This window comes from Desulfovibrio sp. ZJ200, assembly GCF_011039095.1.
Lineage (GTDB): Bacteria > Desulfobacterota > Desulfovibrionia > Desulfovibrionales > Desulfovibrionaceae > Desulfovibrio.
Window position 1 is genome coordinate 1 of record NZ_JAAKEH010000021.1, and the last position, 46,323, is coordinate 46,323.

At 62.8% G+C, this 46,323-nt stretch carries 38 protein-coding genes; 15 read left to right on the forward strand and 23 right to left on the reverse strand.

Annotated elements, in window-relative coordinates; genetic code table 11:
* Nucleotides 1-532 precede the first annotated feature (532 nt).
* From ffh to mutM, 5 genes are all read left to right on the forward strand, one after another.
* Nucleotides 533-2,053 (forward strand): signal recognition particle protein, encoded by a 1,521-nt coding sequence (gene ffh, locus G7Y52_RS07490; protein ID WP_165069444.1) that lies wholly within the window; start codon nucleotides 533-535, stop codon nucleotides 2,051-2,053.
* A 150-nt stretch (nucleotides 2,054-2,203) separates the two neighbouring features.
* Nucleotides 2,204-2,443 carry a 30S ribosomal protein S16 gene (rpsP, locus tag G7Y52_RS07495; protein ID WP_165069293.1) on the forward strand — a complete coding sequence of 80 codons (240 nt, stop codon included), beginning with the start codon at nucleotides 2,204-2,206 and terminating at the stop codon, nucleotides 2,441-2,443.
* Between the two features lie 96 nt (nucleotides 2,444-2,539).
* Entirely contained in the window at nucleotides 2,540-2,770 is a 231-nt protein-coding gene (locus G7Y52_RS07500; RefSeq protein ID WP_165069297.1) for a KH domain-containing protein, read from the forward strand.
* 26 nt (nucleotides 2,771-2,796) lie between these two features.
* A complete protein-coding gene (gene rimM, locus G7Y52_RS07505) occupies nucleotides 2,797-3,318 on the forward strand; it encodes a ribosome maturation factor RimM (RefSeq protein WP_241159645.1) in 522 nt (173 codons plus the stop codon).
* A gap of 81 nt (nucleotides 3,319-3,399) precedes the next feature.
* Nucleotides 3,400-4,359 carry a bifunctional DNA-formamidopyrimidine glycosylase/DNA-(apurinic or apyrimidinic site) lyase gene (mutM, locus tag G7Y52_RS07510; protein ID WP_165069301.1) on the forward strand — a complete coding sequence of 320 codons (960 nt, stop codon included), beginning with the start codon at nucleotides 3,400-3,402 and terminating at the stop codon, nucleotides 4,357-4,359.
* A gap of 132 nt (nucleotides 4,360-4,491) precedes the next feature.
* Here the strand turns inward: mutM and G7Y52_RS07520 are convergent, their stop codons facing one another.
* The 13 genes from G7Y52_RS07520 to G7Y52_RS07580 form a co-directional block, all read right to left on the reverse strand.
* Nucleotides 4,492-7,185 (reverse strand): ComEC/Rec2 family competence protein, encoded by a 2,694-nt coding sequence (locus G7Y52_RS07520; protein WP_241159646.1) that lies wholly within the window; start codon nucleotides 7,183-7,185, stop codon nucleotides 4,492-4,494.
* Between the two features lie 165 nt (nucleotides 7,186-7,350).
* A complete protein-coding gene (gene smpB, locus G7Y52_RS07525) occupies nucleotides 7,351-7,806 on the reverse strand; it encodes an SsrA-binding protein SmpB (RefSeq protein WP_165069305.1) in 456 nt (151 codons plus the stop codon).
* Nucleotides 7,803-9,572 carry a phosphoenolpyruvate--protein phosphotransferase gene (gene ptsP / locus G7Y52_RS07530; protein WP_165069309.1) on the reverse strand — a complete coding sequence of 590 codons (1,770 nt, stop codon included), beginning with the start codon at nucleotides 9,570-9,572 and terminating at the stop codon, nucleotides 7,803-7,805. Before ptsP ends, smpB begins: the two co-directional genes overlap by 4 nt.
* A gap of 1 nt (nucleotide 9,573) precedes the next feature.
* A complete protein-coding gene (locus tag G7Y52_RS07535) occupies nucleotides 9,574-9,864 on the reverse strand; it encodes an HPr family phosphocarrier protein (protein WP_165069314.1) in 291 nt (96 codons plus the stop codon).
* A gap of 218 nt (nucleotides 9,865-10,082) precedes the next feature.
* The gene (locus G7Y52_RS07540) at nucleotides 10,083-10,832 is read right to left on the reverse strand and encodes a PTS system mannose/fructose/sorbose family transporter subunit IID (RefSeq protein WP_165069318.1); all 750 of its coding nucleotides are present in this window, start codon (nucleotides 10,830-10,832) and stop codon (nucleotides 10,083-10,085) included.
* Between the two features lie 447 nt (nucleotides 10,833-11,279).
* Entirely contained in the window at nucleotides 11,280-12,140 is an 861-nt protein-coding gene (gene rsmI, locus G7Y52_RS07545; protein WP_165069323.1) for a 16S rRNA (cytidine(1402)-2'-O)-methyltransferase, read from the reverse strand.
* Nucleotides 12,085-12,489: a YraN family protein gene (locus G7Y52_RS07550; RefSeq protein WP_241159651.1), complete on the reverse strand. Its 405-nt coding sequence runs from the start codon at nucleotides 12,487-12,489 to the stop codon at nucleotides 12,085-12,087. The genes rsmI and G7Y52_RS07550 overlap by 56 nt, the downstream gene beginning before the upstream one ends.
* 74 nt (nucleotides 12,490-12,563) lie before the next feature.
* Nucleotides 12,564-13,235 carry a ribonuclease HII gene (locus G7Y52_RS07555; protein WP_165069453.1) on the reverse strand — a complete coding sequence of 224 codons (672 nt, stop codon included), beginning with the start codon at nucleotides 13,233-13,235 and terminating at the stop codon, nucleotides 12,564-12,566.
* Nucleotides 13,236-13,602: 367 nt separating this feature from the next.
* Nucleotides 13,603-13,950, reverse strand: a complete 348-nt coding sequence (gene rplS, locus G7Y52_RS07560; protein ID WP_165069331.1) for a 50S ribosomal protein L19 — start codon at nucleotides 13,948-13,950, stop codon at nucleotides 13,603-13,605.
* 71 nt (nucleotides 13,951-14,021) lie between these two features.
* The gene (gene trmD / locus G7Y52_RS07565; protein WP_165069333.1) at nucleotides 14,022-15,326 is read right to left on the reverse strand and encodes a tRNA (guanosine(37)-N1)-methyltransferase TrmD; all 1,305 of its coding nucleotides are present in this window, start codon (nucleotides 15,324-15,326) and stop codon (nucleotides 14,022-14,024) included.
* Nucleotides 15,327-15,425: 99 nt separating this feature from the next.
* On the reverse strand, nucleotides 15,426-16,193 hold the full coding sequence (locus G7Y52_RS07570; RefSeq protein WP_165069336.1) for a 4'-phosphopantetheinyl transferase superfamily protein: 768 nt from the start codon (nucleotides 16,191-16,193) through the stop codon (nucleotides 15,426-15,428).
* Nucleotides 16,194-16,239: 46 nt separating this feature from the next.
* Nucleotides 16,240-18,648, reverse strand: coding sequence for an ABC transporter permease (locus G7Y52_RS07575; RefSeq protein WP_165069341.1), 2,409 nt, complete (start codon nucleotides 18,646-18,648; stop codon nucleotides 16,240-16,242).
* A 428-nt stretch (nucleotides 18,649-19,076) separates the two neighbouring features.
* A complete protein-coding gene (locus tag G7Y52_RS07580; protein ID WP_165069363.1) occupies nucleotides 19,077-21,140 on the reverse strand; it encodes an elongation factor G in 2,064 nt (687 codons plus the stop codon).
* Between the two features lie 546 nt (nucleotides 21,141-21,686).
* Here G7Y52_RS07580 and G7Y52_RS07585 point away from each other — a divergent pair.
* Together G7Y52_RS07585 and G7Y52_RS07590 are read left to right on the forward strand one after the other, a co-directional pair.
* Nucleotides 21,687-22,253, forward strand: a complete 567-nt coding sequence (locus G7Y52_RS07585; RefSeq protein WP_241159647.1) for a translation initiation factor IF-2 — start codon at nucleotides 21,687-21,689, stop codon at nucleotides 22,251-22,253.
* Nucleotides 22,254-22,259: 6 nt separating this feature from the next.
* Nucleotides 22,260-22,445: a hypothetical protein gene (locus G7Y52_RS07590; protein ID WP_165069370.1), complete on the forward strand. Its 186-nt coding sequence runs from the start codon at nucleotides 22,260-22,262 to the stop codon at nucleotides 22,443-22,445.
* An 18-nt stretch (nucleotides 22,446-22,463) separates the two neighbouring features.
* Here the strand turns inward: G7Y52_RS07590 and G7Y52_RS07595 are convergent, their stop codons facing one another.
* Entirely contained in the window at nucleotides 22,464-22,856 is a 393-nt protein-coding gene (locus G7Y52_RS07595) for a thioesterase family protein (RefSeq protein WP_241159652.1), read from the reverse strand.
* Nucleotides 22,857-22,883: 27 nt separating this feature from the next.
* Here G7Y52_RS07595 and G7Y52_RS07600 point away from each other — a divergent pair, with 27 nt between their 5' ends.
* From G7Y52_RS07600 to G7Y52_RS07615, 4 genes are all read left to right on the forward strand, one after another.
* Nucleotides 22,884-24,077 (forward strand): MltA domain-containing protein, encoded by a 1,194-nt coding sequence (locus tag G7Y52_RS07600; protein WP_241159648.1) that lies wholly within the window; start codon nucleotides 22,884-22,886, stop codon nucleotides 24,075-24,077.
* Nucleotides 24,078-24,326: 249 nt separating this feature from the next.
* Complete coding sequence (locus tag G7Y52_RS07605; protein WP_165069384.1) at nucleotides 24,327-24,974, forward strand: TetR/AcrR family transcriptional regulator; 648 nt, start codon at nucleotides 24,327-24,329, stop codon at nucleotides 24,972-24,974.
* A 250-nt stretch (nucleotides 24,975-25,224) separates the two neighbouring features.
* Nucleotides 25,225-26,775, forward strand: a complete 1,551-nt coding sequence (ilvA, locus tag G7Y52_RS07610; RefSeq protein WP_165069389.1) for a threonine ammonia-lyase, biosynthetic — start codon at nucleotides 25,225-25,227, stop codon at nucleotides 26,773-26,775.
* A gap of 74 nt (nucleotides 26,776-26,849) precedes the next feature.
* Nucleotides 26,850-27,353, forward strand: coding sequence for a plasmid pRiA4b ORF-3 family protein (locus tag G7Y52_RS07615; RefSeq protein ID WP_165069393.1), 504 nt, complete (start codon nucleotides 26,850-26,852; stop codon nucleotides 27,351-27,353).
* Nucleotides 27,354-27,483: 130 nt separating this feature from the next.
* On the opposite strand, the gene G7Y52_RS07620 is transcribed toward G7Y52_RS07615, so the two are convergent.
* From G7Y52_RS07620 to G7Y52_RS07630, 3 genes are all read right to left on the reverse strand, one after another.
* Nucleotides 27,484-27,972, reverse strand: a complete 489-nt coding sequence (locus tag G7Y52_RS07620) for a protoporphyrinogen oxidase (protein ID WP_241159649.1) — start codon at nucleotides 27,970-27,972, stop codon at nucleotides 27,484-27,486.
* 467 nt (nucleotides 27,973-28,439) lie between these two features.
* On the reverse strand, nucleotides 28,440-29,891 hold the full coding sequence (locus G7Y52_RS07625) for a hypothetical protein (protein ID WP_165069401.1): 1,452 nt from the start codon (nucleotides 29,889-29,891) through the stop codon (nucleotides 28,440-28,442).
* Nucleotides 29,892-29,895: 4 nt separating this feature from the next.
* Nucleotides 29,896-30,864 carry a spidroin-2 gene (locus G7Y52_RS07630; protein ID WP_165069406.1) on the reverse strand — a complete coding sequence of 323 codons (969 nt, stop codon included), beginning with the start codon at nucleotides 30,862-30,864 and terminating at the stop codon, nucleotides 29,896-29,898.
* Between the two features lie 165 nt (nucleotides 30,865-31,029).
* Between G7Y52_RS07630 and G7Y52_RS07635 the strand changes: the two genes are divergently transcribed.
* On the forward strand, nucleotides 31,030-31,611 hold the full coding sequence (locus G7Y52_RS07635; protein WP_165069410.1) for a manganese efflux pump MntP family protein: 582 nt from the start codon (nucleotides 31,030-31,032) through the stop codon (nucleotides 31,609-31,611).
* A 75-nt stretch (nucleotides 31,612-31,686) separates the two neighbouring features.
* Nucleotides 31,687-32,097: an OsmC family protein gene (locus G7Y52_RS07640; protein ID WP_165069414.1), complete on the forward strand. Its 411-nt coding sequence runs from the start codon at nucleotides 31,687-31,689 to the stop codon at nucleotides 32,095-32,097.
* Nucleotides 32,098-32,272: 175 nt separating this feature from the next.
* On the opposite strand, the gene G7Y52_RS07645 is transcribed toward G7Y52_RS07640, so the two are convergent.
* The 3 genes from G7Y52_RS07645 to G7Y52_RS07655 form a co-directional block, all read right to left on the reverse strand.
* Nucleotides 32,273-35,197, reverse strand: a complete 2,925-nt coding sequence (locus tag G7Y52_RS07645; protein ID WP_165069416.1) for an EAL domain-containing protein — start codon at nucleotides 35,195-35,197, stop codon at nucleotides 32,273-32,275.
* A 426-nt stretch (nucleotides 35,198-35,623) separates the two neighbouring features.
* Entirely contained in the window at nucleotides 35,624-36,553 is a 930-nt protein-coding gene (locus G7Y52_RS07650) for a D-alanyl-D-alanine carboxypeptidase family protein (protein WP_241159650.1), read from the reverse strand.
* Nucleotides 36,540-37,652: an AI-2E family transporter gene (locus G7Y52_RS07655; RefSeq protein ID WP_165069420.1), complete on the reverse strand. Its 1,113-nt coding sequence runs from the start codon at nucleotides 37,650-37,652 to the stop codon at nucleotides 36,540-36,542. The genes G7Y52_RS07650 and G7Y52_RS07655 overlap by 14 nt, the downstream gene beginning before the upstream one ends.
* Before the next feature lie 202 nt (nucleotides 37,653-37,854).
* On the opposite strand from G7Y52_RS07655, the gene G7Y52_RS07660 reads away from it, so the two are divergent.
* A complete protein-coding gene (locus G7Y52_RS07660; RefSeq protein ID WP_165069424.1) occupies nucleotides 37,855-40,761 on the forward strand; it encodes a glycosyltransferase in 2,907 nt (968 codons plus the stop codon).
* Nucleotides 40,762-40,771: 10 nt separating this feature from the next.
* On the opposite strand, the gene greA is transcribed toward G7Y52_RS07660, so the two are convergent.
* Entirely contained in the window at nucleotides 40,772-41,260 is a 489-nt protein-coding gene (gene greA / locus G7Y52_RS07665; protein ID WP_165069428.1) for a transcription elongation factor GreA, read from the reverse strand.
* A gap of 456 nt (nucleotides 41,261-41,716) precedes the next feature.
* Between greA and G7Y52_RS07670 the strand changes: the two genes are divergently transcribed.
* Nucleotides 41,717-43,279, forward strand: a complete 1,563-nt coding sequence (locus G7Y52_RS07670; RefSeq protein ID WP_165069432.1) for a lysylphosphatidylglycerol synthase domain-containing protein — start codon at nucleotides 41,717-41,719, stop codon at nucleotides 43,277-43,279.
* A gap of 183 nt (nucleotides 43,280-43,462) precedes the next feature.
* On the opposite strand, the gene recJ is transcribed toward G7Y52_RS07670, so the two are convergent.
* Both recJ and G7Y52_RS07680 read right to left on the reverse strand, forming a co-directional pair.
* Nucleotides 43,463-45,187, reverse strand: a complete 1,725-nt coding sequence (gene recJ / locus G7Y52_RS07675; RefSeq protein WP_165069436.1) for a single-stranded-DNA-specific exonuclease RecJ — start codon at nucleotides 45,185-45,187, stop codon at nucleotides 43,463-43,465.
* 8 nt (nucleotides 45,188-45,195) lie between these two features.
* Nucleotides 45,196-46,176 (reverse strand): tetratricopeptide repeat protein, encoded by a 981-nt coding sequence (locus tag G7Y52_RS07680; protein ID WP_165069439.1) that lies wholly within the window; start codon nucleotides 46,174-46,176, stop codon nucleotides 45,196-45,198.
* Nucleotides 46,177-46,323 lie beyond the last annotated feature (147 nt).

Sequence of the window (46,323 nt, forward strand, 5' to 3'; positions counted from 1 at the left end):
TATGCGGCAGACCTGGCGGCGATGCGACAGCATCGCCCGAAGCCGCAGGCTTCGTGGGAGCGAAGTGCGGCTCCGCCGCCGAAGCGGCTCTTCCCAGCGTTTATGGTAACATAGCAAAATTATTGCACATACTATTTAGATGCGTCTGCCCTGTCGGCCTTAAGTCTGACGCATCGTATGCGGCAGACCTGGCGGCGATGCGACAGCATCGCCCGAAGCCGCAGGCTTCGTGGGAGCGAAGTGCGGCTCCGCCGCCGAAGCGGCTCTTCCCAGCGTTTATGGTAACATAGCAAAATTATTGCACGTACTATTTAGATGCGTCTGCCCTGTCGGCCTTAAGGCTGACGCATCGTATGCGGCAGACCTGGCGGGCCTGCGCCCGTCACTTGACGCGCACCTCCAAAGAGCCTATGAATGACGACTTCGCTTGCTCACAGGAAGCGGGCCCTGGCAATGCGGCCCCTCCCGCCGGCGTATGCCATGCAATCTTCCTGCTTTTCCGCCGCAGTACGGCGAGGGCTTTGAGGTCTACATGTTCGAGAGCCTTTCAGACAGACTTTCCGGCGTGTTCCGCTCCTTCGGCGGCCACGGTCGGCTCACCGAAGAAAACGTGCAGGCGGGCCTGCGCGAGGTGCGGCTGGCGCTCCTGGAAGCGGACGTCAATTTCAAAGTCGTCAAGGACTTTGTGGAAAGCGTGCGCGTCAAGTGTCTGGGGCAGGAGGTGCTCAAGGGCGTGAGCCCGGCCCAGCAGGTAGTCAAGATCGTTCACGACGAGCTGGTTTCCCTGCTCGGGGGCGAGACTGCCGGGCTGAACCTCCGGGGCCGTGAACCGGCAGTGATTATGCTTGTGGGCCTTCAGGGTTCGGGCAAGACCACTTCAGCCGGTAAAATCGCCAATCTGCTGCGCAAGCAGAAAATGCGCCCCTATCTGGTCCCGGCGGACGTCTATCGCCCGGCGGCCATTGAGCAGCTCACCGTGCTGGCCGGGCAGCTCGGCATGCCGGTTTTTCCCTCCACAACGCAGATGAAGCCCGTGGACATCGCTACGGCCGCGCTGGAGCGGGCCAGGGCGGAACAGGCCACGGTGCTGCTGCTGGATACGGCGGGCCGCCTGCATGTGGACGAGCCTTTGATGGCGGAGCTCCAGGCCCTTAAGGCGGCCGTGCAGCCGCAGGAAATTTTGTTCGTGGCCGACGCCATGACCGGCCAGGACGCGGTGACCGTGGCCGAAACCTTCAATGAGCGCCTGGGCCTCACCGGCGTGGTGCTGACCAAGATGGACGGCGACGCGCGCGGCGGCGCGGCCCTTTCCATTCGCTCTGTGACCGGCGCGCCCGTGAAGTTTGTGGGCGTGGGCGAAAAACTCTCGGAAATGGAGGTTTTTCATCCGGATCGCATTGCCGGGCGTATTCTGGGCATGGGCGACGTGCTCACCCTGGTGGAAAAGGCCCAGTCCTCCATCAACGCCGAGGAGGCCGAAGAACTGGCCCGCAAGATGCAGAAGGCCAGTTTTGATCTTGAAGACTTTCGCACGCAGATGCGGCGGATCAAGAAACTGGGCTCCCTGGACAGCATTTTGAAGATGATTCCGGGCCTGGGCGGCCTGCGCGAAAAGCTGGCCGAAGCGAGCGGCGCAGTGCCGGAAAAGGAATTGGCGCGCACCGAGGCGATCATCAATTCCATGACCATGCGGGAGCGCCGCAATCCCGACCTGCTCAACGGCAGCCGCCGGGCCCGCATTGCCAAAGGCGCGGGCGTGAGCGTGGCCCAGGTCAACCAGATGGTGCGGCAGTTCGAGCAGATGCGGCAGATGATGAAAGGCCTGATGGGCGGCAAGGCCGGCAAGTCCGGTTTGCCGAAAATGCCCCGCGGCCTGCCCGGCATGGGCGGCTTTCCCGGTATGGGAGGGCTTGCGGGCATGGGCGGCATGCCGGGCCTGCCCGGCATGGATGGCCTTGGAACCGGCCTGCCCGGCGGGCGCGCATCCGGCTCAAAGTCCGCGGCCGCCAAAAAGCGGAAAAAGAAAGAGCGCCAGAAGCGCAGGAAAAAGTAGACAATTTTTCCGGGTCGTTGCGGCAACCTTGTTGCAGAGGCCGCGTCAGGCAGGAAGGCCGGGCCGCTTTGCCCGGCCTGCATGAAAACGTTTATGCTCTTGCCCTTTTGCGGGCGCAACGTTACTATTACATCAAAGGGAGTTTGACTCATGGCTGTGAAGTTGAAATTGACCCGTCTCGGCAGTAAAAAACACCCCTTTTACCGGGTGGTGGCGGCCAATGACGAAACCCGCCGCGACGGGCGTCCTCTGCAATTTTTGGGATACTACAATCCTATGACCAATCCGGTAGAAGTGAAGCTGGACGCGGAAAAGATCAAGGAATGGCTCGGGCGCGGGGCTGAACCCACAGCGACCGTGCGTTCTCTGATCAAGAAACACATGGCCTAGGGCTGGGGCCCGCGCGGCGGCGCGACACGGTTTCTGTCCCGGCATGTCGTTTCTCTGCTCCGGTTCTGTCCGGCATCAGCCCTTGGGAGGTTGGCAATGAAGGCTCTGATCGAATATATTGCAAAGTCCCTGGTGGATCATCCCGAAGAGGTGCTGGTCAGTGAAGTGGAAGGCGAGCAGACCACTGTGCTTGAGCTTAAGGTTTCCAAGGAAGATCTCGGCAAGGTCATCGGCAAGCAGGGGCGCACGGCGCGGGCCATGCGCACCATCTTGAGCGCGGCTTCCACCAGATCCAGGAAGCGCACGGTGCTGGAAATTCTGGAGTAGCGCCCGGATTTGTTCCGACAGAGCGTATGGCGGGCGCGTTGATTCATATGGGCACGCTGGCGCGGCCCCACGGCATTAAAGGGGAGATCTGCATTGATTGGCATGCGGACTCCCCCTTGCTTTTGGATCTTCCCTTCTGGCTTCAGGCCGGGGACGAACCGCCCCGGCGCGCGCGGGCCCTTTCCTGCCGTCTGCACAAGGGGCGCCCCCTGCTCTTGCTGGAAGGGGTGACGGATCGCAACACGGCCGAAGCTCTGCGCGGGCACAAAATCCTGGTGGATCGCGCCGACCTGCCGCAACCCGGCGAAGACGAGGCCTATCTGGAAGATTTGCTGGGCTGCGACGTGTTGTTGCCGGACGGCCGCCGCCTGGGGCGTCTGGATCATCTTGAATACCCCGCCGGCCAGGAGATCTGGGCCATTGCCGCGGATGGGAATGTGGAGGTGCTCTTCCCGGCCCGGCCGGAGTTCATAGCGGCCTTTGACCTCAAGGCCCGCACCGTGACCATCGACCCGCCCGAGGGTTTGCTGGAAATATACCTTTCCTGAAAAATGTTTCGCCGGGCAGGCAAGCCTGGCTCAGCCCTCCCGTAAAGAGTACTGAAACGAGCAACGCAAAGACGTATCCACGTGCCTGAACTGCCTGAAGTTGAAACTGTAGCCCGCACCCTGCGGCCATTGGTGAAGGATTGCCGCATTATGGCCGCAGAGCTCTTGCGGGCAGGCAGCCTGCACCCCTTGAGCCTGCCCTTGCAAAGCCTTGTGGGCCGCAGGATCGCGGATGTGGGGCGCAGGGGCAAGCTCTTGCTCCTGAGCTTTGCGGATGAAAGCGGGCCGCTCGCCTGCCGCGATGCCGGCGCAAAAGCCGCCGAACCGGCTGCGGGCCGTTCTTCTTCTTCTTCTTCTTCTTCTTCTTCTTCTTCTTCGCAACCCCCGGCATCCGCACGGCATCCCGACGGGCCTTTGCTCCTGGCCATTCATCTGCGGATGACCGGGCGGCTGATGGCCTATCCGCCGGGCACGCCTGCCGGTGCGCATACCCGCTGCATTTTTGACCTGCTGGCAGCCGACGGCAGCGCGCGTCGTCTCTTTTTTGACGACACGCGCGCTTTCGGACTGGTGCTGGCGGCCACGCCGGACATGTTAGCTGCCTGGACTTTCTGGCGCGAGCTGGGGCCGGAGCCCCTGGAACTGGACGAGCACGGCTTCAGGGCCTGCCTTGAAGGCCGGGGCGCGGCGCTCAAGGCGGCCTTGCTGGATCAAAAGGTCATTGCGGGCATCGGCAATATCTATGCCGACGAGTCCCTGTTCGACGCGGGCCTGGACCCGCGCCGCAAGGCCTGTGGGCTGAGCGCGGCCGAGCGCCGCCGTCTGCTGGCCTCTCTGCAGAAAGTGCTGCGCGACTCCATTGCCCAATGCGGCAGCTCCATCCGCGATTACCGGGATGCCAACGGGGATGTGGGAGCCTTTCAGAACTGCTTCGCAGTCTACAGCCGGGGCGGCCAGTCCTGCAAACGTTGCGGCCGCCCTTTGCAGAAGATCCGCGTGGCGGGCCGGGCCACGGTGTATTGCCCGCATTGCCAGAAGTAGAGCATTTTGCCTTTGAAAATGCGTGAGAGCGTTTTGCTGATGAAGGTAGCTAAACGCTCTCACGCCGCATTGTTGCTGTCGCTCTCTGTACGCCCTCGGCGGTCGCGCGCAAGCGAGGTTGCTTGCGGAGTTTCAGGGTCGGGCGGTGGAGACGCGCAAGCGGCCGTCCTGCGGCCAGATCGCGGTGATCTGTCCTGACTGGCCGGTATGCAGCAGGGGAATGCCGTGTTTGGCCAGCCACGCGGTCAGGCGTGGCCCCGGGTAGCCGTAGCGATTCTGAAAACCGCAGGACGCCAGCACCAGCCGGGGTTGCACGGCCTTGTAAAAAGCGGCCAGAAAGCTGCGATCCGAGCCGTGATGCGGCGCCACCAGCACCTCGGCCCGCAGATCCCGGCCCGAAGCCAGAAGACGGCGCAGGGCCGGGCGCTCGACATCGCCTGTGAACAGCGCCAGCCCGTGCCCCTGCCGCGTCAGACGCAGCACCAGGGAGGCGTCGTTGCCTGACCAGCCGGGCAGGGCGTCGGAGCTGGGCGCGCGCCTGGCCTCTTCTTCAGCCGTTTTTGCGGTTTTTGGGCCCTTCCCGTTTTCCTTTCCCGGCAACTGCTCTTCAGGCTCGCGCCGCGCTATGGCGGCAAGCCGCGGCGGGTGCAGGACTTCCAGCCGCAGTTCCAGGGCAGGATCTCCCAATGTCAGCACGTCGCCTTCGGCCAGAACGCGGCTGCCCAAAGCCTGCCGTAATTCTGCCCATTCCGCGCCGCGCGCTCCCGCGCCTTCCCGCCCGTTGTCAAACAGGGCCTGCACGCTGCAATGCCGGAGCAGGTAGAGAAGACCGCCCATATGGTCCAGATCCGGATGGCTGTTGCACACGGCCGTGAGACGGGGCGCGTCGTTGCAGGTCAGCGCGGGAACCGTCAGGGCGCGGCCCGGGTCAAAGCGGGGGGAGGCGCTGCCGCCGCCGTCCAGCAAAAGCCGCAGATGGCCCGGCAGGCGCACGGCCACGGCCTGACTCTGACCCACGTCCAGCACACTGACGCGCATCTCGCCGGAAAAGCGTTCCGCTATGCGCAGCAGCGGCCCCAGGCAGAGCAGGGCCATGCCCGCCAGCAGCAGGCGCCGGGCCGCGGGAAGCGGGTTGGGACGCCCGGCCTTGAAGGCCAGAGCCGCGAGCAGCGCCGCAAAGGCGGGCAGGGCTGTCCAGTGCGGGCGCAGCAGAGCGGGATTTTGCAATACGCCGTGCACGTCCAGCCAGCTCAGGCCGTCGGTGAGCCATTGGCAGGGCAAGGCCGCCAGGTCCAGCACAACGCGGGCCGCGGATTCCAGACCTGTTGCGGCCAGCGTCAGGCCCAGCACCGCGCCGGGCAGCACCAGCAGATCCGCTACGGGCAACCAGAGCACATTCAGCGGAAACCAGAATCCCGCGTTGCCGAACAGCAGCAGATTCAGGGGCAGCAGGGCCGATTGGATCAGCAGTGAAATGAGCAGGATGCGCAGCAGCCAGCGACCGCCGCGCCGCCAGGCTCCCTGGATCTGAAGCCGTGTTGCTTCAGCATCGGCCTCGGGCAGCACGCGGCGCAGCCAGGGCAGACAAAGGCCGATCACGGCCACGCAGAGGGCGGAAAGTTGCAGGCCCGTGTCCAGGACGCTCAGGGGTGAAACAAGGGTAATGCAGAGCAGGGCGGCGCAAAGCACATCGGGCGTCGTGCAGGGGCGGCCGCGAACCAGCCAGAACGCCATTGCAAAGAGCATGCAGACCGCCCGCAGCAGGGAAGCCGGAGCGTTGCCCAGCCAGAGATAGGCCACGGCGGGCGGCAGGGCCGCGACCACAACCCAGATTGCGCGCGGCCGCGCAAGGTAAAGCTCGGGATGCAGCCGGGCCGCGGCCAGCACGCAGAGCAGGCTCAGAAGCCCGGCCACGGCAAGATGCTGCCCGGAGAGCGCCAGACTGTGCACCAGGGTGGCGGCCGCGAAATTGTCCAGCGTGCTTTGGCTCAGATATTGGCGATCCCCAAAGAGCAGGGCCAGAAGAATGGCCTTGCCCTGGGGCAATTCCGGCTGCTCTGCGCAAGGCGCGGGCCGGGCTTTTTCCGCACGCGCGGCCTCGCCTGGGGCGAGCGCATCCGGCGTTGCGGCCGCTGACATGCCGCTTGTCCCGGCGACGAGCGCGGCCAGAAAGGCGCGGCGCAGATCTTCCCGCCAGCGGGCGCTCAGGCTGCCCTCGCCGAAAAAAGCCGGTTCGCCGCGTTCCGCCCGGCTCCAGATTTGCCACTGCACCCCGCGCGCCAGCCACCAGCGGCCCCAATCCGCGAGGCCGGCATTGGCAAAGCCCCTGACCGGGCGTGGACGTCGGCTGAGGCACGCGATCTGGCCTGCCAGGGGTCGCAGCAGCGGCTTCTCCCAGGTCCAGGCCGTGAGGCCGGGCAGCCCGGCAGAGGAATCCGACGCTGCGGCCCCTGCGCCGCCCGGGGTAAGCTCAGGCGGCTGGGGCGCCACTCCGGTCAGGATCACCCGCAGGCGGTTGTCCGGCAGGCCCTGGACGTCGCGCACCGTGCCGCAGATCCGCGCGGGCGCTTTCTCCTGACCGCCGCTCTGCCGGGCCGGGGGTTGCGCTTCTCTGGGCATCTGCCAGTGGGCCGCGCCCAACCCGGCCAGAACAAGGGCCGCGGCCAGCGCCAGACGCGCCGTATGCCAGAGGCGCTTCTCCGCGAACGCCAGCAGCAGGGCGCAGCACAAGGCGGGCCAGAGCCATTCCACAGCCGCAATGCCCGCGATCCAGAATCCGAGGTAGACTTGCCAGAGCAGCGGCGCTTGCAGGGGCGGATAGCGCATTGCCTGCTTTCCCTGTTCAGGAAAGGAGAGGGCAGGAAAGAAGGCCGCGGGATTTTTGTTGCTTGCCGAGGCGCTCAAGCGGCATGAGGCGCGGCGCGCAAGCGCCTGCGTGGCCGGATCTGGCCGCGCAGGCTGTGGCAACGGGCGGGCAAAAGCGCATGGCGTTCAAGCCAGATCGCGGGCCAGATCCCGCTCTTCGGCGCGCCGTTTGAGGCTTTCGCGGTGATCGTGCAGTTTTTTGCCGCGTCCCAGGGCGATTTCAAGCTTGATCCTGCCGTGTTTCAGGTACACGCGCACAGGCACCACGGTCAGACCCTTTTGGGCGACCAGACCCGCCATTTTGGCGATTTCACGGGCGTGCAGCAGGAGTTTTCGCGGCCTGTCCGGAGCCTGCGGGGCATAGCCGGCGTTGGCGTAGGGCGCAATATGCAGGGAGAGCAACCAGGCCTCGCCGCGCCGGAATTCCACATAGCTGTCGATAAAATTCACCTTGCCGGCCCGGATGCTTTTCACTTCCGGGCCGGTCAGCGCGATCCCGGCCTCCAGAAATTCGGAAAGCTCATAGAGGTGGCGGGCCTTTTTATTCACGGCAATGGTGGAGGGCGGTGTTTTTCGGCTCATGGCTGGCTGTGGGTAAGAAGGCTTGTGGTATGAAAGGCCAGTTCCGGGCCCAGGGATTGATGCAGCTTTTCGCGCACCATGCGCTTGGAGGCCGCCACATCCGTGCTCAACAGCACGCTGTGCGCCAAATCCATGCAGGTTGCGGCATTGAGGCGGCGGATCATGTGTTTCATGCCCGGCACAAAGCGCGGCGCGGCGGATACCGCGTCCACGCCCATGCCCAGCAGCAGGGCCAGGCCATACGGGTCCGAAGCCAGCTCGCCGCAGACCGAGACGCCGATGCCCTCGCGGTGGGCCGCGTCAATGACGCGCTTGAGCGAGCGCACCACCGCCGGATGCAGGGGCTCATGCAAGTATCCCACATGGCGGTTGTTGCGGTCAATGGCCATCAGGTAGTGGATCAGATCATTGGTGCCGATGCTGAAAAAATCACATTCGCGCGCCAGAGCGTCGCAAACCAGCACCGCGGCCGGGGTTTCCACCATCACGCCCAGAGGCAGGCTCGGGGCATGGGGCAGCGCCTGGGCGCACAATTCCTGGTGCAGTTCCTGAAGGATGCGGCGCACGCTCTGCACTTCCGAGAGGCCGGAAATCATGGGCAGCATCAGGGCCACATTGCCGTTGGCCCCGGCCCGCAGCAGAGCCCGCAACTGAGTGCGGAAAATGCCCTGATGGCGCAGACAGAAGCGTATGCCCCGCAGGCCGAGAGCCGGATTGGGCTCCTTGAGGGCCGCCTGGGCGCGCAGCATCTTGTCCGCGCCCGCGTCCAGAGTGCGAAAAACAACGCGCTGGGGCGCGGTTTTTTCGGCCACCGCGCCATACTCGCGCATCAGTTCCGCTTCTGTGGGCAGATTGCCCTTGAGATAGGAAAATTCCGTGCGGTACAGGCCCACGCCGTCGGCGCCGCTCTCCGGCAGATCCGCCAGTTCTTCCGGGCTTTCCAGATTGGCCTGCACAGCCACCCGCACGCCGTCGCGCATTTCGGCGGGCCAGTGGGCCGTGAGGCGGGTCTGGCTTTCCCAGGCGGTATATTTGTCGCGCCGGGACGTGTAGCCGGCAAGATCCTTTTGATCCGGAGCCAGGAGCACACAGCCGCCCAGGCCGTCCACAATGACCTGATCCTCATCGCGCACGGCGTTCAAAAGGCCGGTCACGCCCACCAGGGCGGGGATGTGCAGACTGCGCGACAGGATGGCCGTATGCGAGGTAGGGCCGCCCTCGGCAGTGAGAATGCCCAATACTCCCTGGGGGTTGAGTTCCATGACATCGGCCGGGGAAAGATCTTCGGCGGCCAGCACGCCGGGCGCGCCGGAGTTGCGGCGGCGCCGGGTCCCGGCCAGGCGCTCGCGCAGGCGCAGGCCCACGGCGCGGATATCCTGGGCGCGGTCGCGCAGATAGGGGTCATCCATGCCGCGAAAAACGTCGCAGAGGTCTTCCACGGTGCGATCCAGCGCCCAGGGGGCGCAGAGCAGCTCTTTCCGGATACGGGCGCAGGCGCTGTCCAACAATTTGGGATCGCGCACAAGTTCCATTTGCGCGGCAATGACCTCCCGGTATTCGGCCAGATCTTCGGGCACATTGCGCATGGTTTTCTGCAAATCCGCGCGCACGCCCGCGGCCGCGTCGCACAGGGCCTGCGCTTCGGCCGCGGCTTCGCCCGGGCCGATATGCCGCTCATCCGCCAGGCGCACGCCGTGCATCAGGCGGATGGCGCCAATGGCGATGCCGGGCGAAACCGGGGTGCCGAACAAGACTGCGCGGGCCATATTATTCCTGCAAGGTGGTTAAAAAGCGGGCCAGACCGCACAGGGCCTCGCGGGCGTCTTCGCCGTCGGCCAGCAGGGTCAGCTCCGCGTCGGCCGGGGGAGCGAGGGACAGAATATCCAACATGCTTTTGGCGTCCGCCGCGCCCGTTTCGCTGATCAGCTGAATGGCCGATGAATAGCGCTGGGCCTCCTGGGCCAGCCGGGCGGCAGGCCGGGCATGCAGACCGCCGCGCAGGCAGAGCGATACCCGCAGGGCCAGCCCGCGCGGCGTTATTTCGATGGCGTCTTCCATGCCTTTACCCTATGAAACATCCTGCCCGCGTACTTTGTCCAGGCCTGCGCGCCGCGCGGCAACGCCAGGGCTGAAAAACCTCTTTTTCCACAATCAATGCGCCGTTGCCGTATTTCCCGAAGCCGGGGCCGTGCCCGGGAGCTTCGGCCTGCCCGGCATTGCGACGGAAACATGACCTCCCAGGCCTTTATCCCGGCCCGGGCAAGAACCACAGCATCTTACATCCCGATCAGCCCTTCGTCCATGAGAATGAGCATGCCCAGCGTGAGCGCCCAAAGCAGAATGCGCGGCAGATGCATTCTGCCCACCAGCCATGCCGCGGCCAGCAGTGCCGATGTTGCCAGGCCATAGGCCAGCCAGGGAAAAGGCATTGCCGAGGTGGGCGTCAATTGCCACAGGATCAGCGCCACCAGCGCGGCATTGATCATTTTGAGCGTGTCCCCCCAATTGATCAGATCCAGGCGTTTGAGCTTCAGCAGCACGTGCATGCCGTGGCGCAGGCCTGCAAAAAATGTGACTGCCCGGAAAAGCCATACAAGCAAGAGCAGCGCGGCGGTCAGGACTGCCGTGAGCACAATGTGCCCGGAAAGCAGCAGGCTGACGCTGCTCAACGCCCAGAGCGGGCGCAGCGTGCCGCTGAAAAAGGAGTCGCCAAGGGCGGAAAGCGTGGTGGCCAGGGTGTCGCGCACCGAGTGCACAGCGCTTTCCGGCAGGGAACCTCTGGCGATCTGCGTTTCCAGGGAGAGCAAAATGCCCGCATAGAGCGGAATCATGAAAGCATGGGTATTGCTGTGGCCGCCGTAGCGGGCAAAGGCGCGCTCTCTGGCCCCGCGGTCCGGGTAAAGAAAGCGGAGAGCCGGGGCCAGCACAAAGGTCAGCCCCGGTTGTTGCATGCTTCTGGCGGTATTAGCCGCATTAATGCAGCAGGTTCGCGCCAGACAGTTGAGGACCACGGGTCTGGGGAGCATAGCGCCTCGTAACGCTGGAGCCGGGCAGACAGCGTGCGCGACCGCGCTGAAAATGCGTCAGGCTGCGCAGCGCCGCTTGTGCCGGGGCCTCTCATGCGCCGTGTTGGTATCAAAAAGTCGCAACCGTAAGGGACATCAAGCCTGTTGTGAAGATCGCCGGGCAAAAAACGCCGCTGAGAGCATTTTCTCTTTGAAAATGCTCTCAGGCGAAAACCGCGTTTTTCGCCTGAATGCCACCTTTGACTTTCATAAAAAGTCAAAGGTAATCTGCTCTGGAGCGTTTTGCTCATGAAATTAGCTAAACGCTCTGGCAGGGCAAAGCACCCGCCGCGCGCGTCAGCCGTCGGCGGCTGTGCCGCCTTACGGATGACGACAGCAGAAACAGGCGCAGGCGCAATTTACTTGCGCCGTTAAGCGCCGGAGCGAGCGCTTCAAAAGCAATATACGCTACTGTTCCGCGCTGTCGCCCGCGTCCCGGAGCAGCGCGTAAATTTCCTTGCCGCTCCAGCCGCGCGCCGCGCTCTGTACCCGGCGCGCCACTTCGCGCGGTTTGCCGCCGCGGGCCAGCTCCAGGCGCGCCAGTTGCGCCACCTCCTCGCGGGGAGTGCGCTCGACCTGTTCCGGCGGGCCGATGATCACGGTAATCTCGCCCAACAGGGGGATGGGCAGTTCCGGGGAGATGCCGCCGTTGCTGTCCAGACGCCCGAGTATAAATTCCTCATGGGTTTTGGTCAATTCGCGGCAAACGGCAAGATCGCGGGCGCCCAGGATACGTGCGGCCAGGATCAGGCTTTCCTTGAGGCGATCTTTGCGTTCAAAAAAGATCAGCGAGCCCGGCGCATGGGCAAAAGCGGCAAGCAGATTCTCGCGTCCGGCGGCATCGCGGGGCAGAAAGCCCAGAAAGGTATAGGGCAGCGGGGCAATGCCGGCAGCGGAGAGAGCCGCGACGGGCGCGGAAGGCCCCGGCACGGGAGAAACAGGAAGGCCTTCCTTGCGGCAGGCCCGCACCAGCCGGTAGCCCGGATCGGCCAGCAGGGGGGTGCCCGCATCGGAGATCAATGCCAGAGTACGCCCTTCCCGTAAAAGGCGCAGAACTTCCTCCTGACGCTCGGCCTCATTGTGATCGTAAAAACTCAAAAAACGGCGGCCATGAATGCCGCAACGCGCGCAAAGAGCGGCGGCCCGGCGGGTGTCTTCGGCCAGGATCAGATCTGCGGCCTGCAGAATTTCACGAGCCCTGGGCGAGAGATCATCAGGGTTGCCAAGGGGCGTGGCCACTACCCAGAGCCGGGGAGAAGTCAAAGGCATGGCAATGATGCTCCAGACGTAAAATGTCGCCCTCGCGCAGCACGCAGACCACGTCAAAACGGCAGGGGCTTTGCCAGGCCCGGTGGGCCGCGAGCCAGGCCTGGGCCGCGCGTCCGAGCAGGCGCTGTTTCGCCGTGGTCATGGCTTCGGCCGGGCTGCCCTGCCCGTGGGCTTTGCGGGATTTGACCTCCACAAACACCACGGTTTCGCCGTCAAGGCAGACGAGATCAAGCTCCAGGCGGCCCTGCCGCCAATTGCGATCCAGCAGGCGGTAGCCTGCGCGCTCAAGAAATGCGGCGGCCGCGTCCTCGCCTGCTCTGCCGAAACGAAGATGCTCCGGACGCGCGATGGGCAGCGCGGCCGCGCCCGACGTTGCTGTTGCGGCCGCGCGTTGCCGGGTCTGAGCTTTGAAAAAAGGAAATTTCAGCACAAGCGGCCCTGACTGGGCGCGGTTTTTGCCTGATCCGGCAGCACGCCCCGGAAGGTCCGGCGGTGCTGCGGGCATGGGCCCAGACGCCGCAGAGCCGCGTAATGAGCCGCAGTGCCGTAGCCCTTGTGGGTCTCCAGGCCATAGCCGGGCCAGCGCCGCGCCAGATGCCGCATGAGCCGGTCGCGGAAGGTCTTGGCCAGGATGGAGGCGGCGGAAATGGCATCCACGCTTTTGTCGCCGCCCACAATGGCCTGCTGGGCAGGGCCGGGGGCCGCGTGCCCTTTGCGCCAGAACCGGAGCAGCACAGCCTCCGGCACGGTCTTGTTGCCGTCCACAAGCAGGCGGGAGGGAGAGCGGCACAAGGTTTGCACGGCCCTGCTCATGGCTTCAAATGTGGCTTGAAGAATATTGATGCGCTCAATGCGTCTGGGCCAGACCACGCCCAGGCCCCAGGCCAGGGCGCAGGCCCGGATGCGCGGGGCCAGCGCCTCGCGCGCCGCGGCGCTCAGAAGCTTGGAGTCGGCAAGGCCGGAAAGCTCATGGACGGAAGGCAGAATGACGGCCGCAGCCACCACCGGCCCGGCCAGGCAGCCGCGCCCGGCTTCGTCGATACCGGCCTCAAGACCGGAAGGCCGGTCAGGGATGAGGGCCGGCGAACCGAACAGCGTGGCTTGTGCCTGTTGGCCTTTCACAGCGATATGTCGCGTGTTGCGGAAGGTGCAATTTTCGCCGTCGACAAGAGCGACGAGCGACGCGCCGCGGCGGAAGGGAGGTTCCACCGGGGCGCGCCGCCAAGGGCTGTCTCTGTATCGCTTCTTTTGCTTTGCAGCTTTGTCAAGCCGGGCTTTTTGCGAAAGGAGCGCGCCATAGCTCTGTTGCCATTCTCCATAAGACGGCTCTGCCGCCAGCGGTCGAGGCCGGAGCGCATTCTTTTCGTAAGCGGCGTGATCCCTTGCTGCAAGAGCAAAACTTTTCCATGCGGAGAAAGCGCCTGGAGTGCATGCAGTCAGCGGCAAAAAGCCCCGCTTCCACTCAGAAGCGGCCGCGCGGCTTGATGCGCGCCGCCTTGCCCTTGAGAGCCCGCAGATAATAGAGGCGGCTGCGGCGCACGCGACCCTGGGTGACCAGTTCCACATGATCGATGAAGGGCGAATTCAGGGGGAAAATGCGCTCCACGCCCACGCCGTCGGAAACCTTGCGCACCGTAAAGGTGGCGTTGGTGGTGCCGCGTTTGATGCGGATCACATTGCCCTGGAAGACCTGGATGCGCTCTTTTTCGCCTTCCACAATGCGCAGATGCACCTTGACCGTGTCCCCGGAGCGGAACGCGGGCATATCCATGCGCATGTTTTCCTGTTCAATTTTCCTGATGATGTCCATCGTGAACTCCTTGCAAACCCGAGGGGCGGATTGTTGCGTCCTTGCGAAGCGGCGTGGCCGCAATGATGCAATCAGTAATAGTCGCCTAAAATTCTGTCAGCCAGGATGGCTGCCGCGCTGCGCACCGAAAGGTGGTTGTAGCTCAAAAAGCGCAACGGCCTGAGCACGCCGTCGCAACGCGCAAGCGCTTCCGGGGCCAGTCCGTGCGCCGTGCCCAGGCAAAGCAGGACCGGACCTTCGCGGCACCAGTCCCGCACCTGGCAGGGCGTCAGGGGGGCGGGCGCGTTTTTTTGCCCGGGCCAGACTGCGGAGCTGGCCACCAGCCTGGGCCGCGCACCGCAATATGCGCTCAGGTCTTCAACGGCTTCGTCCAGCGAAACGGCCGGGCGCACCAGTTCCAGAGCCTGGGCGCGATCCGGGTTGCCGTGGCCGCCCGGGCCCTGTGCACTTTGCGCCCAATGCCGCAAAATTTTTTGCAGCACCCGCAATTGATCCTTCAGCGGCGTGACCGCATAGAAAGGCCCCATGCCATAGCTGCGGGAAATCCGGGCTATATCGTGAATATCCAGATTTGTCAAAGAGGAAGCGCCGGAATTTTTTTCTCCGAGCAGAACCGGATAGTGCAGCAGGCAGAAGGAAAGGCTGCGGCCCGGCCGTTGGCGCGGCATGGCGGCCAGGGCCAGAGCGTCTTCGCGATCCAGGGGAGCCTGATCCAGCAGATCCGGGCGCGCGGCCAGAGTCGCCGCCAGGGAGGCCTGACGCCGCCAGCGCGCAATGCGGGCATGATCCCCGCTCAGCAGAACTTCGGGCACGGGCAGGCCTTCCAGTTCTTCAGGCCGGGTGTAGTGCGGGTATTCGAGCAGGCCGCGCGAAAAGCTCTCCTCCTCGCCGGATGCCTCCTTGCCCATAAAGCCGGGAGCAAGCCGGGCCACAGCTTCGATGACCGCCAGGGCCGCTGTTTCGCCGCCGTTGAGCACTGCCTCGCCCACACTGACCGGCTCCAACGGAAAAAGCCGGTTCAGGCGCGCGTCCAGCCCTTCGTAGCGGCCGCAGATCAGGGTCAGATCCTCCTCGTCGGCCAGCTCACGGGCCAGGGCCTGGGTCAGAGGGCGGCCGCCCGGGGCCATGAGCAACATGCGGCCGGGCCGCGCAATGGAGCGCAGGGCAAGGGCCAGAGGCTCCGCCTGCATGACCATGCCCGGGCCGCCGCCATAGGGGCGATCGTCCACATGGCGGTGTTTGTCGCGGCTGAAGTCCCGGGGATCGTGAAAGCTGAACGTCACAAGCCCGTTTTCTCGCGCGCGGCCCATGAGCGCCGTGGAAAGCGGCGAAGCAAAAAACTCGGGAAAAAGTGAAACAAGGTGAAAACGGGGCATGTCGGGCAGCTTGCCGCAAATGGCCGCGTCTGGCAAGCGCGGGGCGCATACAGGGCCGACGCCGCGCCTGCCATTGCGGCAGTGCCCCAAAAACGCGTCTCAGACGCGGGCCTGCCAGAAAAAACGGAACGTGGGAGAAGAGACGGCAGCGGAGGTTGCCAGGCAAAGCCAGTGGCCGGGACACGGCAGGAGGAACCAGCGCAGGCAATGGCCGTCCAGCGCCGCGTGGCCTGCGCGTCCGCCGCAACGGCCCCCGAAGATCCGCGCGGCATCCCGCGCAAGGCCTGTGCCCAGGGCTTTGAGCAGCGCCTCCTTGATGGTCCAGCGCCGCAGGGCTTCGCGGCATTGCCCCGTTGCGGAGAGAGCGGGCGGGATTTCGCCGTACGCAAAGGCCCGGCCGCAGGGCGGCGGGCTGTCCAGGGCCTCGGCGTCCAGCCCCAGGGCAGGATGCGCAGGGCGCGGCGGAGCCGCGGACGGGCCGTCGTTGGTTGCCGGGCCGGGCCGCAGGGCGCAGAAGGCCGCCCTGCCGCTGTGGCTGAAGCTCACGGCCCAGCCCGGCAACACGGGACGGCCCGCACTGTCTGCCTGAAGGCGTACCCCCTCGGAACGGAAAGATCTTGTTTGTGCCGCCGCCAGGCTCAGGCCGCGCAGCAGCAGAGCGCGGGCCAGCACACGGGATGCGCGCGCGGCCAGAGCCGCGCCGCTCATGGCGAAGCGCCGGATATGATCTCTCTGTTCTTCCCCCAGCCAGGGGGCCAGCGCTGTTTCGCGGGCATGGCAGAACGCGCGCAGCTCCGCTTCAGGCAGCGCGGGCACGGCTGCGCCCAGGATGAGTATTTCCGCGTTGCGCGGGGAAGTAGTGCGCATAGGCCCTGAATCCGCCCGGCGCGGCAGGCTGCCGCGCCGGAGAGCGTTATTTGAAGGACGGCAGCCAGGACGCGAGCCAGTGCGGCGGCGTTCCAAAGTGCAGCCAGAGGAACAGGCCGCCGGAAAGCAGAAGCACGACTGCCAGCAGAAGGGCCGGGAGCCGCCAGCTGCGCTTCTTGCGACGCAACTGGGCCGGAAGGCTGTACGGATCGTCCAGAGAGCGCAGCGCGCCCGGCGGCAGACTGCTCTCGGCGGTCAGCGTCGCGCCCATGGCGATATTGATGGGCGCGCCGTTGTTCACGGCCCAGCCCGAGGCGTCCAGCAGGGGGCCCAGGCTGCGGCGGCGCAATTTGAACCAGGCCAGGATCACCGACGGCCCGGAAATGCCGAGAAACAGGGCCACCAATGCCATGGGCCACCACCAGCCCAGGGAAACCAGGGAATTGGCGATATAGGCAAAGGCCGCGCTGAGCACGCTGATGCCCACGCTGAAGGCCGCAAAGATGCCCGCGCCCTTGGCGAAATCAAAGTTGAGCCTGGGCGGCGTTCCGGCCGATGCGGCCGCGGCGTCTTTTTTGATGTCCGCGCCCAGGGCGTTCACGGCCTTGCTTGAGGCCTTGCTGAGGGCGTCTTCCTTGGAGGCCACGAATTTTTGCAGTTGATCGGCCACCATAGCGCCGAAACGCAGGTACGGGGCCCACATGGCCTGGCGCAGACTGATGGGGTTGTGCACCAGACGGGTCAGGGTCGTATCCCAGTCCTGCTCGGCATTGTCCACAAAAACGCCGTGGCGGCCTTCCAGCAGCGCGTCGGTGTTCCCGGCCGTCAGAGCCGCGGCGATGGTCATGCTTTGTTGTTCGCCGGTGGCGAGCGTGCGCGTGCATTGGCAATAGAGCAGGCAGAGATGGCTTTGCGAAGCCAGACGGACATGCGCGGCCAGATCGTTGACCGGCACGCATAAATAGCAGGCCCGGCTGTCCAGATACAGGGTCCCGGCCAGAAAGATGGCCCGTTTGTCCGGATCGTAGAAATCCGCGAAGGAAACGAAGTTCATGAGCAGGGTATACAAGTGGACGTGGAACAGGGTCAGTTTTTCGAGATCGCGCACCGCCGCCATGCGCGGGGCGGCCAGATCCCGCTGCACACAGGCCGCGAACGCCTTTTGTGTCGCCTCGCTCAGCAATGTTTCCATTTCTTCGCTGGAAATCTTGTCCAGAGCGTCTTCGGGCGAGGGCGGCAGAAAGGCGCGTTGCAGCGCGTCGTCCTCCGGGGCCAGGACCAGGGGCGGCAGGCCGGGAAAGTCCGCCTGTTTGGCGTTGTCCGGGGGGCGCTCATAGCTGGGCTTTTGGTCCAGCAGGGCGGCATAGGGCGCAAAACGGTCCAGGATCTCCCGCCAGACAGTCTCGCTCAGGCTGCCGCCCGCCTGATCCCCGGCGGCCGGGGCGTCGCCGTTTGGCGCGCTTTTTCCCTCAGGATGCAGCCGGAGCAGGGGCGCGAACAACTGACTGAAATTTTTCAGGTCTTCGGCCCAGGCCGGATTGATCCCGCTGGTGAGACTCAGAGGTTGATCCGGGGCGATGCGGGCCAGGGGCAGCCGGGCCAGAACATCCAGAGACAAAAGGATCTGCCCGCCGTTGTCCGGGGGGGTGAGCATGGCGTCCTCATTAAGCGCGGACAGGGCCTGCGGGGCATAGGCTGCCATGCGGCAACGGTAGAAATAGTCGTCGATTTTGGGCCGCAGACGTTGCAGCAGGGTCCAGGCCGCGTCTGTCTGACTGCCCAGGGGCAGATCCGCCTGGCGCACGCTTTGCCGCCAGTCCCGCGCCGCGCGCAGCCGCTCAAGAAAAGCGTCCGCCAGAGCCTGGCTCAGCCCCGGACGCCCGGAGTCGTCGCGCATGGCGCCGATGACGGAAAAGCCGGCCAGAATGAAACGCTTTGTCGCGTCGTCTTTGGCGTCCACGGAATCCGCAGGCACCACCCCGTCGCCGTTGAAGGCATACTCCGCGGCTGCGGCCACGGCCTCTTGCGCCTCTTCGGGAGTGACTTGCGCGGCGTCCGCGTGTTGGTTTTTTTTCAGCACCAGGCGGGCCGCGGACAGCAGCTCCGAGCCCTGGGCATTGTCGTCCTGAATGTTGTCCAGGGGCAGGCCCGCAGTGCCTTCCGTGAGCCGGGCCGGATGCTTGAGCCGCTCGCAGAGCCAGGCCACTGCCTCCAGGATGTCGGCGGAGCGGATGCGGCCGTCCTGATCCGTGTCGAGCAGCTCCAGGGTGCGGGCATCGAATTCCAGGCCCTGCGTGGGGCAGCTCAAGGTCATCCAGAGTTTGGGATCAAGCTTATCCAGATGGCGCCATTCTTCATCTGTGTGCAAAAGCACCTGATCCAGGCCGCCCATACGCCGGAAGCTAAAGGGTGTAGCCTTGTCTTCCGCCGGTGCGGAATCGGGATTGGCAGGCATTATCGTAACTCCGTCTTGGAGAAATTTTTTCAAGAGTGTTAACTAAATAAAGAGTGTCACACCGCACAGGCGTAACACTCCTTACTTAGAGCATTTTGCTTTTGAAATTATTCAATTTCAAAAGCGGCGCTGCCATCATTTCCCCGCAAGCGGGACAAGCGCCTGAAAAGCGTGGTTTTCAGGCTCATTGCTTCAGCCGTTGCGACGAAGGAAGCTACGGATGAAGACAGCAACTGGTTACTGCGACAACCAGCCAACGCAACCGCTGTCGCTATCCGTAAGCAAGCAAAGCTTGCTAATGGCTACCGCCGGCGCGGGCGTCCGCTCCCGCGACCGCCAGAGCGGTTCCGTTTTCAACAGCAAACCGCTCTAGTAACTTCTTTTCACTATATCTTTACATCTTTACATTTGCAATGCTCTCACGCCGCTTATTCTCCGGTTTTGCTCTTCTGATATTCGGCAATCACTTTCTCGGCCACCGGTTGCGGCGCTTCCTCATATTGCGCGAATTCCATGGTGAAAAAGCCCTGGCCGCCGGTCATGGAACGCAGATCCGGCGCGTAGCGCAGCACTTCGCTCATGGGCACATGCGCCTTGATTTCCGTGATGCCGCCCTGGGAATCCGAACCCAGCACCTTGCCCCGGCGCGAGGAAAGATCGCCGATGACGTCACCCATGCTCTCATCCGGTATGGACACGGTCAGCAGCACAATGGGCTCCAGGAGCACGGGCTTGAGACTTTCCATGGCCTTTTTGAAAGCCAGAGAGCCGGCCACCTTGAAAGCCATTTCCGAGGAGTCCACCGTGTGATAGCTGCCGTCATAGACTCTGACCCGGAAATCCACCACCTGGCAGCCCGCCAGAAAGCCGCGCGCCGCCGCTTCCTGAACGCCCTTGTCAATGGCAGGGATATATTGCCGCGGGATCACGCCGCCCACGATGGCGTCCTCAAAAACATAGCCTGAGCCGCGCGGCAGACCTTCCATTTCGATCCAGCAGTCTCCGAACTGTCCGCGCCCGCCGGATTGCTTTTTGTGGCGGCCCTGAACCTGGCACTTGCCGCGCACGGTCTCGCGGTAGGGCACTTTGGGGGTTTTGAGCACAATGTCGATCTTGAAGCGGCGCCTGGCCTTTTCCACCGAGAGCTCAATATGCAGCTGGCCCATGCCGGAGAGCAGGATGTCGCCGTTTTCTTCGTCGCGGGCCAGTTTGAGCGTGATATCCTCATCCAGCAGGCGCTGGATGGCGGAGTAAACCTTGTCTTCCTCGCCCTTTTCCCTGGGGGCCAGGGCATAGGTGATCAGTTGCGGCGGCAGCTCGGGCATGGGCAGGACAAAGGGGGCTTTTTCGTCGCAGAGCGTGTCGCCGGTGCGGGTATTTTTGAGCTTGGCCACTGCCACCAGGGCGCCGGGGCCGGCCGGCTCCTTGCAGGGGGTCTGATTTTTACCCACCAGATACAGCAGGCTGCCCAGGCGTTCATTGTCCTCGCTGCGCATGTTCCTGAGCGTGACGTCGCCGTTGACCGTGCCGGAGAGCACCCGCAGGATGGAAAGTTGCCCGGCAAAAGGATCGGACAGGGTCTTGAATACAAAGCAGGCCACCGGCCCGTCGGGGTCAGGCGCGCGCTCCCCGCCCGACGCGCCCGCAAAGGGCGGCCGATCCAGCGGGGAGGGCAGCAGAGCTTCCACCGCGTCCAGAACTGCCTTGCCGCCCTTGTTTTCCAGCGCGGCGCAGGTCAGCACCGGCGTCAGCTCGCCGCGGAGCACGCCCGCGCGCAGGCCGGACTGAAGCTCTTGCAGAGAAAGGCTGCCTTCCTCCAGGTATTTTTCCATGAGGGCTTCATCGCTCTCCGCGATATTTTCCACGGTCACGTCGTGGAGCAGGCTCACGTCGTCAGCCAGTTCCGCCGGGATTTCCGCCTCGCTGGTCGCGCCGTCGGCCTCGAAGATCCTGGCCTTGCCCGCCAGCACGTCCACCACGCCCACAAAGGCGTCGCCCTTGCGGATCGGCAGTTGCAGGGCCACGGGCTTTACGCCCAGGGCGGCCAGACCGTCGAAAGCCATATGAAAATCGGCCCGGTCGCGATCCAGCTTGTTGATCACAATGATCGACGGCAGCTTTTCCGCGCGCGTCAGGTTCCAGAATTTTTTGGTCAGCGGTCGCACGCCGTCCACGGCGTCCAGCACGAAAATCACGCTGTCCACGCCTTTGAGCAGGCATTCCATGTCGCCGGTAAAGTTGCCGTCGCCCGGAATATCCAGGAGAAAATGACGATTCTTGTTCCAGAGATAGGTAGCGCAGGCAGGTTGCACCGAGCCGCGCCGGCGCACTTCTTCGGGCTCGTAGTCAAGGCTGGTGGTGCCTTCTTCGATGGCGCCCATGCGCGTGATCGCCCCGGCGTTGAAGAGCAGCATTTCAGCCAGCGAGGTTTTCCCGCAGCCGCCGGTGCCGACAAGGGCGAAGGTACGTTGCATTTCCAGAGGGGTGGGCATGGTTTTCTCCCTTCGGGCATGCTGCCGCTCCGGTCTTCTGGCGCGGGCCTGCGTGAACGTCGCTTTTTATTCCGGCTATGAACCGGGAAAGTCCATTTTTTGCATAAAAAGCGTTGTATCCTTGCCTGCGTCAAAAATCCTCGAAGCGTCAACACACCCGGTAAGCGATATGGCGGGCGCAGAAACAAGCGCAAGCCGGGTGAACGGAACCAGGGAAGAAGCGCGGAGAGGCCGCGGTCGCCGGTTTGAAGAGCCGGTCGGACACGCGCGCATTACTTGTTGATCAGGATACAGGCTTGGCGGCAAAAAGGGAAGAGGTCAGATCGCGCGCCGCAGGACAGATGCATCTAAATATTATGTGCAATAATTTTGCTATGTTATCAGAATTACTGGGAAGAGCCGCTGCGGCGGCGTCAGAGTCGTCTGCGCGCAGCGCATTGCTGAAGACAACATGCATCGCCGCGCTCAGCTTGCGCGAAGCTTACGGCGCGGGTCGTTTGCCTGCGTCTGATCAGGCGCGCGGGTTGCGGATTCTCGGCAAAGTGCTTGACAATCTGTGGCGCAGCCCTGAAATTCTACCTTGGGCACGACTGCCTGGAGGCATTGGCTATGATTCTGGAATGGGCTGCCGCGGGCGCGGCGATTCTGGCGGGCTTTTTTTTCTGTTTTCGCTTGATGAAACGCGGGCTTACCACGCTGGACGAGGATCGCGCCGGCTATTACGCGCGCATTCGCGCCGCTGAGGAGCAACTCCGTGAGGACAACAAAAATATTTCTTTAAGCGAACATCTCTATATAGCCCGCGCGGGCCTTGAGGATTTGCTGCGCCTGGCGGGCAACCCCCCCGGCTTTTCGCTCTCCGGCCAGGGTCAGACGTTCTTTCTGCATACGCCCCACGGGCCGTGGCGCATTGCGCTGAGCATGCGCGAGCGTACCCTGCGCGGCACGCGCAAAGTTGTGCACGGCCGCAGCTGCTGGCAGTTGAGCGGTTTCGGCCTGGACGAGCATTTCGACGATCTGGCTTCCCTGATGTGCAGCCTTAACGCCCACCTGCGGGGCGACGCGGGCGTTCCCCCGGAGCCGCCGCAGTTTGCCCGTCGCATTTCGCAGTAGAGCGTGTTGGCACTATCCTGCGCATTCTCAACTATTTTAGAGCATTTTCACTTTGAAAATGCTCTGCTGACGCGAAAGCGGCAGCCGCCGCAACGCGGCGTACATTCAGGCGAAAACCGCGTTTTTCGCCTGAATGCCACTTTTGACTTTCATAAAAAGTCAAAGGTAATCTGCTCTAGAGCGGTTAGCTAATCTCATTAGCAAAACGCTCTAGCCTGCCGCCTTGCTGCAGAGCTCTTTGAACCAGTCCGGCACGGGCATGGGCTTTCCTTCGGCATTGACCAGCGCGTGCTGGGTCATGCCCGTGGCTAAAAGGCGCGTCTTGTCCTCGTTCCATATCTCATATACAAAACGCAGTGAGGCCCGGCTCCATTGGCTGATGCCCGCGCGCACCTGCACGAGGTCGTCGTAATGCGCGGGCGCGCGGTAACGGCACTGGGCCTCGCGCACGGGCAGGATAATGCCTTTTTTTTCCACCTCCGCGTAGCTCATGCCGCAATGGCGGATATAGGCGCTGCGCGCCCGTTCAAACAAATGCAGATATTCGGCATAATATAAGACCCCCATAGTGTCCGTTTCACCGTAGGACACGCGATGAGGCATCCAGACATCAAGGATGGGAAAGTCGTCATGCACGGGCAAGCTCCTTTTTTCGACACGCGCCACAGCGCGCAAACATTGCATGAAAACCGCAAGGGCGGGTTGCGCCCGCTCTTGGCCCTGCTTTTGCTGGCCAGCATCGGGCTTTTTGCCTGCGCCAAAAAAGTCCCGACGCCGGAACCTCTGCTGCCGCCGGGCCCGGCCGTGGGCATGGAAAGCCCCGAATTTTTCGTCAGCCGCCTCCTTCCCCGCAACCAGGATTTGACCACCTGGAAGGACATGGCCCCTACCGTGCGCAAGTCTTTGCGCTATGTCAACAGCAAGCCGCAAAAGGCCGTGGCCGTGAAACGACCGGGCCTGACCCTGACCTGGGGGGATATGGCCCGCACGCTCACCCGCCTGCAAGAGCTTTTGCCCAGGCTGGACGCTGAGCCGCAGCTTTTTTTGAGCAATTTTCGCTGGGTGGAGGTGCCCGGCGGGATCAATTATTCGGGCTACTATGAGCCCATGATCCGCGCGAGCCGCACTCGCAAGCCGGGCTATACGCAGGCCGTTTACGGCCTGCCGCCGGATCTGAAACGGGTGCGCGCCCGGCGCGGCCGCTATTATGACCGGCGGACTATTGAGGAAAAGCAGGTGCTGGCCAATCGCGGCCTGGAACTGGCCTGGGCCGCGGACCCGGTGGATGTCTTCTTTCTTGAAATCCAGGGCTCGGGCCGTTTGATTTTTGACGACGGCACCCAGGCCTATGTCAACTACGCCGGGCAGAACGGCCATAAATACAAAAGCTCGGGCCGGATCATGCGCGAAAAGGGCCTGCTGCGGCGCGGCGACATCTTTGAGCAGCGGGAATGGTTCAAAAATAATCCGGAGCGGGTGCGCGAGATACTCAACGAAAATCCGAGTTATGTGTTTTTCAGGTTCGGCGGGCGCGGTCCCACTGGCGCCATGGGGCACAAAGTGGACGGCTGGCTCTCCCTGGCCGTGGATCGCAAGTACATTCCCCTGGGCGCGGTGCTGGCCTACGGAGTCAATGTGCCGGACGAAAAGCACGGCAGCCTGCCGCTGCGCGGCATCGGTTTTGCGCAGGACGTGGGCGGGGCCATCAAGGGCAAACGCGTCGACATTTTCTGCGGCGGGGACGAGCGGGCCAATTATGTGGCCAGCCATCTGGACGCCAGGGGCCCGGCCTGGGTGCTGGTGGCCAGGGTCAGCCCTCAGTAAACCACCTGCTGCAAGGCCGCGCCCTTGCGGGGGCATGCCGATGCCAGTTGGGGATGCACCGAAGGCCTGAATTGACATCCTCCCCCGACTTTAGTATTCCCCACGCGCGTGGGATGAATCGGCACGAAAGAAACAGCGCCGGAGAGATCCGGGCCAGTCCCTGCCAGGCGGGGGTGAACGAAGCGTGCCGGCAGTGCTCAGGCGGTGGCCCGTCAAGGCTTTGTGAAACCTGAAGTGGATGGGAATCTGATGAGCACCAAGGAACCGCCGGAAAGCACGCCCAGGCCATCTCCGCAATGCCGACAAGAGAAAGATGAGGCGCGGCGGATCAGAATTCTGGATGCGGCTCTGGAAGAATTCAGCAACAAGGGCTTTGCGGCTGCCCGCGTTGAGGATATCGCCCAGCGCGCCAGGGTTTCCAAGGGGGCTATTTATCTTTATTTTTCCGATAAAAAAGCCCTGTTCCAGGGCGTGCTGGAAGCCGCCTTCGTGCCTTTTCTCCGCCGCAATGAGCATATCCTGCGGGATGCGTCCTTGGATCTGCGCCAGAAGCTGCTGCGGATGTATGCGCCCCTGACCGGGGCCGACGCCTGCTCTCCCTTGCGGCGCAGCGTCTGCCTGGCTTTCAGTGAGGGCTTGCATGATCCCGAGCTGATGGAAGGATTTTACCAGGCCTTCCTTGCGCCTTACAGGGCCCGCCTGCAGGAGGAATTGTTGCCTGCCGCGCAAGCGCCCAACGTGCGCGACGCCCTGGCCCGCTTTCCTGAACTTTTGGTGGGGCCGCTGCTCTTCGGCGTCATCCATACGGAACTTGTCCGCAGTCAACCGCCCCTGGACCTTGAAGGCCTGTTCGCCGCCTATCTGCAAATCCTTTTTCCGCAGCCGCCGTCCGGCTAAAGCATTTTCAAAGAGAAAATGCTCTAAAGCCGATTTTTGCCCAAGGGCTGTGAAGCAGGCGGGCGCGGGAGCCTTGCCGTGACAGTGCGCCGGACACGTTGCGGCTTTTGCCGAGCGCAGCGCGCCGCAGGGCATCCGGGCTTGAGCCGCGCGCGTTCCGGGTATATAGCAGAGAAATTACGTTTTCGACCGGGCGCGCCGCTCTTGGGCGCGCCGTGGGAGCGGCCTTTACCAGCCAAGGACATCAGGAATGCATGAGCACAGCCAGTATTTGAAGCGTATCCTCTTGAGCCGCGTGTACGACGTGGCCGTGGAAACCCCTTTGGACGAAGCCGTGAGCCTTTCGCGGCGTCTGGGCAACAAAGTGTTGCTCAAGCGCGAGGACTTGCAGCCGGTTTTTTCCTTCAAGCTGCGCGGCGCGTACAACAAAATGGCGCGTCTGACGCCCGAGGAGTTGCGCCGTGGGGTCATCGCGGCCTCGGCGGGCAACCATGCCCAGGGGGTCGCGCTCTCGGCCAGGCGCCTGGGCTGCGAGGCCACCATTGTCATGCCGGTGACGACCCCGGCCATCAAAATTGCCGCCGTGCGGCGGCTGGGCGGGCAGGTGGTGCTTTTTGGCGAATCTTTCAGCGACGCCTGGCTGCACACGCAGGATTTGATCCGGCAGAGCGGCTGCATTTTTATTCCGCCTTTTGAAGATCCGGACGTGATTGCCGGGCAGGGCACCATCGGCATGGAGATTCTGCGTCAGCATCCCGGCGAGATCCACGCGGTCTTTGTGCCCATCGGCGGCGGCGGCCTGGCCGCGGGCGTGGCCGCCTACATCAAGCACCTGCGGCCGGAGATCCGGGTCATTGGCGTGGAGCCGGTGGATTCCGACGCCATGCGCCGTTCGATTATGGCCGGCTATCCGGTGGAATTGAGTGACGTGGGCCTGTTCGCCGACGGCGTGGCCGTGAAGGTGGTGGGCGAGGAAACGTTCGCGCTGTGCCGCGATCTGCTGGATGATATCATCACCGTGGACACGGACGCCATCTGCGGGGCCATCAAGGATATTTTCGAGGATACCCGCGTGGTGGCCGAACCCGCCGGGGCGCTCTCCCTGGCCGGGCTGCGCGCCTATGTGGCCGCCGGAGGGGCCACGGGAATCCGCGACGCCACCCTGGTGGCCATCGTCAGCGGCGCGAACATGAATTTCGACCGCCTGAGCCATGTGGTGGACCGCTCGGAAATCGGCGCGGAGCGCGAGGCTTTGCTGGCTGTGACCATACCGGAAAAAGTGGGCAGCTTCCGCCGGCTCTGCACGGCCATCGGCAAGCGCAACATAACCGAGCTCTGCACCCGTTTTTCGGACCCGGAAGTGGCCAGGGTGCTGGTGGGCATCAAGATCAACGGGCGCGAGGAAGTGGCCGAGGTGCTGGCCGAGTTGCAGTCGCACGGGCTTGGGGCCTGCGATCTCACGGATAACGAGCTGGCCAAGACGCATCTGCGCCATCTGGTCGGCGGCAATGCCCCGCAGCTCCGCAACGAGCGGCTGATCCGCTTTACCTTTCCGGAACGGCCGGGCGCGCTTCTGGATTTCATGGACGCCATGCGCGTGGATCTCAGCATCACGCTTTTTCAATACCGGTACCACGGCGCGGACTTTGGCAGGGTGTTGGTGGGCTTCGAGGTCCCGGACGGCCAGCGCGAGGCTTTTGAAGACTTTCTGGCGCGCGTGGAGCGCATGGGCTACCCGCATGTGGAGGAGTCGGATAATCCGGCCTACAAGCTTTTCCTGGGCTGGCACGATGCGCAGTAGAGCGTTGAGAGCATTTTCAAAGGGAAAATGCTCTCAAGACTGTTCACATTAGACATATAAATAAAAGGTCATCTATGGTAACCAAGAAAGCAGCTTCTGCCAACAATACCTGTATCCGCCTTCGCGTCGAATTACTTACTGGTGCGGGGTATGAATTTGAAGATAACTATATTGTTCGCGTCATTGATATGCGGTCAAAACATACCCTTGATAAGTTACACGAGGCACTCTTCAAAGCCTTTGATCGCTATGACAACCATCTGTATGAATTCTCCTTCGGAGCGGATCAGCCTTACGATGAGAACGCCGTGCGCTATGGCGTAGCGATGAATGACAATGATTTGCCATCCCCCGATAAAAACAAGCTTCGTAACGCGTCCAAGACCTCTTTGGCATCCTTGGAGCTTAAGCCTGGCGACGTATTTTACTACCTCTTCGATTTTGGAGATGACTGGTGGCATCGAATCACTGTTGAAAATGTAGATATGCCCGCGAAAACTGGTCGCCGTTACCCGTTGCTCATAGAAAAGCACGGAGAAAGCCCTGACCAGTATGAAGATTTCGATGAGGAAAAATAGCCGGTCACGGTATCACCGTTCACAGTTAGAGCGTTTTGCTCATGAAATTAGAGCAATTTCAAAGTGAAAATGCTCTAGCAAAACGCTCTGGATGCGTCAGCCCTGCGGGCAAAGACGTTCCAGGCCGCGTTTACCTGCCGAGCAGCTCCCTGGCGTCAGGCTGCAATCCTTTGAGGCTGGCAATGATTTTGTCGGCGCCCAGATTGTGCGGATCTTGCGCAATGATGATCAGAATCCGCTCGGGTGTGGCCGTTACATAATTGTTAGCCCGAGCCTTGAAGGATTGGCTGCGGGGTTCCCCGGCAAAACGCCAGAAATTGCCTTGCTTGCGCGGTTCGGAAGCATCGCTCTGCAACTCCGCCATCTTTTTGGCAAAGTTTTCCGCGCTGTCTTTGGGGAGATTGGGCAGCAGAAAAATGCTTACCTGGGCCAGGAACTTTTCACCGGCTTCATCGCGTTTGCCCAGCACCAGCATGTATTCGTCGTCCCGCCCGACGCTGAAGGCCGTTTGCTCCTCGCCGGTCCAGCCCTGGGGCAGATCCACGCTGAATTTGCTGAAGGCGCGATTTTCAGCCGGAACCTCGGCCGCGCAGCAAAGCAAAATTAGAGAAGAAAACAAGAGAAGACGCACCATAAACGACCTCGTGGAGTTGCGCAGCGACCGCACTGCGGTCGAGCCTGGAGAGAAGTTAACCACGTTGCGCTTGAATGTGGGCCGCAAGCCTTTTTGCATCAGGTTTTCGGCAGTCAGTAAAGCGCGCCAATGACGCATTTATCCGCTAGAGTATATTGCCTTGCATAACAAATACAGCATAACAACAGTAGCTCCAGAGAGCAAGTGCATCCTGTTTCTTTTATCCGGCGAAAGGCTCGCAGGATATGAATATTTTTGCCAGAGGCATTGCATGATCCGAAAAAAAGGAAGCACTGCCCGCGGCTGAGCAGATCGAAACGGGCCGCTGAGCCAGTTGGCCCTTGCGGTGAGGCTCGCCCCTGCTGCGGGTCACGCGCGCCTGCTTGCCGCATGCGGGGAGCCGCGCCATACCATCCGGGGACGCAGACCAGAAGCAGATATGCGCCCAGGAGTCAGGAGCGTGGTTCTGCCGCTTTTGAGAGGCGCGCGCCCCGCTGCCCGCGCAGAGCCTGAACATCGGCCCGGACAAAGATTGGCTGATTTTCCCAACGTGAAAGAGCCGCAAGAATCTGGCGATCCAGCCGCTTCTTATAGCCGGGCAAAGGGCGTTGCCTGCGCTCGCGGGCCAGAGAATGATGCACGGCCAGCAGGTTTTCCCTGGCAAAGCGCAGAATAGTGCCGTGCGTGTCGCCCGCGGCCAAGGGCTTGAGGCTCAGGCGGCAAACCCAGGCAAGGCAGGAGTTGCGCGCGCTCAGGGCTGTAAAATCCTCAAAGAGGATCTCCTGCCGGAATGCTTCCCAGTTGATGAAAAAACGCTGCAAGAAGCGTTGCTGGCGGTCCGGATCCGACGGACTCCAGCGGGCCAGACAATAGGCCCTGATTGTTTTGACATAGGGCGGTTCGGCGGGGTCGGCGTGCTGCAGCAGCCAGGCCCGCAAGGGGCCGGGACTGGTCAGGCGCGCTCCGTAAAGCATGGCTGTGGCGCGGACGTTCGGGTCCGGGTCGGCAAAGAGGGGTTTCAGGGCCTGGGCCATCCGCTGGGCGCAGAAAGGCAACGGCCGCCCGGGTTCCGCGCGCCCAGGGGCTTGCGCGGCCCGCCATTTGGCCCTGGCCTGCGAGGCATAGTCGGGCGCGTTGACGCGGGCCAGTCGCTGAAGGACTGTGAGCGCGAGACTGTCGTCGTAACGGCAGAGCGCACGCTCCCAGTTGAGCAGGCGGGTCAGCTCCCGGGGCGTGCCGGGAAAGGTGCGCACAAATTCCCTGTTCAGATCCGGAAATGCCGCTTCGCCGTTCCAGGCGATGATCGCGGCCAGCTTGAGCAGGCGCGCCTCGACCGGGTCGCTGGGGCGCAGACTGCGCAGCGCGGCCTCCGCCTTGGGCGCATAGGCCATATCGCGAGCCAGGAGCAGCGCGCCCACGCTGACGGCGGGATCAGGGGAACGGCTCAATTCCAGCAGATCTTCACAACCCCAGGCGTTGGCCGCCGCATAGATTTTTTCCGCAGCGCGGATTTGCCGGGTGGGCTCCAGCGCGCGCAGGCAGCGGCGCGCCTTGTGCCGCACAGGACGGTCCTGCGCCCGGGACAGGCCCAGGAGCCAATCCAGGAGCGCGCTTTCGCCCTCCGCGCCGGGCGCGCTCTGCGCAAGGCGCAGCACAGCGGCAAAAGCATCGGGATCGGTGGGAAAGGCAGCGATAAAGGCCAGTTGTGCGGCGGCGTTGTCCGGTTCAGCGCGGGCCGGGCCGTATGCCGCGGCAAGGCGGCTCCAGATCGCCGCCTCCCGCAGGCCGGGAATGCTTTCCGCCTGCGGGCCGGGCGCAATGCCGCGCGCGCTTGCAGGCGGCCAGAGCAGGCAGCAGGCTGTCCAGCAGAAAAGGATCAGGGGCAGTGGAAGCGAAACATGCATGCCGTCAACCGGGGAACGCAAAATTCCGGATAAAAGGATAACTCGCCCGCGCCAGCAGGAGGAACAGGCCCAGGAATATGAGAGTGTTGTGGCGCAGGGGCCGGGGCAGGGCGAAGAGCGCGCTCCAGCAGGCTACTGCCGCGGTGAGCAGCGCCAGGGGAGGGATCTGCGGCCCAAGCCAGCCCGGCAGGCCGTTCCCGCGCAATGCAAAGCCGATGACCAGACCCCAGCGGTCCAGGCAAAAAGGAATATAGCCGATCATGGCCCAAAGCGCGCACCAGCGCGCCGCCCGTTGCGCGTCCTGCGCGTCTCGGGCGTCCGGGCCGCCCGGCATGGAGGGCCGCGCAACGGCCAGGAAAAACAGCGCCAGGGCCCCGGCAGGCGCAAAGGCCATGAAATAATTGTGCAGCGCATTGGAAAAGACGGCGAAAAAAACCGCCTGCGCGGTCAGGCCCGCGGGCAAACCGGCAAAGGGCCAGTTCTGCGTCACATAACTTGCAAAAAAGCAGCCTGCTGCCAGCAGACTGAGTTGCAGTCTGCCCCTGACAGCGGCCGTGGCGTAGCGATCCTCCTCCGCGTTTCGCCGTAGTGGCGGCAGGGGCGCGCGGGCGCAGGCGCGCTTGAGCAGCCAGGCGCAGAAAAGGCCTGCCAGCCAGACAAGGGCGGTCAGCGTGATGGGCAGCATGGCGGGAGCCAGAGGCGAGACGGGCATGGGGGCAGTGTTCACGCCGCGCAGCGTGTACAGAAGCGTCAGATAGCTGCCGCCCATTGCCGGCAGCCCCAGCCAGGCCAGAGCGTAGCCCAGGCGGGCCAGCCGCGCGGCGCCGAATGCGCAGAGCCGGGCCTGCCCGCGCCGCCCGATCAGCAGCGTCAGGGCCGTAATCAGCGGCAGCGTGGACGCGGCGCAGGTTCCGACGCCCAGCAGGGCATGGCACCAGCGCCAGAGGTCAAGCCAAAACGGAAGATCTTGCATGCCGCTTTGTATCCTGTGACAGAACCGACTGCAAGGTGTGCGGGCCGGGAAGCCGGGGCAGACGCACAAGATGCGGCAGCCCTGCCGTCTTTCGCTTGCGGCCTTGCCCATTCACAGGCTTTTGCATATAGTCAGTGGCCGGTTTTTTGCCCAAAGGACAAGCGCATGTCGTTATATACCGTAGCGTTGCTGGCTATAGCCCTGTCAATGGACGCCTTTGCCGTGGCCGTGGCCTCGGGCTGCTCCCTGCGCTCGCCACAGCCGCGGCAGTACCTTCGGCTTTCGGTCGCCTTCGGTTTTTTTCAGTTTTCCATGCCGGTTCTGGGCTGGTATCTGGGCCAATCCGTGCGCGGCTACATGGAGGCCTGGGATCACTGGATCGCTTTCGGCCTGCTGGCCTGGGTCGGCGGCGCCATGCTGCGCTCGGCAGTTGCCGCGCTGAAAAAGCGGGAAACATCCTGCCCCGCGGTGGACCCCACCGCAGGCCGCAATCTTTGGCTCTTGAGTCTGGCCACGAGCATTGACGCTCTGGCCGTGGGGCTCTCCTTTGCCATTTTGCAGCAGGCCATTTGGGGCCCGGCGGCGCTGATCGGCATAATTTGCGCCGCAATCACGGCCTGCGGCGTATTTCTGGGAAAAGCCCTGGCCCGGCTTTGCGCCTTGAGCGGCTGGGCCGAGCTGCTCGGCGGCCTGACCCTGCTGGGCATTGCCGGCAATATTTTACGGGAGCACCATGTTTTCGGCTGAGGCTCAGGCCGCGGGCAATATCTTCTCGACGGATCACTTTTTGACTGAGGGCACTGCAACCATCAAGGAGAAATCATGTCTACCATCAGCGCCACATATGCGGGCAATCTGCGCGTGGAGTCCGTGCACAATCAAAGCGGCTCCAAACTCGTCACCGACGCTCCGACCGACAATCACGGCAAGGGCGAGGCCTTTTCGCCCACGGATCTTTGCGCCGCGGCCCTGGGCGCCTGCGCCATGACCATCATCGGGCTCTATGCCGAAAAGCACAACGTGGACGTCACGGGCGCGCAAATGGAGATCACCAAGACCATGAGCGCGGACCCGCGCCGGATCGGCAAGCTGGAAGTGATTTTCAACATGCCGGACAGGCCCTATACCGAACAGCAGAAGGCAAGCATCGAACGCGCGGCGCGTACCTGCCCTGTGCATTTGAGCCTGCATCCGGACATGGAGCAGGTCTTTATCTTCAATTGGAAACAATAAATAACGTCCGCAGGACGATCTTTTGACGCCGTTGACGGCGTGCCTGTCGCCTGTTTTTTCCGGGCGCGGGCGCGCCGGCCTTGGGGCAGGCCAGAAGCGGACAGCCCTGGAGCAAGTTCAACGGGGAACTGCTCCAGGGCGTAGTGAAACGTATCAGAAAAAGCCTTGTTTTTCCTCACGCCTGTTTTTGGTTCTGCGCGACATTCTCCCCGGCGATGACGCCTTTTTGCAGCAGGGTCTCAAAATCATCCCGGGGCATGGGCCTGGCGTAATGAAAGCCTTGCGCGCTGGTGCACCCGAGCTGCATAAGTGTGGCGGCCTGGGCTTTGTTTTCCACGCCTTCGCAAATGACCGCCATGCCCAGTTGGGTGGCGAGCTGGATGACATTGCCGAGCACGATCCGCTCGCGTTCGCCGAGCGTGTCGCTTTGCACGAAACTGCGATCCAGCTTGAGCACGTCCGCCATAAGCCGCTGCAACTGGCCCAGCGAGGAATAGCCGGAACCGAAGTCGTCAATGGCAATCATAAAACCGCGATTCTTGAGCTGCACGAGCTGCTTGCAGACAGCATCGGGATTATGAATGAGCGAACTCTCTGTGATTTCCACTTCCAGGCAGGCGTGCGGCACGTTGTAACGGTCGGCAATGGCCTCAAGCCGGTCGGGAAAGTCCGGCTTGGTAAAGTGCAGGCTGGAAAAGTTGCAGGAAATGGGCAGTCTGGGCAGACTGCGTTCCTGCCAGGCGCGCAACGCCTTGCAGGCCTGCTCGAAGATATGCAGATCAATTTTCGTCACCGAGCCGTTGCTCTCGAAAAACGGCATGAAGCTGCCCGGCATGAGCAGGCCGCGCGTGGGATGTCGCCAGCGCACCAGAGCTTCGCTGCCGATGATTTTTCCCGACGGCATGTCCACTTTGGGCTGGAACCAGGCTTCCAGCTCCCCGCGCTCCAGAGCCATATCCAATTGCCCGTTGAGTTCGCGCTGGAGCAGGGCGTTTTGCCGCATATCCTCGTCATACAGCACAAGAGCGTTCTTGCCGCGTTGCAGCTTGGCGTTTCTTCGCGCGTAATTGGCCAGATCAAGCATCAGATGGCTGCTGTGCTTTTCCAGGGGATTCACCAGATAGACGCCGAAAACCGTATTGATTCTGTACGGCATGCCCTGAGAGCGCCGCCAGTTGTCCAGCTCCTTGTCAATGCTCTCGATGCGCGCCGCCAGATTGTCCCAATCCGTATAGCGCAGCAAAAGAATGAAATGATCCGCCGAGACGCGCGCGCAGAGCTCGCCTTCGCCCACCGCCTCGCTCATGATATGGCCATAGGCGCGCAGAAGTTGATCGCCCATGGTAAAGCCGAAGCTGTCGTTGATGATTTTGAACTGGCTGATGTCGCCGTAGAGCAGAGCGTAGCCCTTGTTATGGGCTTTGGCCAGAAGCGTTTCGGACTCCATGCAGAACTTGTCCATATTGTCGAGCCCGGTCAGACTGTCCCGGTACAAAAGGGCTTGAATCCGCCGGTTGCTTCTGGACTTGATGTACAGATTGTAGAGCAGCAGCAGAATGATCGATCCGAACACGGCCACAAGGCCGCTGAAGATCTTGACGGGATGCTCGGCCACAAATTCTCTCAGGCTGAGACTGCGGGGCCTGATGGTATTTTTCAGCACCAGATCGTCCATGACTTCGGTGGAAATATACTGAACGCTTTTATCCAGAATGGTGAACAGGCGGGGGTCGGCATGGCGCGAGACGCCGATGCGCAACGGGCTGGTGTATTTGCCCAGGGGAGTCGTATCAAGGTTGGCGTAACGCGGATTGGTACGCAGATAGTTGACGACATGGGCATTGCCGTAGGTCGCGTCGGCCTTGCCCTGCAACACGGCCTCCATGCAGGCAGCCGTGGAATCGTAATACAGGATGCGCTTGTCGGCATTTTCCTCGGCAACTTTTTTGGACAGCCAGCCCGGTCGCAGGGCAATGGTGTCGATTTCGTCTTTCTGCCGCGTGCGGACCACCATGGCGGGCGTGCGCAAATACTCGACGGTGCCGTTGAGCTTATAGTACTCGTTCCAGAGGTAATCGCCTGCCAGCGCGCAGATCACGTCGATTTTGCCCCTGGAGGCCAGTTCCAGGGCTTCCTGCTGCGGCAGCGGGATAAATTCGAAAACCAGGCCGGTGTATTCGGTAATCTGCTGGAATAAATCCGCCACCACACCTGAAAACCTGCCGCTCTTGGAATCCTTATAGCCCAGGGGCCTCCAGGTGGGATCATAGGCGGCTTTGATAACGTTTTTCCGGCGGATGAATTTTTGCTCATTGTCGGTAAAAACAGGCTTTTGGCGCGCGCTGAACGAGAAATACTTGTCATACAGGCGCATGGCATAATAGGGGTCGCGCAAGGTCATGATGTTCATGGCCTTGTTGACGCGGGCCAGGAGATCCGGCCTGTTTTGGGCCACCGCGATATATACGGGCTCCGGGGAAAACTGGGCAACGCCGCGGAAAAAGCTGTTGCGCCCCGGATAGGTGGTGGCCACCCCGTCCAGCGTTTTGTCCTCCAGGGCTTTGAACAGCGGAGCGGTTCCCGTGTAAGGGATGATCGTCAGGTCAATGTTGTTGTCCTGGCAGTATTTCTTGAATTTCTCGCCGGCTCTGCTGTTGGCGATGATCCCCACTTTCATGCCCCAGAACGAGTCGAAATCCTCATAGTCGTAACGCTCGTCGTTTTCCCGGACATTGAGCGTGGTGAAAATGTTGAGCATGGGCTGGTCGGAAAAAGACATCTTCTGCTCGCGCTCCGGTGTGCGGTGTACGGCGGCCAGCAGATCGATTTCGCCTTTTTCCAGCATGGCCTGGGCGTGTTGCCAGCTCCCGGCGTCCACCATGTGCAAGTTCAGGCCGCTGAATTTGGAGATCTCGTGCAGAAATTCGATATTGAAGCCTATGAACTCGCCGTCCCGATTGCGGCGCATGTAGTCCCCGTTCTCGAAATAGCCGACGCGCACTTCCATCTGCTGCGCTGGCACAGCAGGGCAGAGGCCAGGCAGGAGCGCCAGGCTCAGGCTCAAGAGCAGAGGCAAAAGGCACAGAGTCCGGAAAATCATAATCTCTCTCTCTCTCTCTCTCTCTCTCTCTCTCTCTCTCTCTCTCTCTCTCTCACGCTTTCGTCAAGTCCGGAAATCGCTTGCAGATGGCGAGAGTCACGTCATGAATTTTCATAGCAACCTCCCGCGCCTGCCAGCACAGAATGCCGGCCTGAGCCGGTATCGTCTGTGCCGCCCCAACTGGCGGGTCCGCGCCAGGCGCCGCGCTGCACGGCTGCTGTGAGTTCGGAAAACAGCTTACTCCCTGGCGCGGATTCATGCAAGGTGTCAAACATGCGTCTGCCAGGGCTGACGCATCTAAATAGTAAATGCAATAACCTTGCCATGTCCTCATAACCGCCGGAAAGAGCTGCCTTTTTCCCGCCGGCCGCGTCGTCGTTCGGAAAATGCATGTCGGCGCAGCGCCTGCGCACCTGTGAAAAAAAATCAACGCCCCCGCGCCAGCACGCTCCGAACCTTCCCGGGCGCGCCGGCATGTCGGAAGCCCGCCTCCACAAGCCTGCGGGCCGCGCGATCGCGTTCGGTTTTGGTTTTCCCCCCAAGAATCACGATCAGAAGGCGGGTTTTGCCGCGCTGGGCCGTAATGACGAGATTGTAGCCCGAGGCCACGGTCCAGCCGGTTTTCAGGCCGGTGACGCCTTCTACCCTGCCCAGCAGCGTGTTGGTATTGCGCAGGGTGCGCCCTCTGTGCATGAAAAAGCGCGTGCTGTGAAAGCGCATGGCCGCGGGATGCGCCCGCAGATAGGCGCGCGTGAGCAGCATCATGTCCCGGGCCGTGGTTTTCTGGCCCGCGGCGGGCAGGCCGGTGGGATTTTTAAAAAGCGTGCGGCGCAGGCCGAGCGCGCGGGCCTTGCGGTTCATCAGACGCACGAAATGACGACTGTTGCCGCCGACGCGCTGGGCCACGGCCGTGGCCGCGTCGTTGCCCGAGGCCACGGCCATGCCGGTGAGCAGCCGCACCAGGGGAGTACGCTCGCCTGCGCGCAGATGCATGGCCGATCCGCCTGTGGAGGCCGCCTGAGGGCTGATCCGGATTTTTTCGTGGAGTGTAAGGCGGCCCCTCTTGACGCTGTCCAGCGTCACAAACATGGTCATAATCTTGGCCAGCGACGCCGGGGGGATGACAGTGTCGGCCTGTTGCTCATAAAGCACGCGCCCGGTAGTGAGGTTCACCATGATGGCGGCGCGAACGGGCAGGGCGGCGTGCGCGGGGGCGCAAAACCCCGGCCAAAGAAAAAGGCAGAGGAAAAGAAAGGCCGAAACAGCCTCACGGCGCGGCGCGCTGCCCCACGCAAGCCTTGCGCCACGCTCGCGTTTTCGCGGTTTGCGCGGCAGGATGGGATCAGCGCGGCTCATGAGCCTGGTAAAAACGGTTTGCTTCCTCCACAGCCTGGATGGCAAAGGCCAGCAGCACCGGCCCGGCGATCAGGCCCACCGGCCCGAAGCTGGCGAGCCCGCAGAGAATGGCCAGAATCAGCACAAAGAACGGCGCCTTGATGCCCTGGCGCAGGAAAAGGGGGCGCAGCACGTTATCCACGCCTGCCACGGCGATGACGCCCCAAAGGCCCAGGCCCACGGCGGCCATGGCCTTGCCGGTGAACCAGAGGGAAAGGCAGAGCGGCATCCAGATCAGCGCCGTGCCCACCACCGGAATGGGCGCCACGAGGGTGGCCAGCATGCCCCAGAACGCGGGCTGATTGATGCCCGCCACGGCAAAACCGATGCCGCAGAGCACGCCCTGGGCCAGAGCCACCAGCACAATGCCCAGCAGAATGGCGCGCAAGGCCTTGTGGATGGCGCAGATAAAGCGGCTCAGCAGGCTCTGGGGCAAATGAAATATGCGCCCTGCAATCTTGCGGATGCGTCGGGCATAGACGGTAAACACCACCGTGAGCGTCAGAAAGAGAAAGGTGGTCCAGAATGCGGTCATGGTTCCGCCGAGCACGTCAAAGCCGCGAGTGAGGAGCAGGCTCATGGTGTCCGCGAAAAGCGTGTCCAGGTTATGGAAGAAATCATTGACCACTTTTTCCACACGCGGGTATTCGGCCAGGCTCATGCGCCATTGCTGAATATATTCCACCCAGTCCGGGGGGATTTGGAAATTGTTGGCCTGCAGTTCGCGCAAACGCACCAGACCTGCGGCCGCCTGCGGCGAAACGAGCAGCGCCAGCATGGCTATGGGCACGAAAAAGGCGGACAGGAGCGTCGTAATGTACGCGTAGAGCGCCGCATGGCGGGAAAGCTTGAGCAGCAGCCGGCGCTGGAGCGTATCCGGCCGGTTTCGTTCAAGTCTGATCCGCCAGGCGCTGGTTTTCCTGCGCAGATTGCGGTAATAGGGCAGGGTCAGGCAGGAGAAGCAGGCCGCCATGAAAATGGTCACCTGATTGGGCCAGAGCAGCATATACCACGCCAGCGCAGCCAAAAGATAAAGCAGGCGCGGCAAAAATACGGTCATAGGAAAAGCCTTTGCTGGTATGCGAACACCGGGAATTGCGCCGGGCGCGCGGCCCGGCTGAGTGGCGTTCATAAAATTCCAGCCTAGCAGACCTTGCGGGGCTCTGCCAAGCCCCGGCGGGCGGCAAAAAAGCGTTCTTCCGGCCTGGCCGCGCCCGGCCACGGCGTTGCCTTGAGCTTCAGCCTGCCGTATGCTGCCGGGCATGAACGCCGCTTCGTCCACCGCTCTTTCGGCCAGGCAGGGGCAGAATCCCGCGCATGTTTTGCTGACCGCGGCTGTGACCTGCGCAGGCCGGGAAGCGCCCGCCGCCTGTCTTCACGCCCTGGTCGAGGCGGGCATACAGGATCTGGCCGTGGTTTGCCTCTGCCCGGCCCCGCTGGAAGTTCCGGTGCTGGCCCTGGGGCGGGCGCTGCTGCGGCGCAAGGCCCTGCAAAGCTTTGTCTGCCTGCCCCTGGCAGCCGGGCAAAGCCCGCGAGCGGTCGTCAACCGGCTTGTTGCGACCGCCGCAAGCCCTTTTTTGCTCTTGCTTTCTTCTGACGTGCTTCTGGAAGAAAACAGCCTGCCGCCCATGCTGGCAGGGCTCAACAGCAATGCCGCCCTGGCGGGCGTCAACCCCTTGCTGCTTGCCGGGGGCCGGGCCTCCGGCAACGCGTCAGCCCGGAGGCGCCTCTGCCATCTGGGCAGCGTGGCCGACAGCCGGGGCCAGATACGCTATTTATATGAAGGCCTGGATGTCGGGCATCCTCTGGCCGCGCGCAGGCGCGTTTTTCAAATCGCGCACGAGGCGGCTCTCCTGTTGCGACGGGAAGATTTTATGGCCGCGGGCGGTTTTCAGCCGAATCTGGAGGCCCTGGCCGGGATCGACCTTTGCCTGCGCCTTGCGGCCGCGCGCAAGGGTTTTTTTTCAAGCGAGCCCGCGGCGCGCGCGGTACTGTGCGACAGCTTCGATCCCTGGAAAAGCTGCGGCCTCTGGAACAGTCTTTTACAGCGCGGCCGCCTGGACCCCGCGTTGCTGCGGCCGGACTATCACCTCCAGGCGCAGGCTGACGGCCTGGAGTACGGCCTGACGCCCTGGCTGGTGGAAGGCCCGCGCAACCTGCCCCTGGCTCCTGCCCCGCACTCGTTGCAGAACTCCCTGGACGCGGCATGGCTGCGCTGGCGGCATGCGCCGGAACCCGACGCCCTGTTGCATTTGCTGCGCCTCTTGCCGTCACGCGAGCGGGGCGCGGCAGTGGCCCTGTGCCGCGAGCTGCCGTCCTCGCTGCCGAGAGTCTTTGCCTGGTATACGCATTGCGCCGCCCGGCTGGCCGAGTTCGGCGGGCAGGAAAAGCTGGGCATGCTCAGGGAGCAGGCGCTGGAGTGGCTGGCGCAGGCGCGGCGTTTTCAGCACGAGCAGCTCAGGCCGGGCATGCGGGCTTTGGCCCGGGCGGGCATCTACGCCTGTTCCCTGGACAATGCGCCCTCGATTTATGACGCCTGGCTTGAGCTGCGGGAAGGGAACAGCGCTGCCGGGCAGCCGGAAGCCCGGCATCTGAGCGTGGGCCGCCAATGGCCGGAGATCGCCGTGCTCATGCCGGTTTGGAATCCGAATCCGGCATTTTTGCGCGCGGCGCTGGATTCCGTGCTGGCCCAGAAATATGGCCGCTGGCAGCTCTGTCTGGCCGACGACGCCTCCACCTCGCCGGAAACGCCGGAAATGCTGCGCGCGTATGCCGCGCAGGATCAGCGCATCCGCCTGGTCATCCGGGAACGCAACGGGCATATCTCGCAGGCCAGCAACAGCGCCCTGGCTTTATCCGACGCGCCCTGGGCCGCCTTTTTGGATCATGACGATCTGCTGGCCCCCAACGCGCTGCTGGAAGTGGCCCGCCATGCGGCTGAGTGCCCCCAACTGCGCTTCATCTACAGCGATGAGGACAAGATCGACGCCGCCGGGGTGCGGCGCACGCCGATTTTCAAGGCCGCCTTTGACTTTGACCTGCACTTCACCGGCCATCTCTCAAGTTACGCGGCCTCCACGCTGCGCGCCGCCAATGGTCTGCGACGCGGCTTTGAAGGCTCCCAGGATTTTGATCTGAGTCTGCGGGTGACGGAAAAGCTCAAGCCGGAAGAAATCGCCCACATTCCCCGCATCCTGTATCATTGGCGGATTCATGCGGAGAGCACCACCTCTGGCGTGGCAAGCAAGCCGTATGTGCTGGAAGCCACCCGCAAGGCCCTGGAGGCCAGCGCGCAACGGCGGGGTTTGCAGGCCACGGTCGAGCCCGCGGGCAAAAATAATTTTTTCAGGCTGAAAACAGCCGTGCCGCCAGGGCTGCGTTGCAGCGTGATTCTTCTGGCGGATGCGCCGCGCCCCCCGGCCCCGGGCCTGGTGCAGTGCCTGCAAGAGCTTGCCCGTCAACTGCAACTGGAGACGCTCTGGCAGCCCCTGACCCCCTCTGCCTTGAGCCGCGCCGACTTGCCCCCGCAACTGCATGTCCGCAGCCTGCCGCCCGCCGGGCCGCATTGGGCCACGGCCTGCCGGGCGGCGGCGCGCGCCGCCGCGGGGGATGTGCTGCTCTTTCTGGATGCCGCTCTTTTGCCTCTTGAGGGTTGCCGCCCCGAACAACTGGCAGTGCTGGCTCTGCGGCCCGATCTGGCTGTTGTGGGCGGCTGCGTCTGGCAAGGCGGGCGGCTGTGGCACGCCGGGCTGTACCCCGACGCGACAGGCCTGCCTTTTCCCTTGCAGCGTGGAGCCACGCCGGATCTGCTGCCCTCGCTCTGCTGGGGCCAATTACTGCTCGCCCGGCGGGTTCTGGCCGCATCCTGGCGCTGCATGGCCGTGCGGCGGGAGGACTTTTTGCGCCATGCGGGCTTTGATCCCGCGCTGGGCCCCCTGGCCGAAGCCGAGTACGCCTTGCGGCGGGAGGGGGAGGGCAGGTCTTCGCTGATTTCGCCCTGGGGGCAATGGCTGTTGCCCGGGCAGGCGCAGGAGGAATCAATGACGCCCCGGGCGCGGCAAGACTTTCTCCGGCGCTGGGGCGAGGTTGTCAGGAATCACGGTTTGCGCAACCCGCAGTTGCGCGCCGCGCCCGATTTCGGCTGGACCCTGGATCTGAACGGGGTTTGAGCCCGAAGGCTCAGCCCAGCACCTTGCTGCCGTGAAAGGCAATGCTCATCACTTCATAGGTGACCCGGCCGCGCGGAATGTCCACCGTGACTTCGTCGCCCTGCTCCTTGCCCAGCAGGGCCTGGCCCACGGGCGAGAGAAAAGAGATGGAGCCTTTGGCCGGGTCGGCCTCGTCCGGGCCGAGGATGGTGAATGTCCTGCGTTCGCCGCTGTCCACATCTTCCACTTCCACGCTGGCGCCGAAAATGACTCTGTCGCCGCTGAGCTTGTCCAGATCGATCACCTGATACAAGGCAAGGCGCGATTCAATGTACTTGATGCGCGCTTCGGCCATGCCCTGCCGCTCGCGGGCGGCGTCATAGCCCGCGTTTTCGCGCAGGTCGCCTTCTTCCCTGGCTTCCTTGATGGCCTGGATGATGGCCGGGCGCTCGGTTTTCAGGCGGGCCAGTTCCTCTTCAAGTTTTTTGTAGCCCTGGATGGAAATGGGAGTGCTTGTCATGTCGAACCTCACAAAATAAAAAAAGCGCCCGCTGCCCGGACAGCAGAGCACACCTGCGGATCTTGGTTGTATTTGGATCGGATTTGCGGAAAGCCCGCGCCCGCCGAATGCGGATACGCGGCTCCACGGCCAGAGACATGCGCCGTGTCTGCTACCCTAGCCATTGCCGTGCCCGGGGTCAAGCCTTGGCGCAACTTTTTCCGCGATCGCCCGGGAAGAGAGACCGGGCGGAGCGGGCTTGCGCGGCGGGTGCGAGGCGTAGTATACCTTTCACAATGCTGCCGGAAGCGTTTTTTCTGTTGTGCCGCCTGGCCTGAGCTGCCTTCAGGGGGCACGCGGGATGCATACGGCAGGCCCGGTTTTTTCCTGAAGCCATGCCGGATGCGGCGTGTTTGAAAATGGATCGGAGCCCTCTCCCGCCGACATCCGGCGCTACTGCTAACGAATTGCCATATCATGAAAAAATATTTGCGTTATCTGGGACCGGTGCTGATTGCCGCCATCTTTCTTTTGGCGGTCTATCTCCTCTATCACAAGCTCAAATCTTACAGCATCGCTCAGATTCGAGAGAGCATTCAGCAGATTTCGTATGGCCGCATCGGGGTTTCCCTGTTCCTGATGGTCATCAACTATATGATTCTGGTGGGCTATGACTGGCTGGCGCTCAAGGCCATTCATAAAAAGCTGCCCCTGCCGCGCGTGGCGCTGGTTTCCTTTGTGGGGCAGGCCGTCAGCTACAATTTCGGCGCGTTGCTCGGCGGCACCAGCGTGCGGTACCGTTTTTACACGGCCTGGGGTTTTACATTGACGGATATTGTCCGCCTGGTGCTGATGCTGGCCGTGACGTTCTGGGTGGGCGCCCTGGGGCTGTGCGGGATCATTTTCATGATCGCCCCGCCCGTGATCCCCGACGAGTTGTTGCGGCACATGCCCATAGCCGATGTGCGCATTCTGGGCGTGATTCTCTTTCTGGCGGCCTGCTCCTATCTGGTGCTCTGCTTTACGGTGCGCAAGCCGGTGCATATTTTCGGCAAGGAGTTCGTCTTTCCGGCGCCGCGCATCGCCGTGGCCCAATTCATTGTGGCCGGGGTGGACATCGTGGCCGCCGCGGCCTGCATGTATGTGCTCCTGCCCGGCGACATGGGCGTCAGTTTTCTTGATTTTCTGCCCAGTTATCTTGTGGCCCAGGTGGCGGTGGTCCTGACCCACATTCCCGGCGGGGTGGGGGTTTTTGAACTGGTGATCCTGCATCTCACCCACACTGCGCATGAGCAGACAGTTTTTGCCGCTGTGCTGCTCTTCCGAATTATCTATTATATTATTCCGCTGCTGGCCGCGGCAGCGCTGCTGGCCGTGTACGAGGCCCGGCAGCGCCGCAGCATGCTGCGCGAGGCAGGGCGCTGGCTGTCTGTGCTTTCACATTCCATAACGGCCTATATGGCCTTTGTGGGGGGGGTGATTCTGCTGGTCTCCTCCACCTTGCCCACCTTGCCCTCCAGCGTGGCCCTGCTGACCGCTTATCTGCCCAAAGGCGTGCTCTATGCGGGGCATTTCATCTGCGCGCTTTCCGGCGCGGCCCTGCTTTTCGTCTCCTATGGCCTTGAGCGCCGCCAGTCCCGAGCCTTCAGGCTGACCGTGATTTTCCTGCTTCTGGGCATTGCCGGGGCCCTGCTCAAGGGCTTCTCGTGGGAAGTGGCCCTGATGATCGGCGTGGTGCTCCTGGCCGTTTGCCTGGCCCGGCGGCGTTTTTACCGTTCCTCCTTTTTCTGGGAGGAACCCATCCCCCTGTACTGGCTGGCCGGGGCGCTCGGCGCTCTGGGGCTGGTCTTCTTTCTGGGCTGGGCCATCTACCATCCGGTTTGGGACAGGGCGGCCAGTTGGGGCTTTGAGCAGCCGTTCAACGCGGCGCGGACCTTATGGGCCTTTCTGGGAATTGCGGGCATCTTGCTGCTTTCCTGGCTCTGGCGCATTGCGCTGCGCCGCAGGCAAAGGCGCAAAACACATGGGCAGAAAAGTTAGAGCGTTTTGCTTTTGAAATTGAATAATTTCAAAAGCAAAACGCTCTAGAGCAGATTACCTTTGACTTTTTATGAAAGTCAAAGGTGGCATTCAGGCGAAAAACGCGGTTTTCGCCTGAATGTACGCCGCGTTGCGGCGGCTGCCGCTTTCGCGTCAGCAGAGCATTTTCAAAGAGAAAATGCTCTAGGCGGGGCGCCAGTCCTTGATGCCCAGATCCACCGACGCTATGCCGTTGTACATGTCCAGGCGGAGCGTGTAGGCCAGAAGAATGGTCTGACCCACCAGCGAGGGCGGCAGAGCCTCGGCCATGCGCCAGGCCTTTGCGGGAAGGGTGATGCCGCTTTTTTGATCCTGCACTTTGAGCAGGACGTGTTCCCGGCTGTGGCCCAGAAAAGTGCGCTCCTTGACCAGCAGCGGCGGCGAGGCGAAAACGGGTTCGGCATTGCCCGGACCAAAGGGCTGCAAGAGCTCCAGTTCCTTTAAAAAACGGTGCTCGGACGCTTTGGCGAAATCCAGCTCGCATTCCAGGGTCAGGCTGGGGCTGAGCGGCTCCGGCCCCAATGCCTCGGCCGCCGCGGCCTCGAATTGCGCGCGAAATTCATTGAGGCAGCGAGGCTCAAGGCGCACTCCGGCTGCCAGCCGGTGCCCGCCGAAGCCCAGCAGGCAGTGCGCTGTGCGGGTCAGGCCGGCGTGCAAATCAAACTCCCGCACGGAACGGCCCGAGCCCTTGAGGCAGCCCTGATCATCGCAAAGAATAATGGTGGGCCGGTAAAATTCGTCCACAATGCGGGAAGCGACAATCCCCACAATGCCGGGATGCCAGTCCGGGCCGTAGAGCACAAGACCCGCCCGTGGCCCTTGCGCCAGAAGTTCCTGGGCCTGCTCGCGCGCCGCGGCCAGGATGCGCTCTTCCTCCAGGCGGCGCTCCGTGTTCAGCGCGTCCAGTTGAGCGGCCAGGGCGGCGGCGACCGCATGATCCTTTTCCCGCAGCAGTTGCAGGGCCAGATCCGCCTTGCCCATGCGCCCGGCGGCATTGATCCGCGGAGCCAGTCGAAAGACCGTCTGCCCGGAGCTCAGGGCCGCGGCCGCGTCAAAGCCGCTGACCACTTTCAGAGCCGCCATGCCGGGGCGAGCCGCGGCGGCCAGTCTGGCCAGACCGCCGCGCACCAGAATGCGGTTTTCGCCGGTCAGGCGCATGACGTCGGCCAGGGTGCCCAGAGCCACGAGATCCAGAACCTCGTCCATCTTGCAGCGTTTGCCGGTCCGGGCAGAGAGCAGCGCGTTGAGCCCGGCCATGAGGTAAAAGGCCACGCCCACGCCGGCCAGATGCGGGCAGGGCGAGTCCTCCTGCGGGCCCAGCCTGGGATTGCACAGCGCGTGGGCCAGGGGCAGTTGGGCCGGGGGAAGGTGGTGATCGGTGATGATCACGGTCATGCCCAGATCGCGCGCGCGGCGCACGGCGTCCACATCGGCAATGCCGCAGTCCACGCTGAGCAGAATGCCGCAGCCCTGCGCGGCAAGAGCTTCAACACCCTGGATATTGAGGCCGTAGCCCTCGGCGCGGCGATCCGGAATATGCCAGACGGCCGTAAGGCCGTGAGCCTCCAGAACATCCAGCACCAGACAGGTGGCGGTAATCCCGTCCACATCGTAATCGCCCCAGACCGCGAGCTTTTTTCCGGCGGCCAATTCCTGCGCAAGGAGTTCCGCGGCCTGGGGAATCTGGGGCCAGCAAGCCGGCGCGGTCAGAGCATTCAGCCGCGCGGAAAGAAAATCATCCATGCAACGGGCTTCGGTAAGGCCCCGTCGCCAAAGGATTTCCAACAGGAGCGGCGAGATGGAAAGTTTTTCGGCCCAAGCCCTGGGCGGCGCGCCGGGCGGACCTTGCCGGAACTGCCAGCTTTTCACGGCGGGCGTCAGGCCTTGGCCGGAGCTTGTTGGGAGCCCTGGGCAGGGGCTTGCTGGGCGGCCTTGGCAGGAGCTTGCTGGGCGGCTTGGGCCGGGGCTTGCTGGGAGCCCTGGGCAGGAGTTTGCTGGGCGGTCTGGGTCAGAGCGCGCAGGGCTTCGCGCACGGTTTCCAGGCGATCTTCGGGCACCAGGTTCTTTTGGATCAGCCAGGCCAGAAACTTGATGGAGGGCTCGTGGCTGGGCGCTATTTCCAGGGCCTTGAGCAGATGATCAATGCAGCCGTTGATGTCTTTTGTTTCCAGCAGCACGCGGGCCATGTTCATATATAAATTTTCGTCGCTTTGCGAGAGTTGCAGAGCGCGCTGGTAATATTCAAGGGATTGCTGCAGCATCTTGTTCTTGCGCAGATTGATTCCGAATTCATTGAACAAATGCTTGTGCTCGGGCTCAAAGGCGCCATCCAGCTTGACCAGCCGCGCGAAAATGTCCTGGGCTTTTTCCGCGTCGCCCCGTTCCAGATAGGTGAGGCCGATGCCGAAGTTGGCCCGCACGTTTTCCTCGTCTATCTTGAGCGCGCGGGAATATTCATATTCGGCGGCAAAGGTTTCGCCTTTCTCCCTGTGACTGTCGCCGTTGTCGACGGAGCGTTGCATTTCCTGCATCTTGGGATAGACGGAGTTCATGTAAAACTCCGGCTCGGGCGCGAACTTGCCGATCAGTTCGTCCATGGTGATTTTACGCTTCGGACCGCTGGGCACATAATTGGGGTTCAAGGGCTGACATTCGATGACATCGCCGTGCTGTTCAATAAACCAGAAGGTTTTCTGCACGGTTTTGCGCGTGGTGGTGCCGGTGCCTACCTTGCGGATTTCCTGAGTGGAAAAGACGCCGCGCACTTCAGTCTTGCTCGCCTCGGCACTGGAGGTCGGGGCCGCGGCGGCCTGCGGGGCGTTTGCCGCCGGGGCCGCGGGGATTTGTTCTTTGGGCATGATCTTCCTCAACAAGGCATGTTACGCCTGAAATTGCCGTTAAGGCATCATAGCTGTGCAATGCCGTAACGCCGCACAGGTGCGGGCTGCCTTCAGTCGCTGCGGTTTGCCCGCGCCGGCGGTAGCCGTTAGCAAGCTTTGCTTGCT

Excerpts from the sequence above, each read along its gene's own strand:
- ffh (WP_165069444.1), top strand. The coding sequence starts at position 533 with ATGTTCGAGAGCCTTTCAGACAGACTTTCCGGCGTGTTCCGCTCCTTC.
- rpsP (WP_165069293.1), top strand. The coding sequence starts at position 2,204 with ATGGCTGTGAAGTTGAAATTGACCCGTCTCGGCAGTAAAAAACACCCC.
- G7Y52_RS07500 (WP_165069297.1), top strand. The coding sequence starts at position 2,540 with ATGAAGGCTCTGATCGAATATATTGCAAAGTCCCTGGTGGATCATCCC.
- rimM (WP_241159645.1), top strand. The coding sequence starts at position 2,797 with ATGGCGGGCGCGTTGATTCATATGGGCACGCTGGCGCGGCCCCACGGC.
- G7Y52_RS07520 (WP_241159646.1), bottom strand. The coding sequence starts at position 7,185 with ATGCGCTATCCGCCCCTGCAAGCGCCGCTGCTCTGGCAAGTCTACCTC.
- smpB (WP_165069305.1), bottom strand. The coding sequence starts at position 7,806 with ATGAGCCGAAAAACACCGCCCTCCACCATTGCCGTGAATAAAAAGGCC.
- ptsP (WP_165069309.1), bottom strand. The coding sequence starts at position 9,572 with ATGGCCCGCGCAGTCTTGTTCGGCACCCCGGTTTCGCCCGGCATCGCC.
- G7Y52_RS07535 (WP_165069314.1), bottom strand. The coding sequence starts at position 9,864 with ATGGAAGACGCCATCGAAATAACGCCGCGCGGGCTGGCCCTGCGGGTA.
- G7Y52_RS07540 (WP_165069318.1), bottom strand. The coding sequence starts at position 10,832 with ATGCTCCCCAGACCCGTGGTCCTCAACTGTCTGGCGCGAACCTGCTGC.
- rsmI (WP_165069323.1), bottom strand. The coding sequence starts at position 12,140 with ATGCCTTTGACTTCTCCCCGGCTCTGGGTAGTGGCCACGCCCCTTGGC.
- rplS (WP_165069331.1), bottom strand. The coding sequence starts at position 13,950 with ATGGACATCATCAGGAAAATTGAACAGGAAAACATGCGCATGGATATG.
- trmD (WP_165069333.1), bottom strand. The coding sequence starts at position 15,326 with ATGCCCCGTTTTCACCTTGTTTCACTTTTTCCCGAGTTTTTTGCTTCG.
- G7Y52_RS07570 (WP_165069336.1), bottom strand. The coding sequence starts at position 16,193 with ATGCGCACTACTTCCCCGCGCAACGCGGAAATACTCATCCTGGGCGCA.
- G7Y52_RS07575 (WP_165069341.1), bottom strand. The coding sequence starts at position 18,648 with ATGCCTGCCAATCCCGATTCCGCACCGGCGGAAGACAAGGCTACACCC.
- G7Y52_RS07580 (WP_165069363.1), bottom strand. The coding sequence starts at position 21,140 with ATGCCCACCCCTCTGGAAATGCAACGTACCTTCGCCCTTGTCGGCACC.
- G7Y52_RS07595 (WP_241159652.1), bottom strand. The coding sequence starts at position 22,856 with ATGCCTCATCGCGTGTCCTACGGTGAAACGGACACTATGGGGGTCTTA.
- G7Y52_RS07600 (WP_241159648.1), top strand. The coding sequence starts at position 22,884 with ATGCACGGGCAAGCTCCTTTTTTCGACACGCGCCACAGCGCGCAAACA.
- G7Y52_RS07605 (WP_165069384.1), top strand. The coding sequence starts at position 24,327 with ATGAGCACCAAGGAACCGCCGGAAAGCACGCCCAGGCCATCTCCGCAA.
- ilvA (WP_165069389.1), top strand. The coding sequence starts at position 25,225 with ATGCATGAGCACAGCCAGTATTTGAAGCGTATCCTCTTGAGCCGCGTG.
- G7Y52_RS07615 (WP_165069393.1), top strand. The coding sequence starts at position 26,850 with ATGGTAACCAAGAAAGCAGCTTCTGCCAACAATACCTGTATCCGCCTT.
- G7Y52_RS07625 (WP_165069401.1), bottom strand. The coding sequence starts at position 29,891 with ATGCATGTTTCGCTTCCACTGCCCCTGATCCTTTTCTGCTGGACAGCC.
- G7Y52_RS07630 (WP_165069406.1), bottom strand. The coding sequence starts at position 30,864 with ATGCAAGATCTTCCGTTTTGGCTTGACCTCTGGCGCTGGTGCCATGCC.
- G7Y52_RS07635 (WP_165069410.1), top strand. The coding sequence starts at position 31,030 with ATGTCGTTATATACCGTAGCGTTGCTGGCTATAGCCCTGTCAATGGAC.
- G7Y52_RS07640 (WP_165069414.1), top strand. The coding sequence starts at position 31,687 with ATGTCTACCATCAGCGCCACATATGCGGGCAATCTGCGCGTGGAGTCC.
- G7Y52_RS07645 (WP_165069416.1), bottom strand. The coding sequence starts at position 35,197 with ATGATTTTCCGGACTCTGTGCCTTTTGCCTCTGCTCTTGAGCCTGAGC.
- G7Y52_RS07650 (WP_241159650.1), bottom strand. The coding sequence starts at position 36,553 with ATGAGCCGCGCTGATCCCATCCTGCCGCGCAAACCGCGAAAACGCGAG.
- G7Y52_RS07655 (WP_165069420.1), bottom strand. The coding sequence starts at position 37,652 with ATGACCGTATTTTTGCCGCGCCTGCTTTATCTTTTGGCTGCGCTGGCG.
- G7Y52_RS07660 (WP_165069424.1), top strand. The coding sequence starts at position 37,855 with ATGAACGCCGCTTCGTCCACCGCTCTTTCGGCCAGGCAGGGGCAGAAT.
- greA (WP_165069428.1), bottom strand. The coding sequence starts at position 41,260 with ATGACAAGCACTCCCATTTCCATCCAGGGCTACAAAAAACTTGAAGAG.
- G7Y52_RS07670 (WP_165069432.1), top strand. The coding sequence starts at position 41,717 with ATGAAAAAATATTTGCGTTATCTGGGACCGGTGCTGATTGCCGCCATC.
- G7Y52_RS07680 (WP_165069439.1), bottom strand. The coding sequence starts at position 46,176 with ATGCCCAAAGAACAAATCCCCGCGGCCCCGGCGGCAAACGCCCCGCAG.